Origin of the sequence: Pseudoalteromonas sp. KG3, assembly GCF_030436385.1 — a bacterium.
Classification (GTDB): Bacteria; Pseudomonadota; Gammaproteobacteria; order Enterobacterales; family Alteromonadaceae; genus Pseudoalteromonas; species Pseudoalteromonas prydzensis.
Map to the genome: position 1 here is coordinate 2,214,585 of NZ_CP098523.1, position 57,671 is coordinate 2,272,255.

Sequence of the window (57,671 nt, forward strand, 5' to 3'; positions counted from 1 at the left end):
GTAGCTTGCGCTTGTTCGGCCATTTGTGGCAGTAACTTTGTTTGATACAAGGCGTCACGTTGTTGCAGTCGTGAAAGCTGGCTAAACTCTTTAAAATACATGCCTTTTAGCTTTTGCAGTGCGATCAACTTCTCTGTTTTCGCTGACTCCGCCATGGCAATAGCAGCATTGACTTGTTGGTCTTGGCGATTGTCGGTAAACAGCGGTAAATCGATACTAATCCCGACTGAAAATAAATCGGCACGAGAGTCACCCATCAGCGTGTCATCACGGTAGCCATATCCCATATTCACACCAAATTGCGGTTTGTAGCTTTGTTTAGCCACGGCAATTTCGGTTTGCTTGGCAGCAACGCTTTGCTCTATGGCAACGATTGCAGGATGCGCTATTAACAGCGGCATTAGCTGTTCAAATTTAAGCGCCGCAAAGTCAACTAATGGGCTAATATCATTGCGCTTAGCGCTGACAGGTTGAGTTAACATACTCATCGGTAGCCATTGTGACATGCGTTTTTTAGCACTTTCAAACTGCTGTTCTAGCATCACCAGTTTGTCTTCAAGGCGGGTTAATTCTAACTGGGCGCGAATAATATCTTGCTGGCGAGTTTTACCAACAGAGCTGGCATAACTTGACTCAGTAATATCAATTAATTGCGTGAACAAGGCTTTATCCTGCTCAATCAGCGCAATACTCTGCTGCGCACGATAAGCGTTGAGCCAAGATTCAATAACAATGGTTTTAACCTGAGCAAGCCTATCGGCACGCAGCCATGGATATTGCTGCGCTGATTGCGCTAAAGCTTGCTGTTTGAGTTCTAGGCTGTCGCCACGGCTAAACATCTGGCTTACACCCACTTTTAATTGGGTCATACCCTCTTGATCGAAAGCAAAGCCATCGGTAGGTAAATTCATCAGCCCTAAGCTTAATACCGGATCAGGTAATGTACCTGCGGCTAAGCTTTGTGCTTGCACAGCAGCTTGCTGATATTTATTCGCTGTGAGCCAAGGTTCATTATCAAGAGCATAATCGAGCGCTTGTGCAAGGCTTAATTCGTTACTGTATACTGAGCTTGCTGTTGTTAGCATTAGCGCTAAAAAACTGCTTTTAAGTACTACGAAGTGATTCATCACTTACTCCACTAAAAATTAAAAAAATGATTAATTTAGAGGCAGCAATAGGCTATTTTTAATAAAGTTTAGTAAATTTCAGACGCACCTATGCTGCAATTAGGCAGACATAGGAGGGCGATATAACGAGTTGGTTATGTAGATTTGATTTTGTGGGGTATGGAGTTGTACTTTTTCGGCACTGAGTAGCACTGCAGTAAATAAGCTATTCATACACAGCATAGAGTGCGTACTACAGGCGCTCATTGGGCAAGCGCACTCTTGGTTGTTTGTTGCGTCGTCATCGCAACAATCCATATTCATCATACCTGCCGACATGCCATGATGCATATCATCAATGTCAGTTGGTTGTGACTGAGATTGGCTCATATGAGGCATTTCGCACGACATAGTTACAGACGCGACAGCTTGACCCACTAAAGTGAGTAACAAAACTATGGCCAATAAACTCTGGTGAATACGTTGCAACACAATGCCTTTTTTAAATTAGGTTCTAGGTTCTAGGTTCTAGGTTCTAGGTTCTAGGTTCTAGGTTCTAGGTTCTAGGTTCTAGGTTCTAGGTTCTAGGTTCTAGGTTCTAGGTTCTAGGTTCTAGGTTCTAGGTTCTAGGTTCTAGGTTCTAGGTTCTAGGTTCTAGCGAAGTTTATGGTAACTTACACGCTAATACAAACGTTTAACTACTTTTTATATCTGTTTTTATTAAGCTGCTGGCGGCGATGGCAAATAAACAATAGCCGGTGAAATACCAAAAACCAACACCCAGTTCAGCGTGCATGTTGATCAATTCCCCCATTTGGCCATCGGCATTACCCGCAAGATAAACCACAATTAAGGCAATCACAAATACATCTACCATGCTCCACTTAGTTACACCTTGTATTACTTGACCGAGCATGTGCTTAAATTTATTCACCGGTAAAAAAATATAGAGCAATTGCATCAATAGTTTTAAGGTTGGTATCACGATCGAGAAAAATGCCACTAATGCTGCGACTAAGTAATTTTTGTTATCAGCCAGTTCATTAACCGTACCCCAAATACTCCTCGTTTTTTGGTAAGCGTTAATTTCACCTTCCAATTTATCAAGCCCCAACATACTAGATGCCATCATCAGCATATTGCGGGTATTACGGTCACCTTCATCTGCCAGCATTTCAATGCCTGTTTGTGCTAGTTTTGATTTATCTATTTTACCTTCTAAAGTTAACACTGGCTGGGTAACCCCAGGTAACAATAGCGCAAGCGCAATTAAAATTGTGATGATAGGCAGTACTAAACGCATAATAAATCTTTAAAATAATATGGCTGATGGCGCATCATACTCAAGCTATTACGCTTGTTCAATAATTGAGGCTAAAACGTCATCTCCATACTGACGCGCTGCAAACATAGCGTTATAGACGATATCAATTTCAGAAGCAGGACGAATGGTCTCTAATAATTTAATCGCTAACGGCCAGTTATCTTCTTCCACTGCTCGAGCTAGTTGTAACGTAGCACCTAGCATGCCGTTAAAGTTAAGCAGTGCGCTGGATAAATCATCCCCTAAGCAAAACTCTTTTGCGATAACATCAAGCCCCATATTTAAAATGGCATCGAGCACCGACATTAAACCAACTAAATAGCCTCGCTCAGCCATTTCTTTCCCACCAGGCTCTAGCATCAACAGCATAAATTGCGCACGAATTAAACCTAATTTAGTCAATTCACTGGGTTTATCAACACCTAGCTCACTCAACGCGAGTACTCGCACAAATTGACGGATGGTATTTTCACCTAAGTAAATAACTGCTTGGGAAATAGAGCTAATAACGAAGTCTGGTTTTTTAGAACGAGCATTAACCAGCTTAAGAATACGAGCAGTTAATCCTACATCCTTTGCAACACGTTGATGTACTTCGTCAAAATTCAAATCCGGGCGAGATGTACAACGTAATAGATCAAAAACAGCTAATTTTGATGGTTCAACATTGTGATAGCTGAGCATTTCAGGTCGTGCAAAAAAGAAGCCTTGAAAGTAATCGCAGCTTGCGTTTTTTAAAATCATGAATTGTTCATGGGTTTCAATACGTTCAACTATAATTTTTACATCAGGAAAACGACGCTTTAGCTTTTTTAATAGCATATTGGTTTTAATGATTGGCTCTTCAACTTCAAGCTTAATATAGTCAACTAGGCTTAATAATGGCTCCCACTTTTCATCGCCATCGTAATCATCAAGAGCAAAAATGTAGCCCTCTTTTTTTAATGCGCGTACACGCCTTGTTACTTCCTCTATGTTATCGGCTCTTTCCACAATTTCAATTACGGCACTGTTTGGTTGCAATAATTTAGGAAAATCTTCTAATAACGCATCTGAAGAAAGATTGATAAAGGCATATTGATTAGCGGTAAGTTTATCGATACCAATAAGCATTAAAGCGTTAAAAAACAATCGCCCTGTAGCTTGACCATCCGTTGTGCCAACAGGGAATACGTTATTAATCGAATCTCGATAAAGCAATTCGTACGCATAAACGCCTGTTTCAGCATTAAAAATAGGCTGCCTTGCTATATATTGAGTTACAAGGTCTGGCACATTGGCTGTAACCTGCGTATTTAGCATATTATATCCTGCTAATAATTTTAGCGACTCATGCCAGCTAAATGGTTGTTATTATATCGACTCAGTATAGTTAAATTTTTTCAGCTGCCTAAACTTAAACTTGAAGCAATAAAGCCCATTTTTCTAAATCGAGTAAAATCACCTTCATCTAAAATAACCGATATACCCACACATAAATAATGGATATGTTCTAATTTGCTCTACAATTGAGTATAATAGCGGCTTACCTTTGAGTTTACCTCCCAAATAGAGCCAGATATGAGCATAGAACAAGCCTTAGTTGAACGCAGTAATAACCAATGTGAGTTATGCGCTGCTACTGAAAACCTTTCTGTATACGAAGTGCCGCCGGTCACTGAAGCTCATTCAGATAAATGCATTTATACCTGCCAAATCTGTAAAGACCAAGTTGAAAGCAACACGGATATTACGCCAACTCATTGGCATTGTTTAAACGACAGCATGTGGAGTCAAACACCTGCTGTGCAAGTGGTTGCTTATAGAATGCTAACCCGTTTAGCTGTTGATAATGGCTGGGCACAAGATGCTCTTGATATGATCTATCTTGAAGAAGATACATTAGCATGGGCTAAAAAAGCACTTGCTGAAAATGATGATATCAAACATATTGATAGCAATGGCGTAGTGCTACAAGCTGGCGATACCGTCACGCTAATTAAAGATTTAGATGTTAAAGGTAGTAGCTTAACCGCTAAACGAGGTACTGCTGTTCGTAACATTGGTTTAACCAGCAACCCTGAACATATCGAAGGGCGTGTTGACGGCCAGCGTATTGTTATTTTAACAAAGTTTGTAAAGAAATAAGCGAATATTTGTATTGAAAGGTGCCTAAAAGCACCTTTTATGCTGATCTAATAGCTAAGCTAATTAAGCTATGATTAAGTAACTACGCCGTAAACTTGTAGCAATTAAAAGTCCAGCGATTTAATTCACATCAAGGAATAGGCCATGCTATTACATAAACCACATACAATGTTAAAATCGATTGTTGGTATTAGTCTATTAGCCAGCAGTGCTGTTGTGCTTTCAGGATGCCAAACTCAACCTGAAGCAACTGAACAAACTACTGAAGATGCAGCTATGGCCACTTTAACAACACAAGTTACCTACCTTGATCGCAGTATGCTACGCCCAGGCTCACAACTAACAGTGACGCTTGCTGACGTATCAAAAATGGATGCTAAAGCTGAAGTGATCAGCCAGCAAACTGTCGATATTAATGGTGCACCACCTTACACGGTAGAGCTTAGCTACGACGCGAGCAAAATGGATCAACGCCATCGTTACAGTGTAATCGCACGGATCACTAATCAAGACCAGCTGATTTATGTTAGCACTACCTATAACAACCCTTTTGAGCAATCAGCACAAGCTGCACCTTATGAAGTAGTCGTGTCAAAGGTTGCACCACAAAAGCCAGATGTTGATTTAGTAAATACATATTTTAAAGCCATTACTTTAAATGGCGAGAAAGTAACCGTAGAAACAAAAGAACCATTTATACAGTTTAGCGCTGATAACAAAAGTCATGGCTTTTTAGGCTGTAATAACTTTACTGGCAGCTATCAGGTAAATCAGCAATCACTTACATTTAGCCCGCAAGCCAGCACAAAGAAAATGTGTTTTAAAGGTATGGAACAAGAAGCGGCAATGTCAGCTGTGTTGCAAAATACTGCCAAGTGGGAAATTAAAGGTGAATTACTCAGCTTAAAAGATCAGCAAGGCAATGAACTGGCTACTTTTAAAGCCACTTACTTTTAAATAAAAGCGCTGAAAAATAAATAAAACGCCCAGCTCTGCTGGGCGTTTTAGGTTATTCTGCTACTAACTGCTCGCTACGGTAAAAACCAGACGAGTCACTTAACAAGCTTACCAGTTCAGGTAATACGTTATCCATGGTTTGTTTAAGTTTCCACGGTGGGTTAATCACGATCATTCCCGATGCAGTCATACCATGTACATCGGTATCCGCTTGTGTTGCCAGTTCGAATAATTGAATATTACGCATGCCTGAGGCTATAAGCCCCTCTTCCATCCGCTCAATTCGCTCTCTATCAACCACTGGATACCAAATCATATAAGTACCAGTAGCAAAGCGTTGATAAGCCTTAGTTAAGGTTTTAACAACGGTATCGTAATCGTCTTTAATTTCATAAGGAGGATCAATGAGCACACAAGCACGCCGCGACGCAGGCGGTAATAAACCAACTAAACCTGCAAAGCCATTCTCACCGCGAACACGTATCGAACGTTTACCACTCATGTTTTCTTGCAATAACGCTAAATCTCGCGGATGTAATTCAAAAAACCAGCCCTTGTCTTGGCGACGTAAAAAGTGCTCGGCAATTTTTGGAGAGCCAGGATAAAAAGCCAACTGCTGAGCGTCATTAAATGACTTGATCAACGCAATATAATCATTGAGCTCTTGATGTTCGCTGTTATGTTGATAAAGCTTAGCAATACCATCGAGATATTCTTGGGTCTTTTGCGCATCTGCGCCTGCTAATTCAAAAAAGCCAGCCCCTGAATGAGTATCGATATAGTCCAATGGTTTATCTTTGAGAGTCTGGTAGCTTAAAACTTGAGCAAGCACCAAATGTTTAACCACATCCGCTGGGTTTCCAGCATGAAATGAATGTCTATAACTAAGCATAATGTTATTTCGCTATAAATGGTTTATTTAAATAAACCCATTGAAGTTGGCTATATTCTACAACATAAAATCCGCAGGGTCATAAATTGCTGGTCATTAAGTGAATCACTTATGAACAAATAAGCTGCTAGCCTGAACAGCTCATTAACATTAAATAAAAATCAGCTAAAACACACGTAAATGCTGGCATATAAAGCAACTTTGCTTTACATTTGCATGACAATAATCACAGTTTTATGAGCGCCTTAATGAATAACGATACCCTTTCTCAACTAGAACAATTGATCGACCAATTAATTGGTCAAAATTCACAGCTACAAACTCAGGTTAGCGAACTTAAAGATAAAAATAGTAAACTAATCGACGAAAATGAAATTCTTCAACTTGAAGTACTTGAAAGTGAAGAAAAACAAAAAGACACCAGTACAACTCTAACTGGTTTACTCGAGAAGTTACAAAGCGTCCAACAGGCTAGCTAATGTCTGAGCTGCAAAACCAGCGAGTCACCGTTGAGTTGCTTGGTAAAGAGCAGCAATTTGCTTGCCCTGCTGGACAAGAAGATGCCCTCATTGCATCGGCCAAATACCTAAACGATTTGGTTGAGCAAATGAAGCAACGCTCAACAGTACGCAATGATCAAAAAGCCTTATTAATGGCCGCTTTGAACATTAGCCACGAGCTACTTGAAGCAAAAACGCAGCAAAACGTTGAACAACAACAACACGATCAGCTCATTGATAAACTAAGTGCTTACTTAGGAAAATCATCAACTAAATAAAAAAGCGCACGATGCGCTTTTTTATTACCTCAACAATTGCAGTATCAATTACAAAAAAAATCAGCTAACTTGCCTATTTTATTATTGGCAACTCAGGCTCTGTAACTATGACCGACTATTTTTATACTCCCGTGAAGTTAATTACGTTTTTACTGCTAAGTTATTTTGCTGTTGCAGCCCCCCCCAGTGTAGCCGCCACACAATGGCACACCATCTCTGCTAACGTACAATTTTTAGAGCAATCGAGCGCTTTACGTTTTTATGATTCAAACCAAGTGCTTGTTCAAGGTGATAAATGTGCGCTAATGTTTGATGCCAGTGGCGACTTTGCAGCCGTCGAAGCCACTGTCGAGCAACTAAAAAACACCTTAAAAACCCCTTTATGCTACTTGGTTGCCAGTCACTTTCATGATGATCATTTACTGGGCATGGCCATTTTTCAGCACCACTTTCCTGATGCCCAATTAATTGTCCATCAGCAGCTTACGGCCGAGTTTAATTCATTGCAAAAAGCCTATACGGATAAACTTGATAGTTATGAAAAAAGTATTGAGCTGAGCTTTCAGCGCTTATCAGAACAACCAGCAGCACAACAGCAACAATGGCGCGATAAACTTAATTTGGCAAAGCAACGGTTACTGCGTTGGCGCCAATACCAGCTTCAAACCCCTAATTTACAAGTCGCAAATACATTAACGCTAGAGTTGGGAAATTACCCCGTCACCATTAACGCTTACCAAGCTCATACCAATGCTGACCTAACGCTCAGCGCCGAAAACCACGCTATTTTAGTTGGCGCAGATATTGTTGACTGGCTGCCATACCCAGGTCATGGTAATTTTGCTAATTGGCTAAACATACTCACTCAATTACACAATGATAAGCGAATTAAAATCATCCTTCCTGGCCACGGAAGCGTCCTTAAAGCCAATGACTTACAACAACCTTTAAGCTTTTTGCAGGCCATTCAGGCCCATGTAACCGCTCACCCACAGCAAGATTTATTACAATTAGAACAAAGTTTTAACCCGCTGTTTGCTAAAGACTATCAAATCGATGCGATCAGCCAAAAAGCTTATCCACTGTTCCTACAGGCTGGACTTAAACAAGCGAAACAGTCAAAATAGCGGCCGCACCTGGATGTGCTAATCTTTTATAAGGATATTTATTTAGTGATTTTTATGCGCAGTTATCTATTAGTCCTGTTAATAACGTTATTTTTACTATCTAGTTGTCAGAGTACTGAGCAGTCGTTACAGCCAAGTGATAATCAGCAAGCCCCGGTTATTTTTAATCACTTTAAACCAACAGCCATTACTCCGCCGCCGCTGACTGACACTGAGCAGAAAAAACAAAAAATACATTTAAAAGCCCCATCGCAACAAGTGGAAAATGTATCGCAAGCTAACAATCGCAGCCAAGATTTATGGCAGCACATTGCAAATAACTTAACTATCAAGGTGTATCTAAATAAAGCCCTCAATAAGCGTATTGCTTGGTATACCAAGCAACCTAACTACTTACAGATTGTCAGTGCCCGTGCAGAGCCGTATCTTTATCATATTGTAAGTAAAATTGAGCAACGTAAGCTACCGATGGAATTGGCTTTACTGCCCTTTGTTGAAAGCGATTTTCGACCAACCATTAGCTCATCCGAACAAGCGGTTGGCGTGTGGCAGTTAGTGGGTGCGACAGCTCATCACTTTGGGATTAAATCTGATCAATGGTATGACGGTCGCAAAGATGTTTTAGCGTCGACCGATGCGGCGCTGGACTATTTAGCATATTTACATAAACGTTTTGATGGTAATTGGTTACATGCATTAGCGGCATACAATAGCGGTGAAGGACGGGTAAAGCGTGCCATTGCCGAAAATAAAAAACGTGGTAAAAGCACCGATTATTGGTCGTTAAAATTACCAAAAGAAACCTCTGAATACGTACCTAAATTAATGGCATTAAGCTACTTAGTACAACACCCTAAACGTGGACTGATCCGCCCCAAATTGGCAAATAAAGCCCTAACCACTGAGCTTAATGTTGGCCAGCAATTTGATTTTTCAGTGATCGCAAACTTATCTGGTATTGGCCGCAGTCAGCTGCATAAACTTAATCCTGGCTATTTAAAAAATCAAAGTTCTCCCAATGGTCCGCATACTTTATTACTGCCACTACAGCAACAAAGCTTATTGCGAAGCCAGTTTTTTAAGAATAATTTTACTGGTGAATATACGGTGAAAAAAAATGATACCTTATATTCGATAGCTCGTCGCTTTGGTTTATCGGTCAAAAAGCTTAAAACTATTAATAATAAACGCTCCAATCTAATCAGCATTGGCGAAACTCTGCTGGTTGGGCAACCTCGCACCATGCCAGATTCATTAATGATTGATTATCGGATCAGTCCTTATCTGGAACAAAATGAAGTGACGATCCCCACTATTGCTATTCAATATCAAGTAAAACCAGGCGATACAATCTGGGGAATTAGCCAACTCTATGATGTGCCACACAGCGATTTAGCACAGTGGAATAAACTCAATGCCACCAGTATTTTAACCCCAGGTACGCAACTGATATTACATTTACCGCAAGTAACTAAAACCGTTCCCCAAGTGTCCAATGCCAGCTTACTTTCTGAACTTGAAAAAACCTTAAAGCAACCTCACTAAGCAGCAGTTTCACATCATCTGTATTTAGCGTAAAATTAGCTTTTCATTTTAGTTAAATTAAAGAGATCAGCATGCAAATTAGCAAAAACTCGGCAGTTGAATTTCACTACACGTTAAGTGAAGCAGGCGAGCAACTAGAAACAAGTATCGGCAGCGAGCCATTAACCTATATTCATGGCCTAGCAGGCATGCTTCCAGGTCTTGAAACTGCGCTTGAAGGTAAAGGCGCTGGCGATAGCTTCAGCGTAACCCTTAAGCCAAGTGAATCTTACGGTGAGCGAGTAGATGACCTAATTCAACGCATCCCACTTAAACACCTACAAGGTGACACGAAAGTGTGGAAGCCAGGCATGACTGCGATGGTTCACTCTAACCAAGGACGCCATCAAGTAACGATTGTAAAAGTAGGCCGTTTTAATGCTGATTGCGATTTAAACCACCCATTTGCTGGTAGAACTCTCACTTTTGATGTGCAAGTACTCAGCGTGCGTGAAGCAACCAGCGAAGAGTTGTCTCATGGTCATGTACACAGCGAAGGTGGCTGTGGCCACAACCACTAAGGAATTACCATGTCAAAGGTTGCTATTGTAACAGGCGGCAGTAAAGGCATCGGCCGTGCTGTTGTTGAGCGTTTTTTAAATAACGGCTATCAAGTGCATAATCTGGATCTTGAAGCTGCTGATTTAGGCATTTGGCACCACTGTGATGTCAGTAATGTTAATGCTGTAAAGCAAGTTATTGCCGACATTGCCAGTCATTCAAAACGCATCGATGTGTTAGTATCGAATGCAGGTCGTCATTTAAGCGCTACCATTGAGAATACCGATGAAGCAACCTTTGATAGCTTATTTGCACTTAATGTAAAAGGTGCATACGCAGCAATTCAAAGTGTCCTACCGAGCATGAAAGCGCAGCAAAATGGGGCGATTATCTTAATTGCCTCAGATCAAGCCATTATCGGCAAAAGCAATTCATTTGCCTATAACCTGACCAAACATGCCTTAGCCTCAATGGCAAAAACCACCGCACTGGATTACGCACAATATAATATTCGCGCTAATGCAGTCTGCCCAGGCACCATAGAAACCCCGCTTTTTCATAATGCTATCGACGCATATTGTGCTCGCAGTGGCGCCGATAAAGCGACCATCGTTGCCGAAGAAGCGGCTTTACAACCGCTAGGTAGACTCGGTCAAGCTAATGAAGTAGCCGCATTAGTTAACTTTTTAGCCAGTGATGATGCCAGCTTTATCACCGGCAGTTTGCAAACTATTGACGGTGGCTACACTGCGCAATGAGTGAACGTATTATAGACCCCCATGTACACTTTTTTAATTTAGCGCAAGGTCAATATGACTGGTTGCAAGGTAGCAACCCAGTAAACTGGCCCAATTTAGCTACAATTAAAGCCCCAATGACTGCAGCTCAACTACAGCAACAAACTCAATTTGAGCTTGCTGGCCTGGTACATATCGAGGCGGGCTATGATAACCAGCAACCACTCAACGAGCTGCATTGGTTAGCTGAGCATTTAGCGGGGCAAAATTATAAAGCCGTCAGCTTTGCCCATATTAATAATCACCATGCAGATTTTGATGCTGCCATTACTGCGTTAACGCACCCAAGCTTAGTAGGCATTAGAGATATCACCGAAGGCGCTGATGCTGCACGCTTAAAGCATGCTAGATGCTTGGATAACTTAGCACTATTAGCCAGTAAGCAACTGATATTTGAAGCGCAATTTGCAATTGAAAACCTCGCAATTACCCAACAAATTGTAAATTATTGCCGCCAACTCCCGCATTTGCAGATTGTAATAAACCATGCGGGCTTACCTAATGACTTGCCACAGTGGCAACAAGGTATTAGCCAACTAGCAAAAATAGCCAATTGCAGGATCAAATTTTCAGGATTTGAACTATTCCCAGATCTAGTTAAAACCCAGCAGCAACAGTGCTTTGATTTTATTATTAAGCACTTTGGTCTACAACGGGTGATGTTTGCCAGTAACTTTCCTGTGTGCCAAATCAATGCCAGTTATCAACAATGTTGGCAAAGCCATTTTAAGCGTTGCACTAGTGACAATATGTGGTCACAACTTAGCTACAAAAACGCTCAGCACTGCTATCAAGTTTAATTAAAAGCCGCTATATTTAAGCTATGTTGGATAAAAATAAAGTATCAATATGGCTATTTCATCAACAAATAAAGTCGCCTTAGGACTGGTTAATATCTCTTTGCTAGCACTGCTAACTGGCTGTGGTGGCGGTAGCTCAATGGGCGATAACAGTCCTCCAGATACAGGAACCAGCATCAGCTGGACCCAAGGTGTATTTCAACCATCAGGCAATTTTGCACAGCAATGCCAAGCATTAAATGAAAAACATTGGTTGCGCTCGTGGAGTAACGAAACCTACCTTTGGTATGACGAAATTATTGATCGAGACCCAGCACTCACACCCACTGTTAGTGAATACTTTGCATTACTCAAAACAGAACAAATTACCGACTCTGGCGCGAAAAAAGATAATTTTCATTCCAGCCTGCCAACTGCAGAATGGAAAGCACAAAGCCAGTCTGGGGTGACCTTTGGTTATGGCTTTAAAATAAAATTAATAAGCGCCACAGCACCACGTCAAGGGGTGATCAGTTACACAGAGCCAAATACCCCCGCGAGTAATCAAAACCTTGCTCGCGGCTTTGAGATTTTAGAAGTAGACGGCGTTGATTTTGTTAATGCGTCAACGCAAGCAGAGGTAGATACTCTCAATGCGGGTTTATTTCCCAGTCAAACCGGTAAAAGCACCACTTTTTTATTCAAAGACATTAATACCGACGAAACCCGTGAAGTTACTCTAACCTCGCAAACAATCACCTCTCTTCCTGTCACAAACGTGAAAACCTTAGCCGACGGCAGTGTGGGCTACTTTCAATTTAATAGTCATAATGCGGTGGCTGAAAAACCCCTTTATGATGCATTTAATAACCTTAAAGCCAGTAATGTCACTGATTTAATTATTGATATTCGCTACAACGGTGGCGGCTTTTTACAAATGGCCAGTCAAGTTGCCTATATGATTGCAGGCCCTGCGAATACCAATGGCAAAATTTTTGAAAAAACAATTTTCAATGACAAACATCCAACTTTTAATCCTGTAACCGGGCAACGTTTAGAACCTGTGATGTTCACCAATGAATTTGTTGGTTTTGCCGATAACCCAGCTTTAATGCCAGGCACGCCCTTGCCGAGCCTTAATTTAAAGCGCGTATATTTGTTAACAACCGCTAGTACCTGCTCAGCCAGTGAGGCAATAATGAACGGCCTACGCGGTGCTGATGTTGAGGTAATTCAAATTGGCTCTGGTACCTGTGGTAAACCTTATGGTTTTTACGCTACAGATAACTGTGACACCACGTACTTCAGCATTCAATTTACCGGCGAGAACAATAAAGATTTTGGAGAGTATGCTGATGGTTTTGCACCAGAAAACACCACTGATAATGCCCGTTTACCGGTCCGTGTGGAAGGCTGTGCTGTAGCAGACGATTTTAGCCGTCAGCTAGGCGACCCTGAAGAAGCGATGCTAAAAGCAGCATTAAATTACCGTACAAACGGTAGTTGCCCGGCTGCAAGCTCGATAGCCAGTAAACAAGGCTTTGCACCTGCGAACTTTAGCGACACGCCTGCCGTACAAGATAGCCGTGCTGCTAGCATGGCTGAACAAAACAAAATATTACCAAGGCAATAAGCTATTAAGGCCACTACAATGCTAAACAAAAAAGTATTATTCATAATAGCGGCATTACTGCTATATGGCTGTACAACGGCAGAAACAGCAACGCCCAAATTACAACATGCACTACTAACCAAACCACAAAGTGAACTCATCGCACAGGGTATTGCTCGCCTAATGCGCAGCGAGAATATTGCAGTCGCTGATGATGTATTTATGCAGCGTAGTTTAATGGTAGTAGATAACGTTACTAAAACCGATGCACTTGGTAACCCAATTATGGGCAAACAACTCAATATGCCTGACCGTTATGAGCTGCTGATCAAAAATGATCTGTGTTTTGTTAGGCATTTAGACAGTAAGGCCACAGAGCCATTGCCGGATGTGAAATGTAAGTTGAATTATAAATAGGTTCTAGGAAAATTTTAACATGTTGAATTAGTAGGAATAACTTTAAGCTTGTTAAAGGTCAAAGTAAATCATCGCTTGAGCAGCGAGCTAAATTTAGCTCGCTACTCATCGCTCGCGACTCGTAGCCGTAGCTTATTTTATTTCAACCCTTTGCGAGCGCATCACGACTTCGTCGTTCAGCTCAATACCAATCCCTGGCTCTTCAGACACTTCAAAGAAACCATTTTTAGGTTGTGGATCTTGTAAGCATAACTCTCTGTTCCACTTTTTAATCGCATAAGTATGATGCTCATGAATTAAGAAGTTTGGAATAGCGGTTTCTAAATGTAATGACGCTGCGGTTGCCACTGGGCCACCACACACATGAGCCTGAATACGCACGTCAAAAATATCGGCGTAATCACACACTTTTTTGGTTTCAGTAAAGCCACCACATAAACCAATATCAGGTTGTAGTACATTAATACTTTGATCTTCTAAATAAGGGCGTACGCCCCAACGGTTGTATAAACGCTCGCCACCAGCAATCGGCACGGATACTTTGTCAGCTACTTTGGCATGCAGTGAATGATTTAAATAGTTCACTGGCTCTTCATAGAACATACAATCGAACTCTTTGGCGATTTCACCAATTTGAATTGCGGATGTCACACCCGGTAAGCTGTGACATTCGAAAATAATGTCAACTTCATCACCTACCGCTTCACGAATTGCTTGCATGCGGGCACGGTATAATTTCATTTCAGCGCGGGAAATGATGTTAGTACGGTCGTAATAAGTATTGCCGTCTTTATCGTATTGGATCGGATCAACTTTAACCGCATCGTAACCTTCCGCCACCGCTTTTAATGCCGCTTCTGCGTATTCTTGTGGATGTACAAGTGCTTTGAACTCAGTGTCCCAATCAAACTGTAATTGTGAGGCATAAGTACGTAGCTTGTCGTTAACCTTGCCACCAAGCAGCTGATACACAGGTAAACCCAATGCTTTACCTTTAATATCCCACAGAGCCGTATCTATCGCACTCATCGCGGCATAAACTACAGGCCCGCCACCTAATCCCCAGAAGCTTTCACGTAGCATACGCGACCATAACTTTTCTGTTTGGAATGGGTCGTGACCAATTAAAAAAGCATCAGCCATTTCTTTGATCATGGCTGCGGCTGCACTGTGGCCTAAGTCATACGCAAGGCCAGCTTCGCCAACGCCGCTAATACCTTCGTCAGTATGAATACGAACAAAGACAGGTGTCCAAGCTGGTCTGTCTGGACAATGGATATCAAACACTTCAACGCGATTAACTTTCATAAAATTCCTTATTAACCAGAGCTTGGTTATTTTGCAAAATTAGGATCAAGTCGATAAGCTTTACGCAGCATTGCAGGCCATGCTAATTGCCCGCCAGTACTGCCGCTGTGTACTACATTCGCTTGGTTATAAATATTATCTATTATAGCTTGTGGAACCGGTGTAACCGCTTGGCCACTGGCTTGCAAGGCGAGCTGAATCTCACAAGCTCGCTGCAAATCATAAAAACGCATAAACGCATCGCCAACCGTTGGCCCAACAGTTAAGCCGCCATGATTAACCAACAGCATATGATTGGTATTAGCTAAGTCATCTTGCAGGCGTTTTTTCTCATCATTATTTACCGCCAGCCCTTCATAGCCATGATAAGACAACGAGGGTAGCGAGAACATTGAATATTGGCTTAAAGGCAGTAAACCATTTTGCTGTGTGGCAACAGCGATGGTTTCTTTAGTATGTAAATGGATAACACAATGGGCATCTTCACGCACTTCATGGATCGCGCTATGAATAGTGAATCCAGCGGGATTAATCGCAAAAGGGGTATCATCTAAAATATTGCCGTCTAAATCCACTTTCACTAAATTAGAAGCGGTAACTTCATCAAAGGTTAGACCAAACGCATTTACTAAATAATGATCAGTTCCCGGTAGGCGGGCCGATAAATGGGTATATATCAAATCACCCCAACGAAAATGCTCAACCAACCGATAACAGGCGGCTAAATCAACGCGTAACTGCCATTCTTGGGCTGATACTTTATTTTTTAAATCAAGCTGCGGTAATTCAAACATTGCAATGCCTTATACAAGCGTGCCGTTAACACGAAATAGATGGATAGAAGTCTAAAGTAGTGTGCGAGGATGATCAATCTTTAAAATAAAACAGCCACACCAAATGGTGTGGCTGTTCACTGCGAGCTAAGTAGGTAACCCGCGTTAGAAAAAGTTATTTTACGTTTGCTAAGTAGTCAGCAATTGCAGTCATTTCTTCTTCTGTTACATTTGCAACCATCGCTTTCATCGCTGCCGACATACCGTTACTGCGCGCGCCCGACTTAATATCTTTCATTTGCGCAACTAAATATTCTTTATTTTGACCATTTAGTTTCGGGTACATTGCCATAATAGGTGCTTTACCTTCAGGGCCATGACAAGTTTGGCACAGTTTTGCAGTGTAAAGCGCTGCACCATCTGCTGCCATACTATTAAATGACACACTCGCAGCCATTGTGAGACTTGCGCCTAAGAGTAATTTTGTTATCTTGCTCATTGTATTCTCTCTTCTTTTTGACGGTTTATAAAAATTATTGCTCTAATTGTAGACCATAATGACAGATCTTTGCATATAACTAATGTACGTAATTTATACACCGGGTAGATCAGCAAACACACTGCTCAAATTAGCTATTAGGCTACCAAACTAAATCATCTGGTACTTCAAAATCTGCATAGGGGTCATCTTCATCTTTGCCTTTATCTTCAGGTTCAACATGAAACACTATGTACTTTTCATCAACTTCTGCCACTTTACGCGCAGGCTCATCTTCGAGTACAAAAAACTGCCCTTCCAGTACACAAATAGCCAGCCGACCACCTGATAATGCCTTTTGGGTTTTCTCGTTCACCTCGAGCTCTTTTACCTTATTTTCATAAGTAAAATTAAAAGTACGTTCACCACGTATAGAATCTTGATTATTGTGCTCTAATATTTGCTTAACACGAGCGACCTGTTCACGCTGTTTTAGCTCAGCTTGGCGTGTTTGGTTTAACTCTTCTGCTTTTTTCTGCTGTTCTAGCTTTGTTTGCTGAATATGCTTTTGCAGATCACTGGGGTTACTCGTTGCCCCTTTCTTTGGCTTCTTTTGCTGCTTACGTTTTTCACTTTTAGCAACTTTAGCTTTATGTGAGGTGGTTAGTCCTGCTTTGAGCAATTGGTCTTGTAATGAACCCATGGCTTTGTTCCATTAAAAACTGATATTAAGATTATTTTAATCTTCAATGCGCATAAATCATAGTGCTGTGGTCATTAATCTAACAAAGTGTTGTAGGTGATACCGTGATTTAGCGCAAAGAATATATATTTTTACAATAGAAGTAATCACTTAAAGCAATGCCTATGGTTGAATTTAATATCAATCAGGTTAAGCTGTGATTTTTGTAGTAGGGCCAATACAATGCGTTTGGGTCATTTATTAGTTTGCTCACTGTTTATCTTTTTTGTGCTTTACGCACCGCAGCCATTATTAAGCTTATTTGCTGAGCAGTTTTCTGTCAGCCCTGCCACCGCAGGAAGTTTGATGACCGCAACTATGATCCCGTTAGCCGTGGCTCCTTTGGTATACGGTTTATTACTAGCGAAGCGCAACCCACTCAGCATTCTTCGCTACGCCATGTTATTGCTTGCTGTTACCTGCATCACTTTTGCTTATGCCTCCAGTTTTGAGTTATTGCTGTTACTACGGTTTTTACAAGGTTTAACCTTACCCGCCGCACTAACTGCGATGACCACTTACATTGGCAGTACTTATCAAGCGGATCAATTACAAAAAAATATGACCCTCTACATAGGTAGCACTATAGCTGGGGGTTACTTTGGCCGAGTGCTCGCTGCAGCCTTTGCCGACTTTTGGACATGGCAAAGCTTTTATTTTGTTATTGCCGCAGGGTTAACCTGCGCAGCTTTATATATACCACGCCACCAAATGGCTATTGTAAGCAATGCCCTTTCACCACTAAATTATTTAAAGCAATTAGCCAATGCTGCGGTGTTAAAAATATATGGTGCTGTGTTTTGCATGTTTTTTTGCTTTGCTGCGTTATTAAATTATTTGCCATTTATTTTGCGCGATACCTTTTTAATTACCAACACGCGCGATATCGGCTTAGTCTATAGCGGTTACTTGATTGGTGCGCTGGCCTCAATCGCAACGCCTTGGCTATTAAGAAAAAGTATTTCGCCATGGCATTTACTGTCAGCAATATTTATTTTTTATAGCGCAACACTGGTATTTTTGATGAGTTCGCAACTGATGATTTTTCTATTGGCATTCACAGGCTTTTGTGGGGCGATGTTTATCATTCATTCAACAGCGGCGCCGTTTGTTAATAAAATCAGTATTGCCCCGGCCAGTGTTACCAATGGTGCTTACGTATCATTTTATTACAGTGGCGGCGCGTTAGGCTCATTTATACCTGGCTTGGTATATCAACAATGGGGCCATACCGCATTTATGGCCTCATTGTTACTGGTGTGTTTATGTGGCTTAGTTCTAGTTACTGCGGGTTATTTAGCGGGTAAAAAAACCACTTTAGGCTGATGCCCTGTCGCAATAAAAAAGCGCTCTAAATCGGCTTTTTGCAGTAACCAGGTTTGGGTATTTTCGAACGGGTGACAATGAAATAGATCCCCAAACCATATATCTTGGTCTAACCATAAGGTGACATTATTTTGTTTGTCGTTCATTAACGCTAACATCGAAACACAGCCAGGGGCGACTTTTAAAAATCGTGCTAAACGTTCATCTGAGGCAAACCCTAATCGTGATAACCCTTGGTATTTTGCCAACGCTTTTAAATCGAGCTGCTTGTCATGAGCGGTGATCACTAAAAAGTGGTTTTTTCCTTCGTTATCGCGCAAGAATAAATTTTTTAGCCGCGTTCCTGGGCGCTCTATCATTAACTCATCAGCAGTAAGGCTGCCATGCAGTGCTGGATGTTCAATCACATCATAGCTAATCCCTAAATGCGCTAAAAACGCTGCTAACTTGGTTTTATCCGCTAACATTTATAAGCAATGCCCCCTTAATTGCACACTTAACTCTCGCCAAACCACGTCGTTTATTTCGTACTTGTCATTACAGTATTGTGTTGCTTTTAATTCTTGTTGTAATAACTCTACGGCTTGGTCTTCTAACTCTAGTTTTAAGCTGTTTGATTCTTCAAAGTATTCTTGCTCAGCAAAGTTTTTAAACTCGCTGCGCGTCAGTGGTCGATCTAAGTTTAAACTTTTTCGACTATTCGCTTTAACCGACACCACATAGGCAAAAATTTTATTACCTTGCTCATCCAACTTAGTATGTAGTTGCTTGTTATTAATTTCAAAAGGCGGCTCATCATTTTGACTTGCGCACCCACAAAGCAAAACGAACAGGATCCATGCGTATTTTTTCATTTTTAAAGTCTTTTTACTATCCAGTGACTGCTAGTCTATCAAAAATAGCTTACTTGCGTAAAAATTCGTAAAATATATAAAAAATGCTTGACCAAATTTAGAAATCTCATTAAAGTTCGTCCCGCTTGAAAGGGAAACTCAAGTGGGTTACGAAATTCGTAACTTTAGGAATGTGGGGCTATAGCTCAGCTGGGAGAGCGCCTGCCTTGCACGCAGGAGGTCAGCAGTTCGATCCTGCTTAGCTCCACCACTTTCCTACTCTTCTTTTTTATCTCTATGGCTTAGTCGCCACACTCTCATTTTAAAATCTATTTTTATTTAAATCACATACGATTTTTTGCTGTTCCATTTTTGTTTACGATCAAAAATGCCGAGCAGAGCTCGGCATTAATATTAGTGCGGTATCCTGTATTATTCGCGCACTTGGCCTTCGCCATTCACTAAGTATTTTTCCGTCGTAAGTGACTCAAGGCCCATTGGTCCGTATGCATGTAATTTTGATGTTGCAATACCAATCTCTGCACCTAAGCCTAACTGAGAGCCATCAGAGAAGCGTGATGATGCATTTACCATCACTACTGAGGCATCAACGCTACGTTGGAACAACTGCGCCGCAGCGTCATTTTTAGTACAAATAACTTCGGTATGGTTTGAACCAAATTGTGCAATATGATCAATGGCACCAGCAAAATCAGGCACTACACGAATGGCAATTTCTAGATCAAGGTATTCTTCACCAAACTGATCAGCCTCTAAAACGGTGGCGTTATCAAAATACTTAGCCGCTTGGCTATCGGCGTTAATTTTTACACCTTCTTGGCGCAATACTACCGCGCACAAGTTTAAAAACTCATCGGCAACATCTTGATGCACCACTAAACCTTCTAACGCATTACATACGCCAGTACGTTGAGTTTTACCATTAAGTAACAAGTTAATCGCCACTTCTAAATCAGCGTCTTTATCCACATATAAATGGCATACGCCCTTAAAGTGTTGGATCACTGGAATGGTACTGTTATCTGTTACAAAGTTAATTAAACCTTCGCCACCACGTGGAATGATTAAATCAATGCTGTCGCGTTGCTGCATTAACTCCATCAACAATGCACGGTCAGGATCTGGGATCACTGAAATAAGCGCCGCAGGTAGATTATGCTGCTCTAATACTTGGTGCATTACGCTGGCAATTGCTTGTGAACTCTTTAACGCTTCTTTACCACCACGTAAAATAACACCATTACCTGATTTAAAGCACAAGGCGCCAGCGTCAGCGGTTACATTTGGACGCGCTTCATAGATCATACAAACAACGCCTAGTGGTACACGCATTTTACGAATTTTAATGCCATTTGGACGCTCTGTGATATCACGTAATTGACCCACAGGATCGTCAAGACTGACGATCACTTCAATGCCCTCTGCCATTGCTTCTATACGCTCATCATTAAGCGTTAAACGGTCTACCATCGAGGCTGCTAAATTATTATCACGTGCAGCCGCTAAGTCACTTTCGTTTTCTTTAATAATAAATGCTTTTTGCTGGCGTAATGCCGCCGCCATATCCAGTAGCACCTGATTTTTGGTCTCGGTATCGAGTAAGGCTAACTGGTGTGCAGCTTTGGCTGCTTGACGTGAAATATCTGTAATTAAACTCATGACTTCTCCAATAATGCGATATCTTTTTCTGAAATAACGGGACCGATCGAATTTTGCATTTTGTCGCTAAATTCGCTTTGTTCGTTATCAGCTATAAAATTCAGTAAACAACTACTGTAATTTGCAGTTGCCTTGGCTAATCGAGTGCCGTCGTTACTACGTACCAAGATGGTATCACCAACGGCAAATTCACCATGCACGGCAACAATTTCATCGCCACGGATACAACCCGTTTCGCCTTCTAATGATTCATCGTATGAACCCGCTACAACGACTTCACCTTGCTCACTGGCAGTATGAGTCATCCAATGTATGGCTTCTTGCATTGGCTTTTCATACGGTAAGAAAATAGTGCCGGGGTTTTCACCATCGAGCAGCTTAGTAAACGTCTGCTCTTTAAAACCATTAATGATATAAGTAGTTATACCATGCGAAGTCGCTTTTTCTGCTGCTTCTATTTTCGTTTTCATACCACCGGTGCCAACTGCACTGGTAGCACATCCTGCCATAGCATAGATTGAATCATCAATTGATTTAATTTCAGGCAGTAACACGGCATCATCATGTAGATTAGGGTTTTTATCATAAAGCCCATCTACGTCTGAAAAAATCATTAATGCATCAGCATCTGCAGCCGCGGCCACCATGGCTGATAAATTATCGTTATCACCTACTTTTAAATCATCCGTGGTCACCGTATCATTTTCGTTCATGATAGGCAGTACACCATGGTCAAGTAAGGTAAACACGGTTTCTCGAATACTTTCGTAACGCTCACGGTCACGTAAATCACCATGAGTTAATAAAATTTGTGCCGATGGGAAATCAAAAAAGCGGTCCCACATTGCCATCATCTCTGTTTGGCCTGCAGCTGCCATGGCTTTTTTCATTACCACAGTGCGTTCTTGTGCCGTTGGAAATAAATGCGCGCCAGCAGCAACTGAGCCTGACGAAACTAAAATCACTTCAATTCCTTGACTACGACAACGAACAATAAACTGAGCGATGGTTAATAAATAGCGTGAACGGCAGCCATCTTGATCAGGTGCAATCAATGCGCTACCTACTTTTAATACGATACGTCGCCAATTTAACTTTTGCATAAGTGTTCTACTTTCCATTTTAACTGTGTCTTATCCTAGTAGGATAAGCATGAAAACATTCACCTAGCATTTCACTAGGTTACGAATTAATAATATGTATTTTCGTTCCACTCATTTTTAAGTTAGCACTTTTTAATACTCAGCCAAAATCACTCACTCAGTATTTTTACTAAGCAGTAGATATAGCATAACTCTAGCCCAATCATTAAGATTGAACAGTTATAAAGTAAATAAAAAAGTGTTGTTTATGCATCGCTGTAAAAAGCTGTGTGAGGCTTTTTTATTAACAACATACATAGAGCCTCTAGAGTCTGGTACACCAACAGATAGGGTGATGACTCAAGGACCGAGATTTGCTCACCACGATGGGTGTCAAATATTGAGTAAGCAACAGTTCAACTCAAACGAAATAAATCACTACAAAGTAATTTTGTTCAAATTAACTCACTGCTAAAAACGAGTAAAAATATACAAATTGTATTCAAAACAATTAAAAATTAATTTTTAAGCATATAGATATAGTAACCTCAATCTAAGTCATTGAAATAATGAACAACTTAAAAATAACTATATGTATTCGCTTAGACCTAAAAAATAACTAATTAGATGACTAATTGTTTGAACACTAACTATAATACGCTAATTTTAGCCTAGAGATCAAGGCTACATTTCATCCGATCGGCTTACAATTTACACTGCATTATTTTAAAATTGTTATTTTTCATAAAGTTAGACCAGCATTTATTAATTATGATTATTTCAAAATCAGTTAATTATCATTTCTTCTACAAATAAGTTCATAAACAGCTAAAATTCTATTAGGAAAAAATAACATACACGTGTATACCCCTGTATTATTGGTTTCATTAGCTATATCCTAATCGCAGTAATAAATAAGGAATACTTCATCTATGTCAGCTATTTATATCGCAGGGATCGCTCTATGCTCGGTTCTCGCCCAATGGGTAGCCTGGGGTTTTCGTGTCCCAGCTATTTTATTTTTGTTACTTACAGGCCTACTACTAGGTCCTGCTACTGGTATGTTAGACCCAGATGCATTGCTCGGTGATCTGCTCTTTCCGGTGGTGTCACTCAGTGTTGCCGTTATCTTATTCGAAGGTTCACTCACCCTGCACTTTCGTGAACTTAAAGGCATTGGCAAGGTAGTTCGCAACCTATGTTCAATCGGCATGATTGCCACCTGCATAATAATAAGCCTAAGTGCATATTGGATTTTAGAATTAAACTGGCGTGTTGCCGCAGTGCTTGGGGCTGTATTAGTTGTGACTGGCCCAACGGTAATAGCTCCGCTATTGAATTCAATGCGACCGACTCAAGATATAGACCGTATATTGCGCTGGGAAGGCATTGTTATCGACCCAATTGGTGCCTTGTTTGCAGTGCTTGTGTTCGAAGCAGTCATGCTGGTCGGCCAAGGTGAAGTGTTTTTGCACACCATTATCGCGCTATTTAAAACCTTAGGCGTGGGCTTATCTATTGGTGTGGTTGCCGGCTGGTTAACAACCTTGTTGATCCGCAGAGAGTGGCTACCATTTGAATTGCATAAATTTGGTATTTTAGCGCTGGTACTGATTAGCTTTACCGTTTCCAATCATTTAAGTCATGAGTCAGGTTTATTGGCGGTCACAGTATTTGGTATTTGGCTCGCAAACCAAGACGATTTAGAAATTGATTCTGTGCTTGAGTTTAAAGAAGATCTTTCAATGATCTTAATTTCGACTTTATTTATCTTACTTGCTGCGCGTTTAGAGCTTGCTGATTTAATGATGCTGGATGCTGATGTATTTATCTTTTTAGCGATAGTCCTATTTGTTGCGCGCCCGCTGTGTATTGCGATTTCAACTTACGGTACTGAACTGCCGATAAAGTCTCGGTTAGTACTAGCGTGGATTGCACCTCGCGGTATTGTTGCCGCCGCGGTAGGTTCTGTATTTGCGTTGAGTATGATGGAAGCCGGGGTCGCTGATGCTGAAAAAATCGTACCGCTGATCTTTACCGTGATCATTATTACTGTGGTACTGCAAAGTTTAACTGCTATTCCTATTGCCAAGTTATTAGGGGTACGTCAACCATCGCCCAATACTATTTTGATTATCGGTGCTAATCATGTTGCTCGCGCGATTGCACGTGGCCTGAAAGAGCAAAATATTCCGGTGCACTTATCAGATCCAGCTTGGGAAAACTGCCGTATGGCACGTATGGACGGCCTAGCTTGTTATTATGGTAATCCGCAATCAGAGCATGCCGAACGTTATTTGCCACTGACTACAATTCGTAGTGTGATGGCACTGTCACCAAATCGTCATCATAACGCGTTAGGTGTACAATACTTTTCGCATTTATTGAATGAGAAAAACGTATTTTCACTGCGCTCTTCAACCTCGCATGCAAAAGCAAATAAAGACAGCGCAACGTTTTTATCTCGGCAAATACTCTTTGGCGACAGTGGCTCTTATGCACGTTTAAGTAGCTTAATCGCCAAAGGCGGTAAGGTCAGTGCGACACGCATCTCTGAAGAGTTCAGCTGGGAAAAATACCAGGAGATGAACGCTGATGCGATCCCATTATTTATTCTCAATGGGGATAAAGATAGCGATGAAGATTCGCCAGTAAAACTGCGCCCCTTTACCATAAATATAGAAAAACCACCACAGCAAGGAGAGCGTGTTGTTGCTATGCTGCCCCCTAAAATGTCGGTGTTAAAAGATCCAAATAATGGCAAAAGCAAAGAGCCGAAAGAAATAAAAGAGTAGCCAAAAAGGGCTAGGTATTACACCTAGCCCTTTTGTTTGCTTTAATCACTTTGTCTTTGCTCTTTCTAACTCGCTAACTTTCTCCCTTGCACTCACACCTACATCGGCAAGCGTGCCCGTGCGACAACACTATCAGGCATTTTTTGTGCAAGCTGAGCAAGTGAGCGTTCTATTTTTTTATGGGTTGCTTTGTCTGCCACCATGGCATGAAATAGCCAACGGTAAGCATCTTCATAATCACGAGGACTACCAAAACCTTGGTTAAATAAATTAACTAAGCGTAACTGTGCTTTTAAATTACCTTGTGATGAAGCTTCACGCAGATAGGTTACAGCCAGTGCTTTATCTTTTTGCACTAAACGTCCGGTATCGTAGTAACGCCCGAGCTGCTCTAATGCCGCCGCTAAGCCTTGCTGAGCGGCTTGGCGCATATAATACACACCCAGTTCTACATTACGATCAACACACACCGCATACGCCAGCATATCGCCATATAAAAATTGATAAGAAGGCAGCGCCATTTTATTGGCTCGCGCTTCGATATCTTGCACTAACTGGCAATCATCTGCCTTTACACGGGCTAAATGAGTATTTTTATTGATCAGTGCTAACAGCTCTGTCTCAGTGTACAAAGGCACTGCGGCTATTGGCTCTTCCGCTTTAACGTGGCTTACCAATAACATAGAAAAAGGTACTAATGATAAACAAGTTAACAAACGCATTTAGGTCACTTTAATTAAAAACCATCTTGCTAAAGTTTATACAAAGATCGTTCCAGAATGAAATTTATCCGCGCTTATTTGTGATAAAGCCGAAAAACAGCCACAAAAAAAGCTGCACTAGGCAGCTTTTTTTGTGCTATTAGTGATTATGCAAATGGGTTGCGTAATACCATAGTTTCTACACGATCAGGACCGGTAGAAATAATATCAACAGGCACACCTGTGATTTCTTCAATACGCTTGATGTAATCAAGTGCAGCTTGTGGTAACTGATCAACAGAAGTCGCACCTACGGTGTTCTCAGACCAACCTGGCATTTCTTCATATACTGGGGTTACTTTCTCATAACCTTCAGCGGCAAGTGGCGTTACGTTAGTAACAGTGCCATCTTCAAGTTGGTAACCAATACAAATTTTAAGCGTTTCTAAACCATCTAAAACATCTAATTTAGTTAAGCAGAAACCTGTGATCGAGTTAATTTGTACTGCACGGCGCATTGCCACAGCATCTAACCAACCAGTACGACGTAGGCGACCTGTTGTAGCACCAAACTCATGGCCAACAGTACCTAAGTGCTTACCTACTGGGTCTTGTTTTTCAAGGCCATCGTAAAGCTCGGTAGGGAAAGGACCTGAACCAACACGAGTTGTGTAAGCTTTGATAATACCAAGTACGTAATCAAGGTTTAATGGACCAAAACCAGCACCAGTCGCAACACCACCGGCAGTGGTGTTTGAAGATGTTACATACGGGTAAGTACCGTGGTCGATATCAAGCAATGTACCTTGTGCACCTTCAAACAAGATATTGTCGCCAGCAAGACGAGTTTGATCAAGTAATTCAGTAACATCAACAACCATTGCTTTAAGGATATTAGCAACAGCCATTGCATCATCAAAAGTCTGTTGGAAATCAACCGCATCTACTTTGTAGTAGTTAACTAATGTGAAGTTATGGTATTCCAATACTTCTTTAAGTTTTGCAGCAAATAGCTCAGGGTTGAATAAATCACCGATACGTAAACCACGACGAGCAACTTTATCTTCGTACGCTGGACCAATACCACGACCCGTTGTACCAATCGCTTTATTACCACGTGCTTTTTCACGAGCTACATCTAATGCGATGTGGAAAGGCAAAATTAACGGACATGCTTCGCTTATTAATAAACGCTCACGTACTGGTACGCCACGTTCTTCTAGCATGCCAATCTCTTTCATTAGCGCTTCTGGTGAAACGACAACACCATTACCAATCACACACTTAACATTGTCACGTAATACACCCGATGGAATAAGGTGTAAAACTGTCTTTTCACCGCCGATAACTAAAGTGTGACCTGCGTTATGGCCACCTTGGTAACGAACTACTAAAGATGCTTTGTCTGTAAGGAGGTCAACTACCTTACCCTTACCTTCGTCACCCCATTGGGTGCCTAATACAACAACGTTTTTACCCATTGTAAATTCACTTAGAAAAAATTAGGACGAGATTTTACCAGAAAATAAGGGCAAAGATCACCCCGTTTAGGTTATTTTTTCTGCTTGATCATTTAACGACCATTACAATAAAAATTAACTGGTTGAATAACTTTAAGTTATTCACAATAATCTGTCTTACTAAAAGAAAAACCCTGCATACACAGGGTTTGGATTTGTGTTAGATGTAGGAAACGATTACTGTACAGCAGCACCTTTCATATATCTAAAGAAGTCACTATCTGGTGATAACACCATCACGTCTTGCTTATCTTTAAAGGTCTTTTTATAAGCCTCTAATGAACGTACAAAACTAAAGAATTCAGCGTCTTTATTGTATGCATCTGCATAAATAGCAGCTGCTTTTGCATCACCAGCACCGCGAACAGTACGTGCATTACGCTCTGCATCAGCCAGCATTACCGTGACACGACGGTCAACTTCTGCACGAATAGTTTCTGCTTTTTCATTACCTTCAGAACGGTGTTCATTTGCAACCGCTTTACGTTCAGCACGCATACGCTTATAAATAGAATCACTAACCTCTGATGGTAAATTGATCTGCTTAACTCGTACATCAAGTACTTCAATACCTAACTCTTGAGCACTTTCAGAGGCTTGTACTAACGCTTCTTCCATTAGCTCGCTACGCTCGCCAGATACAATCTCACGAATAGTACGTGAACCAAAATTAGTACGAAGACCGTTGTTTACTTTTTGCTTAAGTAGCGCTTCAGCGTATTGCTTATCACCACGGGCACGTAAATAAAATGCGCTAAAATCACTTACCCGCCACTTCACGAACGAGTCAACGATTAAGTCTTTTTTCTCACTAGTTACAAAGCGATCAGGTGCACCATCTAAAGTTTGAATACGCGCATCAATACGACGTACTTGGCTAAAGAAAGGCACTTTGAATTGTAAGCCTGGGTTATAAACAATTGCTTCACCACTATCGTCTTTTTGTACTTTACTGAAAAGCATAACAATTGCTTTTTGCCCTTCAGGTACCACAAACACTGACGAAAATGACAACACAACGGCCGCTAATAATAGAACTAAACTAAAGTTTTTCATTGCGCTTATCTCCCGTCGTTAAAGCGATCTGCGCCAAAGCGGTCTGAACTTGAGTTCACAGTGCTATTGCGCGATGTATTAACTTTATTGCGTAAGTCGTTAATATCACTTGAACTAGGTAGTGCAACACGAGTTGCTGTACCTTGTTTTTCCATCATTTTATCAAGTGGTAAATACATCATGTTATTACCGCCTTTAACATCGACTAACACTTTTGAGCTGCTACCGAGCACTTCTTGCATGGCATCAATGTATAAGCGCTCACGAGTTACCTTTTTAGCAGCTTGATATTCAGGTAGTAGCTTTTCAAAACGAGCTACCTCACCCTCTGCTTCTAAAATAACACGCTCACCATAACCTTCAGCTTCTTGCGTCATACGCGTTACTTGACCACGAGCACGCGGTTCAATCTCACGGGCATAAGCTTCCGCTTCACGAATAAAACGCTCTTCATCTTCTTGTGCTGCAATGGCATCATCAAAGGCATCTTTAACTTCAGCCGGTGGACGTGAATCTTTAAAGTTAACGTCTGTGACTATTAAACCTAAATTATACGGTTCGATAATTTTATTTAGTTCGTCCCAGGTATTTTGACGTACAACTTCACGGCCATTAGTTAAAACTTGGTCCATTTTAGAATGACCAACAACATAGCGCAGTGCACTTTCTAATGCTTCTTTTAAGCTTGAGTCAGCATTAGTAACACTAAACTTGTACAATACAGGGTCAATAACTCGATACTGCACCTGAAATTCAACACTAACCACATTTTCGTCTTCGGTTAGCATAAAACCAGACGTTGATAATGAACGAACTGCTTCAATATCTACTGGAACGACTGTTTCAATAAACGTCATTTTCCAACGCAAACCAGGATCTGCGATGCGGTCAAACTGACCAAAATGTAATACGATGCCGCGCTCAGCCTCTTTCACGGTATAAATACCGCTCAATGCCCATACAATTGCAGCAATAATTAGCACAAATGAAAGACCAGCTCCACCGAGTCCGCCGCCACTTTTGCCGGATTTATTACCGCCAAATAAGCCGCCAAACTTGCCGCTGAACTTGCGAAACACCTCGTCTAAATCAGGTGGGCCTTGATCACGTCCGCCTTTTTTGTTCCACGGATCTTTGTCATTGCCATTATTACCCGGTTCATTCCAGGCCATAGCTATACTCCATTGTTATCTAAATAATTTAGGTAATTACGTTAAATCTAACAAAAATACCGCTGTTCTCATACTAAAAATGACAATGTGCGGTAGTTTTTTCGAATTACGAAATAAAAGCGTCGATTTCAGGACCAAACTCTTTTCTTAAACGGTTCCATTCTACCATAGGCATACGCGTAGCGAGCAACCATTGACCCTGCTCATCAAAATCTTCTTGATGTACTGCATTTAAACTAAACAACGCGGCGCGTAAACGGCCGAACTGCGGCGCTAATTTAAGCGTATGTACAAACATTTTCTTTGCTAACAGCTCACTGATAGCCTGCGATAATAGCTCGCACCCGGCACCACTGTGGGCCGACAACCAAACTCGAATCGGCGTGCCTTCATCGTCACGGTCAATACGTGGTTCAATATCTTCCAGCGCATCAATTTTGTTGTATACCAACAATTGCGGCACTTCATCCGCTTCAATTTCTTTAAGAACCGATTGTACTTGTTCTATATTCTCTTTGCGACGATGATCGGCAACGTCCACCACATGAAGTTGCAAATCAGCTTCTCGGGTTTCTGTCAGGGTAGCTTTAAATGCAGCCACTAGATCATGAGGCAAGTGTCGGATGAAACCAACAGTGTCGGCTAAAATAATCGCGCCAACATCTTCAATTTCGAGCTTACGTAAGGTTGGATCAAGGGTCGCAAATAGCTGATCAGCCGCATAAACATTAGAGTTGGTAATGCGATTAAACAAGGTTGATTTACCCGCATTAGTATAGCCTACCAATGATACCGTGGGAATTTCATTGCGATTACGAGCACGACGACCTTGCTCACGTTGCACCGCAACTTTTTCTAAGCGGGCACGAATACTTTGAATACGTACTCGCAGCAAACGTCTATCTGTTTCTAGCTGGGTTTCACCTGGACCACGTAAACCAATACCGCCTTTTTGGCGCTCAAGGTGAGTCCAGCCGCGGATCAAGCGAGTTGACATATGCCGCAGCTGCGCAAGCTCAACCTGCAACTTACCTTCATGGGTACGTGCACGTTGCGCAAAAATATCAAGAATAAGCGTCGTTCTATCAAGCACTCGGCATTGGCAAACGCGCTCTAAATTGCGTTCTTGTGACGGTCTGAGTTGATGATTAAAAATGACGACATCTGCGTTGTGGATTTTGACAATCTCAGCGATCTCTTCAGCCTTTCCGGTACCGACAAATAGTTTCGGATGTGGTGCTTGACGGCTGCCTTGCACAACCGCCAAACTGCTAACACCAGCAGAAGATACCAACATTTCTAATTCATGAAGATCTTCACGATCCCCTTCTTTTGGAAAGTCGATATGAACTAAGACTGCCTGTTCGCCGGCTTCATAACGGTCAAACAAACATTATGCTCCTAATTTAAAAATTTCCAGCTTCAGGCTCTTCACCGTCTTCGCTTCCTTGAATACCTTGGAAGTTAACAGCACGAGCAGGAACTACGGTAGAAATCGCATGTTTATACACCATTTGATTCACGGTGTTTTCAAGTAAAATAACAAATTGGTCAAATGACTGGATCTTACCTTGTAGTTTGATGCCATTAACCAAAAAGATTGATACTGGAATACGCTCACGACGTAGCGCATTCAAAAATGGGTCTTGTAACGATTGGCCTTTTGCCATGTTATTTTCCTTCGTTCTAGGTGTTATTATAATTAAGTGGCTGAACTTATTTAACAAAGCTAAAAAACATTCAACTACTACTAGCTTAGCGAACTTACAACACGTTGCAAGTTTTCTTCATCACCCGTTGTCAACCACGTTACATCGGGCCAACCTCTTAGCCATGTCAGTTGACGTTTAGCAAGCTGTCGTGTTGCTGCAATACCGCGAAACACCATTTCATCGTACTCAGTGCCGCCAGCAATGTAATCCCACATTTGCCTATAACCCACGCAACGAATAGAAGGTAAGTTTGGGTGTAAATCCTTACGTTGATATAGGGATGAAACTTCATTTTCAAACCCCTGCTCAAGCATTATTTTAAATCTTTGTGCTATACGTTCGTGCAAATCGGCACGATCATCAGGTGCAATCGCAAATTGATGAAACGTATAGGGTAAACTTGGCTGCTTGCTTTTTTGCAATTCAGTCATCGTTTTACCCGTTAAGCGATACACTTCTAACGCACGATTAATACGTTGCGAGTCATTTTCGCTCATTTTTTCTGCCGCTTGCGGATCAATGGCTGCAAGCTCTTTGTAAAGTGCTGGCCAACCTTGTTGCTTAGCTTGCTGCTCAAGTTCAGCTCTGATCACTGGACACGCTTCTGGCAATGGCGATAATCCATCGATCAATGATTTAAAGTACATCATTGTACCACCAACTAATACTGGCACTTTACCTTGTTGGTGAAATTGGTCAATCTTTTCAATCGCATCACGACGAAAATCTGCCACTGAGTAACTTTCACTGGGATCAATTAAGTCAATTAAGTGATGTGGCGCAAGCGCGCGCTCTGCTGCGTCCGGTTTTGCCGTACCTATGTCCATATTTTTGTACACTAAGGCTGAATCAACGCTGATTATCTCAGTATTTAAATGCTGACATAAATCAATAGCTAACGCTGTTTTCCCCGCAGCGGTTGGGCCCATTAAAAAAATGACAGGTAAATTACTCAACTCGGCGACCTTAATCTAATTGTACTAAAAAATGATTTAAATCTATTTTAACTGCTTTTGCAGCTAAACGCTGAATTGTTTGTGGATTATTTTGCATCCGCGCGACATCTTCAGCAAATGCTTGGCTGGCATAAAAACGTGACGGTATTTGCCCTCGTTGCCAGTTCAACCATTCTTCAATGCTGTTAAGCTCGGCCTGCGTTGCTTTCAATAAAGCATCTATCGCTTGGCTAACGTCCAACAGGTATAAACTCTGGGGTAGTTTTTTCACCATTACAAATTGCTTTTCAATTAATAACTCAAAACCCAGTAAGGTAAACCACGATTGCTGCTGAGTTAAACGCACACTATCTTCTTTGCTAATATTGACGCGTACCGGTAATAGTAACGACTTACCTTCTAAATTGCCATGCTCTGCAATTAGCTCTAACCAATCAGCGACTAAAAGATACTTAAAGTGTGAACAATACAATTGCTGTTGCTGGCTAAACACACAACCGCCATCACTTTGCACCAGTAAAGGCTGCCCAGTTTGGCGCTGATTAGATGCCGGTAATTCAGCAGTGGCAGCTATGGGCTGGTCAAAATGACTAGCATGCTGTTCATTAACCCCCTGATAAAAAGCGCTAACATCTTGATGATTGACGCGACTGCTTGGCTTTGTGCTACTGCTTGAGCCGCCATATCCGCCACCGCCCCGAGAGAAAGACGACGCAGTGCTACTGGGGCTTCGTTCAAGCGGTTGCAGGTTAGACTTAGGGTAATCAAGCATTTCGCCAGCGATGTTGTTAGAGTGCGCCTGTGGTGCTGCTGTGTTAGGGTATTGTGCAGTCGTAAGTGGTGAGCTTGGTTGATGATCAACGACAAGCTCATCTTGCAACGGAACTACCACCTGCTTAATGGCTTGCAAAATAAAATCATGCACTAGGCGCCCTTGATGAAAACGCACTTCGTGTTTTGCAGGGTGCACATTAACATCGACTTGACGCGGGTCAATATCAATATAAATTACAAAGCCCGGCAACTCTTCCTGCCCTGCAACTTCTTCAAACGCTTGGCGGATTGCATGTAAAATCAGTTTATCGCGCATCATGCGATTATTTACATAGGTATATTGTGTGGTATTCGCCGATCCCACAGGTAATACCCAGCCGTGTAATTGCAAGCCAAGCTCACCGGACTCAATATACAAACCTTGTTCTGCAAACGCTTTGCCGGCAACTTGTGCAACCCGAGTAATTGCCTGTGCAGGATCAGTTTTTGCCCGATACTGGCGCACCACTTTATCGTTATGAGTAAGGGTAATCGACACATCAAAACGACTCAGGGCAATGCGCTTGATCAATTCATCAATGTGCGTAAATTCTGTTTTTTCAGTACGTAAAAATTTGCGCCTAGCTGGAGTGTTAAAAAATAAATCTTTAACTTCAATAGTGGTGCCATCAGGATGCGCTGTCGGTTTAACTTGCACCGCCATATCGCGGCCTTCGGCAAATGCTTGCCAAGCGGCTTCTTGCTGCTGCGTTTTTGAGCTTAACGTTAAGCGTGATACTGAACTAATTGAGGCCAGCGCTTCACCACGAAAACCCAACGAGCAAATATTTTCTAAATCATCGAGGGACTTTAACTTACTGGTAGCATGGCGAGAAAGCGCCAATGTAAGCTCATCTTTATCAATGCCTGAGCCATTATCACGAATGCGGATCAGTTTGTGACCACCGCGTTCGATATCAATTTGAATGCGAGTTGCGCCTGCATCTAGGCTATTTTCAACGAGTTCTTTAACCACCGATGCGGGTCTTTCAACCACTTCGCCCGCGGCAATCTGGTTAGCTAATCGCGCGGGTAATATTTCAATACTCATACTGATCCTAACGATTTTAACTTTGCGGAATATCTAATTCTTGACCAATAAACAAAGTGTTAGATTGTAATTGATTGACTTGCTTAAGCTTACTCACCGACACCCCATAACGACTAGCTAACAAACTTAACGACTCCCCAGGGCGAACTTTATGTTTAGTTGGATATTGAGATTTTAATGACGCAAATAGCGAGTCAGCCGGTGGGTTTTTAAGATAATAACTCTTTAAGGAGGTAAAAATCGCTTTCGCCAAACGCTCTTGGTAATTAGCACTTTTTAATAAGCGCTCTTCCCGCGGGTTAGAAATAAACCCAGTTTCCACCAAAATAGACGGAATATCCGGTGACTTTAATACTGCAAAACTAGCCGCTTGTGGCGCCTTTTTATGCATTTTAGCGACTTTCTTCAATTCATTCATCACTTCTTCTGCGACGCTAAAGCCCGTTTTCATGGAATGATCCATCGACATATCAAGCAGCGCTTGCGCTAAATACTTTTCACTTGCAGTATCTTTAATCACTCCAGCTGCGCCGCCGAGTAGTTCAGAGTGTTTTTCTTTATCCTCGAGCCATTTACCAATTTCTGAATTCGCGCGGCGCAGTGATAACACCCACACTGACGCACCACTTGGCTGCGGGCTGGTAAAAGCATCGGCATGAATGGAGACAAAAAAGTCAGCCTTTTTCTCGCGAGCGCGATTTGTACGGGTATTTAAATTTACAAAGTAATCACCGCGACGCACCATGCGCGAGATCATGCCGCGCTCAGCATCAATCATCCGCTCTAAGCGTTTCGCTATTTGCAATGTGATGTCTTTTTCATAAGTGCCTGACGGACCTATGGAACCGGGATCTTCACCGCCATGACCTGCATCAATAGCAATAACAATATCACGCTGCTGATTAAGCTCGCGTTTTTTAACTGCGGTATGACTCGTAACTGGTGCGGGCTCAGCCTGATTTTTATCGTATAAATCGACCACTAAACGATTTTTATAAGGCCCAGTTGGTGCTAAAGCAAAGATGACTGGTTTAACCGGCCCTGTGAGCTCAAAGACAAATCTTACGCCTTTGCTGTTTTTTGCTTTTGAATAACGTAACTTACTAACAATTTGATGTTTATTTGGGATTGCTGGTAAATCTTTTATTTTATCTGTTGTTTCCAAGTCAACCACTAAGCGCAGTGGGTTTTTCAGCATAAAGTAACTAAAATCAGGTTTATCCGTTAGGTCGAATACTACCCGCGTACTATCTGGCGATGGCCAAACCCGAACACTATTGATAGTATTTTGTGCATAGAGGCTAGCGCTGATTGCTAACAGCAAAAAACCGCACACCCACTTTATGACAGCTCGACTCATCTGTATCATTACACCTTTTATTATTTGTTGTTATTTACTCTGATTTGAGTTTATTCACAATACTATCGCCACGCGGGCTGATACTTTTAATTTCAATTGCTCGGGCATCGCCAACATACCGTAAAGTAATGTCTAAATCGGGTGTGGGAATAAACTCACCGCCTTTTTCAGGCCATTCCACCACACAAATTGCAGTCGGCGAAAAATAATCACGAATACCCATGTATTCTAATTCTTCTGGATCGCCTAAACGATATAAATCAAAATGATAAACATTGGCTGCTGCCAGTTCATAAGGTTCCACAAGCGTATATGTTGGACTCTTAACCTTACCTTGATGACCGAAGCCTTGGATAACACCACGGGTTAAAGTGGTTTTACCTGCTCCTAAATCACCATGTAAATAAATAACTGCACCTTGCTCCATTAACCCTGCAAGTTGATTGCCCATTTTAACCGTTGCAGCTTCATCAGCGAGTTGAAAACCAACACTGTGCGTCATTCTGACCTCATGGATAGTATTAAAAACGATAACCTGTTAATCATACCAGATTATTTTTGTAAGGCGAGTCAGCGATCATCAGACATAAAAAAACCGGCAAAGTTGCCGGCTTTTTACGTAATTAGGATTATAAACCTAATTTTTTCTCAAGATAGTGGATGTTAGTGCCACCATTTTGGAAGTTTTCATCCGCTAAGATGCGCTTATGTAATGGCGTATTCGTTTTAATACCGTCAATCACAAGCTCATTTAATGCGTTGCGTGCACGAGCAATTGCCACATCACGGTTTTCACCGTAAGTGATCAATTTACCAATCATTGAATCATAGTGTGGTGGTACTGTGTAGTCAGCATAAATATGGCTGTCCCAACGAATACCTAAACCACCTGCTGGATGGAAACGCGTAATTTTACCCGGTGACGGGATAAACGTTTCAGGGTCTTCAGCATTAATACGACATTCAATGGCATGACCACGAATAACAACGTCATCTTGAGTGAATGACAGTGGTTGTCCGGCGGCAATTTTTAGCTGTTCTTTGATTAAATCAACACCAGTTACCATTTCTGTTACTGGGTGTTCAACCTGAATACGAGTGTTCATTTCAATGAAATAGAACTCACCGTTTTCATATAAGAACTCAAATGTACCCGCACCACGATAACCGATTTCGATACATGCGCGCGTACAACGCTCACCAATGAATTTACGTACTTCAGCTGTAATACCTGGTGCTGGCGCTTCTTCAACTACTTTTTGGTGGCGACGTTGCATAGAACAATCACGCTCACCCAAGTGAACTGCATTACCTTGGCCATCAGCGAGTACTTGAACTTCGATATGACGAGGGTTTTCAAGGAATTTCTCCATGTAAACCATGCTATTACCAAAGAACTGCTTAGCTTCTTGTTGCGTTAATGCAATTGAATTAATTAATTCAGCTTCGCTACGAACCACACGCATACCACGACCACCACCGCCACCAGCGGCTTTGATGATCACCGGGTATCCGATGCGTTTAGCGATTTGCATATTACGGTCTTTATCATCTGATACAGGGCCGTCTGAACCTGGTACACATGGTACACCGGCTTTACGCATTGCTTCGATTGCAGATACTTTGTCGCCCATTAGGCGAATCGTGTCGCCACGCGGACCAATAAATACAAAACCACTTTGTTCAACTTGGTCAGCAAAATCAGCGTTTTCAGCAAGGAAACCATAGCCTGGGTGAATAGCAACAGCATCTGTCACTTCAGCAGCAGCGATAATACGCGGAATATCTAAGTAACTTTCAGTTGCTGAAGGTCTACCAATACAAATTGTTTCATCTGCAAGCAATACATGCTTAAGATCGCGATCCGCCGTTGAATGCACAGCAACCGTTTTGATCCCAAGCTCTTTGCAGGCGCGCAAGATACGAAGTGCAATTTCACCTCGGTTTGCAATGACTACTTTATCTAACATAAGAGTTGGCCTTATTAGGTTACGCTATTATTCAATGATGAATAGCGGTTGATCAAATTCTACTGGCTCGCCATTTTCAACTAAAATCGCTTTTACTGTGCCCGCTTTATCTGACTCAATTTGGTTCATCATTTTCATCGCTTCGATGATACAAAGTGTGTCACCAACTTTAACTTGTGAACCCACTTCAACATATGCTGGAGCTTCTGGAGAAGCCGCAGCATAGAAAGAGCCAACCATAGGTGATAATACTTGATGACCAGTAGGGCCAGTAGGGCCTGCTGGTGCAGCTGCCTCAGCAGTTGCAACTGGTGCAGCGGCAGGAGCAGCTGGCGCAGGAGCTGGTGCATATTGAGGTGCATACTGTGGAGCGTAAGCAGGACCTGCACTCATGTTATTACGATTGATACGTACTGATTCTTCACCTTCAGTGATTTCTAATTCAGCAATACCTGATTCTTCTACTAGTTCAATTAGTTTTTTGATCTTGCGAATATCCATGAACGACCCGCCTGTTAGTTTGTTAGTTAAAATTAATTCGCGTTTTGCAACCGATTTACGGCAGCTTCAAGTGCTGCACGATAACCCATTGCGCCTAATCCACATATCACGCCCTGCGCCACATCAGAAAAATATGAATGATGACGAAACGCTTCCCGCGCGTGCACATTCGTTAAGTGCACTTCAAAAAACGGGATATCAACCGCCAGTAATGCATCACGTAAAGCCACGCTTGTATGCGTAAATGCAGCTGGGTTGATAATAATGTAATCAATAGCCTGCCAAGCGCTGTGTATGCGCTCAATTAAAGCTTGCTCACTATTACTTTGAAAATGCGTTAACTCCACATCTAGACCATCAGCAAACGTTGTTAGTTCGCTCATAATCTCACTAAGCGTGTGTGAACCGTATTTCTCTGGCTCACGCTTACCTAGCATGTTCAAGTTAGGGCCATTTATAACTAAAAGTTTAAATTTTGCAGCCATAATACGCGATAATCCTATAAATAATGAGTTAAGCCATTTTGATTAGAAATCCCCGTAAAATGTAGAGGGGAAAAACTAAAATAGCAACTATTTCTCACGTTAACCACCTATTATAGCCAGTTCGACGTAAATAGCAGCAAAATACTGGTCTAATCACTAGTAACTACAACAGAAACAAAAACGCCACTCTTATAAAGTGGCGTTTAAAATAGTGGTGTGAAAAATATTTATTTAGCGCTATTTCTCACTTTTGCTAAATGTTCAGCAAAGTCTTTAGCGTTTAAAAAGCCCGTCACACGCTGCGCTGCAAGCTCTTCACCTTGGGTATCAAAAAACAAAATGCTTGGTAAACCAAATACCGTAAATTCTTCCATTACTGCAATTGTGGTGTCGTCGCTTTCGGTCAAATCTATTTTCAATAGTTCAAAATTTGCAAACTCACCTTGCACTTTAGCGTCAGGAAAGGTGTATTTCTCGAATTCTTTGCACGCAACACACCAATCTGCATACAAATCAACCATCACTAAACGGCCATCACTGTTTGCATCATTTATTGCTTGTTTAAGCTCAGCTAAGTTAGCCACTAATTTAAAGCCGCGTTCTTGTTGCTCGCCATTTGCGGCACTAACAACTTGCGCTGTTGGCCATATATAGTTTTTAGTTACGCTGGCACCGCCAATCACTAATAAAGTGGCAACAAACCACAACGCCGTTTTTAATTTCCCTTGGCTTTGACCGCTTTGCCAATGATGTAAATACAATGCGGTAGCGATTGCCAGTAGACCTGCCATTAGTAAAATGATTTCAGCATCAACAATACGTTCAAGCAATATAAGTGGCACAACTAACATGATAAAACCAAACAGGGTTTTAACCTGTTCCATCCAACCGCCTGCTTTTGGTAATAATTTACCGCCAGAGGTGCCAAGTAGTAATAGTGGAATCCCCATACCTAAACTCAACACATATAAAGTTAAACCACCTACGAGGTAATCACCGCTTTGCGCGACGAATAATAAGGCCGCAGATAACGGTGCTGTTGTACAGGGAGAGGCTATTAAACCTGACAACACGCCCATTAAAAATACGCCAATGTAATTGCCGCCTTTTTGATTATTACTCACTTGGGTTAACTTGTTCATCATGCCGCTTGGCAGTTTGATTTCGTACCAACCAAACATCGACATTGCCAGTAAAACAAACAATAAACTAAAGCTGATCAATACAAACGGATGCTGCAGATAGCCCTGTACTTGGCCACCCAAAGACGCCACCACTAAGCCTAGTGCCGCATAAGTCACCGCCATCCCTTGGATATATACAAAGGACAGTGCAAAGGCTTTTTTAGTAGACAGTTTTTTTTGTCCAGCAATTAAGCTCGATAATATTGGAAACATCGGAAACACGCAGGGGGTAAATGCCAAACCAATACCCACTAAGAAGAAAATAGCTAAGTTGGCCAGTAAACCTTGCGAGGCTAGTTTTTCGGTAAAATTTAACTCTTTTTCTGGCTCATTATTTACAGCACTATCATCAACTACGGGAGCAGGCGATGCGGCGCTAAGTGCAGCTAACGCATTACCTGTGCTTGCGCTATCCGCTGCAGGAGTTTCCCCGGCAATTATACTCAATGGAATGGTAATGATTTCAGGAGGGTAACACAGCCCTGCTTCAGCACAGCCCTGATAACGAACTTTAACTACGCCATCTTTCACTACATTGCTTAACTTACTAACCACACTGAGTGAATCAAAAAACACCTCGGTTTTGCCAAAGAATTCATCTTCAATAACGACCCCTTTGCCAAGATCGGGGACTTGAATATCGGCACCCTTGCCAATAATTTCCAGCTTGTTTTTGTAAAGGTAATAACCGGGTGCAATATCCCAACCAATAAATAACGTGCTGCCTTGCTGATCAAAATCAAATGTAAATGCTTGATCAACCGGTAAAAATGCTTGCTCTGCGGGCTGTAGTAAATTACTCAATAAATCTTTATTCGCAGCCTGGGCTGGAAACAGCGAAAGCGCACAAAGCAATAAAAGAAAACAACGCATTAATTAAGTACCTCATCCATCCAATTAAAATAGGCTAAATTGCCAGTGGCTACATCAACAACCTGAATTTCAGGGATCTCATAACTATGTAATCGCTTAATAGTCTGAATTACCTCATTCATTTTTTCTGACTTCGTTTTAATCAATAATTTACACTCGGTTGCATGAGCAACCTCTCCTTGCCACATATAAACAGATTCCACATTAGGAAGAATGTTCACACACGCTGCGAGTTTAAGTTTAACTAATTGCTCAGCCATCGAGCGTGCCTCACTTACATCCGCGCAAGTGGTAAAAATAAGTCGAAAATGAGTCGTCATATTGAACCTTTGGTTGATTGCTCTGCCCAACGCCATAGTAGCTGATAGCTAAGGCAAAGTGTAGTTAGCTAGTGTAGCTTTACCACCAGCCTTGAAAAAAGACCGTGTAACCCATATTTATATTTCATCACGATGTTACGTGAGCACTATTTAGAGAGCCTTATGTTTAGATTTTTATTTTTGTTATTTATTCTCGTGCCGATTATTGAAATCGCTTTATTAATTCAAGTAGCTGAGGTGATTGGCGGCTTTGCCACCATTGCCTTAGTGATCATCACCGCAATAGTCGGTGCAAAATTAGTGAGAACGCAAGGCATGGGCGCACTGCAAAATGTGCAAAGCCAAATGGCGCAAGGGCAAATGCCTGCCAAAGAATTGTTTACTGGTTTATGTGTGATTATCGCTGGCATATTATTGCTGACACCGGGCATTATGACCGATGTATTCGGCTTTTTATTATTAACCCCGGCTATTCGCAATAAACTAGCTGCAGGCCTTGCTAGTCAAGCCACAGTACGTATGAGTGCAGGCATGCAACAAGGCCCAACATCATTTAATCAGCACACTCATGCAGAGCCAGAACCACGCAAAATGAGCGAGCCGACCACCATTGACGGCGAGTACGAACGAAAAGATTAAAAATTTTAATTTTTTCCACTTGGGTTTTGGCGCAACACCCCCATTATTGAGTACAACTAATCATTTGCCTTAATCCACTGGGCTTAAAGCAATTTGGTACACACAAAACTTTTTTCTGTCCTGTTCAGAAACTGTTAGGAGAACTAAACAAAATGAACATTCGTCCTTTACATGATCGCGTGATCGTTGAGCGCCTAGAAGAAGAAACTAAATCTGCGGGCGGTATTGTATTAACTGGTTCTGCGGCTGAGAAATCAACTCGCGGTAAAGTTGTCGCTGTTGGTAATGGCCGTACTCTAGATAACGGTGATGTGAGAGCATTAGAAGTTAAAGTCGGTGACACTGTGTTATTCGGCTCATATGTTGAAAAAGCTGAAAAGATCGAAGGTCAAGAGTACCTGATCATGCGTGAAGACAATATTTTAGGCATTGTAGGCTAAACCTACTTTTCGTTTAACACACATTTAAGAATTTAGAGGAAATTAATCATGGCAGCAAAAGAAGTACTTTTTGCAGGTGACGCACGCGCTAAAATGCTAGCTGGCGTAAACATCTTAGCAAACGCAGTTCGTGTAACTTTAGGCCCTAAAGGTCGTAACGTAGTATTAGACAAATCATTTGGCGCACCAGTGATCACTAAAGATGGTGTATCAGTGGCAAAAGAAATCGAACTTGAAGACAAGTTTGAAAATATGGGCGCACAAATGGTTAAAGAAGTTGCATCTAAAGCCAATGATGCAGCGGGTGACGGTACAACTACCGCTACCGTTTTAGCACAATCTATCGTTAACGAAGGCTTAAAAGCAGTTGCTGCGGGCATGAACCCAATGGACCTTAAGCGCGGTATCGATAAAGCAATCATCGCAGCTGTTGCTGAACTAAAAGAACTATCAGTACCATGTGCTGACACAAAAGCAATTGCCCAAGTTGGTACTATTTCAGCTAACTCTGATAAAGAGATTGGTGACATCATTGCAGAAGCGATGGAAAAAGTAGGCCGTAACTCTGGTGTGATCACTGTTGAAGAAGGTCAATCACTTGAAAACGAACTAGATGTTGTAGAAGGCATGCAGTTTGACCGTGGTTACTTATCACCGTATTTCATCAACAACGCTGAAAAAGGCGCCGTTGAATTAGATAACCCATTCATTCTACTTGTAGACAAAAAAGTATCTAACATCCGTGAGTTACTACCTACATTAGAAGCCGTTGCTAAAGCAAGCAAGCCACTACTTATCATTGCTGAAGACCTTGAAGGTGAAGCGCTAGCTACATTAGTAGTAAATAACATGCGTGGTATCGTTAAAGTATCTGCTGTTAAAGCACCTGGTTTTGGCGACCGTCGTAAAGCAATGCTACAAGATATCGCAGTATTAACTGGCGGTACTGTTATCTCGGAAGAAATCGGTCTAGAGCTTGAAAAAGCAACGGTTGAAGACTTAGGTACTGCAAAGCGCGTAGTTATCACTAAAGATGATACTACTATCATTGATGGTGCTGGCGAAGAAGCGGGCATCAGCGGTCGTGTTGCACAAATCAAAGCACAAATTGAAGAAGCAACATCAGACTACGATAAAGAGAAACTACAAGAGCGTATGGCTAAACTTGCCGGCGGTGTTGCAGTAATCAAAGTAGGTGCTGCGACTGAAATCGAAATGAAAGAGAAAAAAGACCGCGTTGAAGATGCACTTCATGCAACTCGCGCTGCGGTTGAAGAAGGCGTAGTACCGGGTGGTGGTGTTGCACTTGTACGTGCAGCAAGCAAACTAGTTGACTTAGTTGGCGACAACGAAGATCAAAGCCACGGTATCAAAGTAGCACTACGTGCTATGGAAGCACCACTTCGTCAAATCGTTACTAACGCAGGTGACGAAGCGTCTGTTGTTATTAACGCAGTTAAAGGCGGCACAGGTAACTTTGGTTACAACGCAGCAACTGGCGAATACAACGACATGATTGAAATGGGTATCCTAGATCCAACAAAAGTAACGCGCTCTGCACTACAATTTGCAGGCTCGATTGCTGGCCTTATGATCACCACAGAAGCAATGGTAGCTGAAATCCCAAAGGATGAAGCTGGCGGCGCTGATATGGGCGGCATGGGCGGTATGGGTGGAATGGGCGGGATGATGTAATTCATCTCCTAACCATCAAGCTCAATTAAAAACCCAGCTTCGGCTGGGTTTTTAGTATTATGGGCAAAGATAAAGTAGCAAATAAAATGACTCCAGCGTATTGCAGTACCTGAACTGCGAAGCAAACCATACTCAGAGTTAATTTTATTTATAAGACATAATTAAGGATATTAAGATGAATAAAAAGCCTGAACTGATCATCTCATCACTCGATGCAGATAGATTGTATGATTTAATGGAATCATTACCAGCTGGAAGCTTCGCTGACCAAAAAGAACTTGAAGCTGAACTTGGTCGTGCAACAATCGTTGAGCCAAAAGATATGCCTTCGACAGTGGTTACTATGAACTCAACGGTAAACTTTATCGTTGAATCAACTAAAGAAGAATTCACTAAGACCTTAGTGTATCCAAAAAATGCTGATGCAAGTGCTGATAAAATATCAATTTTAGCCCCAGTAGGTAGCGCCCTACTTGGTTTGTCACAAGGCGACGAAATTGAATGGCCTAAGCCTGGTGGCGGAGTTATAACCGTAAAAATAAAGGAAGTAACCTATCAACCAGAACGAGTTGGTGAACTGCACCGCTAATAGTTAAGTTAGAGTTCGCATCTTCAGCAAACTCTAACGTGGACTATAAATCAAACTTATTGCTGACTGATTTGATATAAACGCTGTGCTTGGCTATTTGAATCTTTGCTGACGCTGCGGAACTCTTCAGCATCACTGGCATTTTGCACAGAGATCTCACGAATTCGCTCTGCCAAGTTTTTCACATTTTCGGTTACCTGTGATTGCTCTTCAGTCGCTACGGCAATGCTTGATGAGCGCTCTTTAATATCATTAAACGCGGTAACAATACTTTCATATTGTGCACGTGTTGTTGCTGAGCGCTCATTCACTACTTCAGAATATTCACGGCATTGCCCAATAACGTTAACCCCTCTGCTCGCAGCTTCCTGTAATTGGCTGATCATGGTTTCGATCTCACCAGCCGATTGCTGAGTACGATGTGCCAAGGTTCTCACTTCATCTGCAACCACCGCGAAACCACGCCCTGATTCACCTGCTCGAGCGGCTTCAATGGCAGCATTAAGCGCCAGTAGATTGGTTTGTTCAGAAATATTCATGATCACATCAAGCACCGAGCCCACTTGTTTTGAGTCTTGTGCAATCCGTGAAATGGCATCTGATGATTCCGTTAATTTATCAAATAATAACTGGATTGATTCGGCATTCTTCTCAATAACATCAAAACCAGAATTCACTAAATCAGCTGATTGCGTGGTTATATCTGCAACGCTCAAAACATCTTGTGAGGCTGATGAGGCTGCTATCGACATTTCGTTAATTGCCTCAGCCAACATATTGTTTTCTTCCATTAACTCTTGTGTACGAATTTGGCTGTTATTACTTAAGTTATCCATCGCTTCAGCATTATTCTTAACCGCAGCGGCTTCTGTTTGGATCTGTTCTAATATCTTAATCAGGTGATCGCCATAGTCATTAATTGCGACGCATAAGTGGCTCATTTCATCACTACCGCGCACGGCTAATTTTGAATTGGTGCGACCTTGCACTAACATTCTAACTTGCTCTGTAGTGGTGTTAATTTGCTGCACCAGACGATTACCAAAAATCAGTAATACTGATACAAAAATGAGAATAAGGGCGATAAATGAACTGTATAAATAATAAGTGAGGGTGTTCACGGTTTTCTTGGCAATTGCGGCGGGAATAATAACCCCTGAGCGCCAATTTTGCTCGGCCAATGAGTAGGTTACTAAAATAGATTCGTCATTATTAACCACACCACTGGCAAATTCAGCAACAGTTGTATTGCCGTTTTGCAAAGCGCTGACCAACGGCTTTAAGCTACTGTCTTTACTGGCAACCTGAGTAAGGCTCATCATTGCTAAGTTAGTATCGCGTATCAATGGGATCGATACCAATTGCTCGGCGCTATCTAAAATAAAGTTATAGGTGCCCGTGGCATTGTTCTCTGCAAGCAATGAGCTTTCGATAGATGCCAGTTCAACGTCTAAGGTGGCAACCCCCCAAAATTGGTTATCGCGAATTATTTTTACCGAACAAGTAACCATTGGCACATTAGATACAGTGTCTACATAAGCTTCAGACCATACGCACTCACCGCGATTAGCATTAATAGCATTTTTATACCAAGTTTCTTGCTGATACGCGCTGCTGTCAGGCTGATTGTAATCATCTAAAAGTTGATATTGGCCACTGCCTGTTTTTGCCCAAAAAAGAGACGCTTTTTCTGCTGAAGGCAGCATTTTATTCGGTTCCGGCCAAATACCACCACCGGCAATACCTTTGCCACTTGCAATCAAAGGAGCAATATTTTCAATAAAGTCCGCTTGCTGCAATGGCAAAGTTTCTGCTACCACGGCTAAGCTTTGCGTTAAGGTGGCACTTTTAGCTAAATCTTTTGCTAATGATTCGCCGATCACCTTTGCTTGTAATTTTGCGCTGGATATAGCGTCATTTTTAATGATTGGCGTAACAACTAGCTGCATTATTCCTGACAGAATAATTAAAGCAAAAAACAGCAGCAGAAAACTCCCTAGGTACATTTTTTTTTGTATCAACATCTTCTTTTTACCTCAGTAGTAAATAATAGCCGCGCAAATTAGAGTATAGGGACTGTCGTGTATTTAGCAAAACAGTTCATCTACATAGTGACCAAAAAGTATATTTAACTGCTATTTACCATTAATTAGCTGCCTGATAATCGCAAATAAATCACTTGGCAACATACCTTTTTCACCATCGCGCTGTGCAGCGATGTCACCGGCTTTGGCATGTAACGTTACGCCATAACAAGCAGCATGTTCTGTAGTTAGCCCTTGCGCGATAAGCGCAGCAATGATGCCAGTAAGTACATCACCGCTGCCGCCGACAGCGAGTGCTGGGTTGCCATCAGTACAAACCCAAGTATTAGTGCTATTAGTAATAATACTGCCCGCCCCTTTAAGCACACAGCACGCGCCATAGTGATTGCTAAGTTGCGTTGCACTGTAATAACGATTTGCCTCAATATCGCTTATAGAGCAATTAAGTAACCGTGCAGCCTCACCTGGATGAGGTGTGATCACCGTATTTCTCAGTGGCGTTATTGACGAGCTCTGAGCAATAAGATTTAGCGCATCGGCATCTATCACTAGCGGTTTGTTATGCGCTAAGCAATATTGCATGACTGTTTCGAAGGTGGTGGTTGACCATTCATCTTGACCAAGCCCTGGACCAATCGCTACACAGCTAGCCCACTCGAGTGCTGAGGTTAAATCAGTCGCGGTGACCATTAACTCAGGGCAGCCAATACTCACTGCAAGGACTGACTCAGGATGAGTGTATACTTTTACCATACCAGCACCACTGCGCAGCGCGGCCTCGCTAGTTAAGCGTATTGCCCCCGCCGTGCCTTTATTACCACCAACGCACAGTAATTTACCATGGCTACTCTTATGGCTATTATTACTTCTTTTCGCTAAGCCTTGAGATGTTTGATAACTTATCAGCTTTGCAGTTGGCGTTGCCAATTGTGTAAATGCATCTGAAATAGATAAATCATCAAGCTCTCCAATACCTGCGCAGGCACGTCCAGCGCCCGTAACAAGCCCTTGCTTAATACCAACAAAAGTGACTGTAACATCAGCCTCAATTGCCACACCCTGCACGGCTCCGGTATCGGCGTTAATACCCGACGGCAAATCAATTGCCACAATTGGCGCAGCGCTGATATTAGCAGCTTCAATCAACTCAACAAAAGGAGCACGCACATCACTGTTTATTCCTGTGCCTAACAAGCCATCAATAATGATATCCGCGTTATTTATAATTTGCTGATTAAATGCCGCGATTTCACCACCAACTGCAAACCATGCTTCTTGCGCTGTAAGCGCATCGCCCGTTAATGGTTTATCTGGTGCAGCCGCAATGACTGTTACTTGCTTTGCGGCCTGTTTAGCGAGGCTTGCAACGATATAACCATCACCTGCATTATTGCCCACACCAACCAGAACAACATAATTTTGAGCTTGCGGAAAATACTTAATAGCCTGTGCAAACACCGCCTGCCCCGCATGTTCCATCAAGGTATACATAGCTACGCCAGATTGCGCTGCGGCGGTGGATTCGTGAGTTCGTACTTGCTCGGCACTAAACACATGTTGAGATAAGTTAACTAGCATGTTGATCCTTTAGGTGGGCTTTTAACCAGCATATAAGTGGTAAGAATAGCAGTCAAATGATTACCAAAACCCAAGCTTTTTGCATAGTTCTTGTGATGCACGACCTAATACAGCCTTTAGTCCTCTGATGAATTGTATTGTTCTGGTAAAAACTATAGACACAGTTTTGAAGATTTATACGGTAATAAATGGGACTTGTTGCAATTGAATTAAAGAAGTTTAGTTGCCGCGATAAATCACTACCTACTTAAGCTAGTACCACTTTACCCTCGCTAACTTTAACCTAGCTAACTTACAAAAAAACGGCGCGTAATTTACATTACGCGCCGTTTGTAAGGACTAATTAAATTAGCTTATTCTGTTTCTGGTAAGTTACGACCGTAGAAGATTTCTTGCATCTCGCGGGTTAACTTAGAACGAATTTCTTCTTCTTCATCTTCTGATAAATCGCTGGTAGAAACACCAAATAAATAGGTATTTAAATCGGTTTCTTTTAGCATCATCTTAGTGTGGAACAAGTTTTCTTGATACACGTTCACGTCCATCATTTGGTACGCTTCTTTGGTATCTTCAGTCATGTAGTTTTGAATCGAATTGATCGCGTGATCAATATAGTGCTTAACACCATCTACATCACGGGTAAAACCACGTACACGGTAGTCAATTGTTACAACATCAGACTCTAAGCTATGAATTAGGAAGTTCAACGCTTTAAGAGGCGAGATAATGCCACAGGTTGATACTTCAATATCTGCACGGAAAGTACAAATACCGTCATCAGGATGCGCTTCAGGGTAAGTATGCACACAGATATGGCTTTTATCTAAGTGAGCAACTACAGTTTCAGGTAATGGACCTGGCGCTTCGTCTACGTCATAAGTTTGCTGTTGTTCAATTGGCTCTTCTGAAATCAGAATTGTTACACTAGCACCTTGCGGATCGTAATCTTGGCGCGAAACATTTAAAATATTCGCACCGATAATATCCACTACTTCACCTAAAATATCGGTTAGTCGATCAGCACTGTACTGTTCGTCGATATATTCAATATATTCTTTACGTTGTTGCTCTGTCTTTGCATAGCAAATATCGTAAATACTAAAACTTAAACTTTTGGTTAAGTTATTAAAGCCATGAAGTTTAATTTTATCGAAGGGTTTGTTCATGATAAACCAACCTATAAACAAGTGAAATCTGCCAGAGCAGAATGAAAAGTTCGCGGATTTTATACGAATTTCACCGCAGGAAAAAGCGTTATTTTTCCTGTTCTTGTATAACTTCGTGCGTGTGAGTAATTTCTACTGTTTTATCAAGCATTAATGCCACAGAACAATACTTCTCAGCCGACAGCTGTACAGCACGTGCAAGGTGCTTTTCAGAGACGTTATCGCCAGTCACAACAAAGTGTAGGTTGATTTTAGTAAATACACGAGGGGCAGATTCAGCACGTTCAGAACTTAGTTGTACTTGTACGTCAGAGAAGCTTTGTTTAGCTTTTTTTAAAATGCTCACCACATCTACCGATGAGCAACAACCCACTGACATTAACACCATTTCCATTGGGCTTGGTGCGGCGCTATCGCTACCAGCATCAAACACCACATTGTGACCAGAATTAGAACGACCTAGGAAGGTATCGCCTTCAACCCATTTTACATTCGCTTGCATTGTATGACTCTCAAAGTAGTTATTTACTTGATTGTAAGGAAGTCACACGCAGTTGCAAATTAAAAACGATAATTGGAATGATTAGGGGCTGTTTATCTTTCAAGTTGCTTTGCCAGCAGCATGTTTGCTTTTGGTAGGCAGAGCCTATGTAGTGTTGTTCTACCTAGGCGCTTTCAGCAACGGCGCTATCAAAGAGATTTTTTACCAAAGCGGCAAATTCATCAATAAAAGCATGTTGTTCAACGGTGACTTGATTGCTCGTGACACTACTGAGCACTTCTTGTAAATCGTAGACTATACCGTCAACTTCTCGCACAATTTGGCTGCGTTGCTCAGTGGTAAGCTCTGTGTGTTGCTGACATAACAACATTACATTTTCAGCAATATCATCTTCAATCAGCTCCATAATAGTAGGAGCGCCTGGTTTTATTTCGCCGGACTTCTCAAATAATGCTAAATTTTGAGTAAGGTACATGATCAAATCATCATACCCCTGCCTATCTAAAACCATATTTCTTCACACCTAATTAAACACGACTCTACTGATTTAAGCAGAAAGCGCTTTAAATTGCTACCTTTGAGCCTTAACCAATACTAAAAAAGCAGCCAAGGCTGCTTTTTTAGTGGTTTATTACTAGTTTAGAAAAATCGATTAATCGATTTTTAAGCCTGGGCTTAATGTTGCTGGCATTGCTACTTTTTCAAGCTCAACAGAGGCAACTGGGTATGCGCAGTAATCAGCGGCATAGTATGCGCTAGCACGGTGGTTACCCGATGCGCCAATACCACCAAATGGTGCAGCACTAGAAGCTCCTGTAATTGGGCGATTCCAGTTAACGATACCGGCACGAATACGACGTAAGAAATGGTCATAGTCAGCGGCGTTATCGCTTAATAAGCCTGCTGATAAACCAAAGCTGGTATCGTTGGCTTTATCAATTGCACTGTCAAAATCTGTAAAGCGGAATACTTTTAATAACGGCCCAAAGTGCTCTTCATCTGGGAAGTTAGCAACATCAGTACACTCAATAATACCCGGTGTTACAAAGCCTGTATTTTCAGTGTGCTTAAGTTCAACTAGTACCTCAGCGCCAAGCTCAATAAGTTGTTGCTGTGCTTTTACCATGCCAGCTGCAGCAGCCGATGAAATCATCGAGCCCATAAATGGTTGCTCTGCGTCATCGTAGTTGCCCACTTTAATCGCTTTAGTGGCAGTAATTAAACCAGCTAAAATTGCATCGCCTTGCTCGCCTACTGGTAAAAATAATTTACGTGCGCAAGTACAACGTTGACCACTTGAGATAAACGCTGATTGAATAATATCGTGAATAACCGCTTTAGTGTCTGCAACATCAGTAATTATAAGCGGGTTATTGCCACCCATTTCTAATGCCAAGATTTTACCCGGTTGACCGGCAAACTGCTCATGTAAAATATGACCTGTGCGTGATGAACCAGTAAAGAATAAACCATCAATGCCTTTATGGGCAGCCAATGCTTTACCTGTTACAACTTCACCTTGTACAAGGTTAATAACGCCAGCTGGTAAACCAGCTTTTTCCCATAACTTAAGCGTAAGCTCTGCCACAGCTGGGGTCAGCTCAGATGGTTTAAATACCACGGTATTACCCGCTAATAACGCAGGCACAATATGGCCGTTAGGTAAGTGACCAGGAAAGTTATATGGGCCAAACACGGCAACTACACCATGTGGCTTATGACGGATCATCGCACGACCTTGCGGCATTGGATTTTCAACGTCCCCGGTACGCTCTAAAAATGCTTTTTCAGAGATCGCAATTTTACCGACCATAGCCCCCGCCTCAGTGCGAGTTTCCCATAACGGCTTACCCGTTTCTTGGGCAATCGCTATCGCCAGCTCTTCGCTGTGCTCTTTTAGGGTTTCAGCAAACGTTTTTACAATCGCCAGGCGCTCTGCAAATGATTTGTCTGCCCAGCTATAAAATGCTGCACGCGCTGAGTTAACAGCCGTATCAACTTGCTCGCTGGTTGCTGAGTTTGCTTGCCAAATAATCTCGTTATTGGCTGGGTTTACTGAATTAAATGTATCGCCTTGGCCTTGTGACCATTGACCATTAATAAATTGTGCAGGATGAGTCATGTACTTTCTCCTAAATTATATACGTGTTGCGGTAACTATATCGCCAGCTTGTAAATGCAGTGCATCGGCCATTGCCTGAGGCAAAGTCAACTCTGAGCTAGTTTCATCAAAGTTTAGCTGTGCAACGGTTGCTCTAAAGTCATTTAGTTTTTCATTGGCTAACATCACAGCAGTGTCGCCACTGTTTTCACCAATTTTCACGGTAAAGTTCTTTGCATTGCGAATAGTGGCAATATTATCTACTTTTGCTTCAACCGTTGGGCCTGCGTCAAAAATGTCAACGTAGCCGTTAAACGTGAAGCCCTCACTTTTTAACAACTCAATCGCAGGGCGCGTGTTATCGTGCACTTTACCGATCACAGCTTGCGCATCTTTACTGAGTAAGTTGACGTAAATTGGGTATTTCGGCATGAGTTCAGCAATAAATACTTTTTGGCCAATCCCAGTTAGGTAGTCAGCCGTTGGAAAGTCCATTGAGAAAAAGTGCTCTTCAAGCCACTGCCAAAATGGGCTATTGCCTTGCTCGTTAGAAACACCGCGCATTTCTGCAATAACGGTTTCAGCAAAACGCTCTTGGTGTTGCTTGATAAACATAAAACGTGCTTTTGAAAGCAGCTTACCGTTATTATTTTTACGGTAACCATCTTTTAAAAACAGCGTACAAAGCTCTGTTGCCCCTGTGTAGTCATTACACAAGGTTAAGATATCAACCGCTTTATATACATTCAATGTACGAGATGAATGAATGGCTTTGCTTAAATGATAATGATAAAACGCATCATCTAAACCTACCGCAGCCTCTATTGCTGAGGTACCAACTACCTCACCAGTTTCGCTATCTTCAAGAACAAACAAGTAACCTTCATCACCTGGGTGAGATGCACTTTTTGCGAATGAGCTTATAGAATGGTCAATCTTTTTTTGTAATAACTCTTCGTTATTAGGTAAAGAGGTAAAACCATGCCCTGATTCGTGGGCAATTTTCAATAAAGCTGGGTAATCACATTGCTGGATTGGGCGAAGGATCATCATGAGTCCGCTTGCTCCCTTATAAATAACGGTAAATTAAGAATAGTAGGGCAAGCTTGCTGCCTGCCCTATAATGATGAGACGTGTTGCTTAACCGTTCACAACTTTGGCAACCGCTTTTTCAAAGCGTGCCATACCTTCGCGAATATCCGCTTCAGGGATCACTAAAGAAGGTGTAAAGCGTACAACATCAGCACCAGCCACTAAAGACATCACGCCCTCAGCAGTACCTGCCACTAAAAACTCTTTAGCACGACCTTTAAACTGTTCAGTTACTACTGCACCGATTAACAAGCCTTGACCACGAATTTCTGAAAACACTTGGTGCTTGTCGTTAATCGCTGTTAATAATTCATTGAATAATGCAGCTTTAGCTTTAACGCCAGCGAGTACTTCAGGTGTATTTACAGTATCAAAAGCCGCTTCACCAACAGCACATGCCAATGGATTACCGCCATAAGTCGAGCCGTGCGTACCTACTTTAAGATGCTTAGCGATTTCTGTTGTGGTGATCATCGCACCAATTGGGAAACCGCCACCAAGCGCTTTAGCTGTAGTTAAAATATCTGGAGTTACATTCAAACCTTGATATGCATACAGCTCGCCAGTACGACCAACACCTGTTTGTACTTCATCAAAAATAAGCAATGCATTATGTTTAGTACATAATTCACGTACGCCTTTAACAAATTCGTCAGTAGCAGAAATAATACCGCCTTCGCCTTGCAGTGGTTCCATCATTACCGCACAGGTGTTATCAGAGATAAGTGCTGCAAAAGCGTCTAAATCGTTAAAATCACAATGCACGATATCGCCAGGTTTTGGACCAAAACCGTCAGAATAAGCAGCTTGACCACCTACAGTAACAGTGAAGAATGTACGACCGTGGAAGCCTTTGTTAAAAGCGATGATTTGTGATTTTTGTTCACCGAAGTTTTCAAGTGCTACGCGACGCGCTAATTTTAGTGCACCTTCATTTGCTTCAGCGCCAGAGTTGGCAAAATAAACTTTTTCAGCAAATGTCGCATCTACTAGCTTTTTAGCTAAACGCAGTGCTGGCTCATTCGTCATTACATTAGCTACGTGCCAGATTTTCTCGCCTTGCTCTTTTAGTGCTTTAACTAATGCAGGATGACAATGACCTAGACAGTTAACAGCGATACCGCCGGCAAAGTCGATATATTCACGACCTTGCTGATCCCAAACGCGTGACCCTTCACCACGAACAGGAATAACGCTTGAAGGTGCGTAGTTAGGAACCATTACTTGATCAAATAATTCGCGATTGACTGTCATTTTATATCCTCTTAATTGTTATCTCACAGAGAGCGTGAAAAATAGGCTCGATGATGGTGTGAAATACCATCTCCTTTGGCGTAAATCAGCATAGCTTAAATAGCCAAAAAATACTCTCTGGTTCAATTTTCAGACGGTCATTATTTCAGAGTTTTTTGCTATTGTCTCTTAGAAAACTTTCATGCAGCCCTTGTAATTAAAGGGATTGAGATATTATTTCAGAGATAGTGAATAACTATCTGAATAATGAATAATGGGGTTGTTTATTCGATAAGGCTGCCCCACTACTCGCCAAGCAGCGCTTTTGTAAATAAAAGGTGAGTAAAAGCAGATATTAATGATGAATGAATAGTCGTAAAAAAATTAACAAAAAATTTATGAAACTAGTCAATTTTAATATGAAAATGCTGTAAATTGGTTTTTTCTAGCTGTTCAAGCTCCAGCTTAGACAGTCCAACATGGTTAAACCAGAGTGATTTTTCATCACTTTCTAATAACTGATGGGCACTCAAACTAACTGCTTGGCTATAACAGCGCGCTTTGCGTATTAACATTGTTAGTGGCAATGCTGAGTCACCTTTTGCCGCACCATTAACCAATTGCGATAGCACGGCATTAAATGGCAAATACCGAAATGCCATCTTCTCAATCACCGTTGCTGTCACTTTAAGCGCATGCTGATTCAGTAAAGTACTTAAAAATAGCGGATCTGGCTTTAACTCTAATAAGGCAGTGTGTAAATCTTTGTGTTGCTCTTCACGAGCCATTGCGACCTTTCTTTGCCACACTCGTTCGAATGTACGAAGATATAGCCTGATCAAGGCTATTTTCCCCACATCGAGTAGCATACCTAAGGTAAATGCATGAACTTCATTTATTCCATTAAGCTTTGCCAGTTCTTGTGCTGCAATAGCGCAGGCCATGGAGTTATCGCGCAACCTGCGCTTTAACAGTGGGAACGGTTCAGTACTATGCGGCATCCAATGACGCACCGCAAAAGTAGGTACAACAAACTGCAAATTATCTAAACCGATATAGCGCAGTGCTAAAGACGGGTTATCAACTTTAACCGAAGTGTGTTTATTTCGTTGTGCGCGATAATAAGGTAAGTTGACAAAAGTGACTAATTCACGGCCCAACCAAGTCAGATCTTTGACTAACGGTTCAATGCGCCCCACTGATGCAGATTTTACAGCGAGTATGTCTAAAATTGCAGGTACGTTATCTTCAATGCCAATTGTTTCATGCAGTACAGTGTCTATATCAGCTAACTGCTTGCTCATCGCAGTCTCAATAACTTGATGTAGCTGCTGACTAGCTTGAGCGCGATATTTATGATGAGCAGTGCTAGATAACTTACGTACTTTTTCTGCTGCAACTTCTACCTCAAGTAAGGTACGTTGTTCCATTGCTTCGCCGTAGTCAATTTCTAAGGTATGAATATAGCCAATTTGACGCTGCGCAAAACTATGCCCAAGCAACAGATCATGGGCTCGTTGTTCTAATGCTTTCGCAATCCTTTGTTGGCGCACTTCATCTGTCATTCATTATTGTCTTTATATAAAAATTAAAGGAGTAATTACGTTTGTTAGCATAAGCCTAGAACCGAGTTAAAAAGTTAGCAAGTAATTCGAGCCCTTGCTCAGTTAAAATAGCTTCTGGATGAAATTGTACCCCTTCTAATGCTAAGCTGTTATGAGCTAAGCCCATTATTTCATCTAACTGGCCATTTTCTGTTTTTGTCCAAGCTGTGATCTGCAATTCATCTGGCAGACTATTTTTTTCAACCACTAATGAATGATAACGACATACCGTTAATGGATTTGCTAAACCAGTAAATACACCTTGATTAGCATGATAAATTGGTGAGGTTTTACCGTGCATCACTTGTTTGGCTCTAACAACATTAGCACCTAATGCCTGTGCAAGAGATTGATGCCCTAAGCAAATACCTAAAATTGGCAACTGTCCCTTCATCTTCGCAACCACATCTAAAGATATACCCGCCTCATTTGGCGTACATGGCCCAGGCGATATCACGATGTGCTGCGGGTTCAACTGAGCTATTTGACTAACCGAGATCTCATCATTGCGCTTTACTAGCACCTCTTGATCTAAGCGCTGAAAATATTGCACTAGGTTATAGGTAAACGAATCGTAATTGTCGATCATTAACAACATCAGGTTAGTAACTCATTGGTAATTAAAGGTTGCAGGGCAAGAGAAGTAATTGAGCCGCATTCTAACCCAATAGCAAAGAATTTTCAGTTAATTGTCGATTGAAAAACTGCATCTAACGTCTAACATTTTTTACAGCAGTTAAAAACTCACCGCCAAAGTATCGTCAACAAGCCAAAATAGTTAAAAGCGAAACCTTATAATCCAAATAAGATTTCAATCTAAGCAACTAATTTAAAACACATTTAAAATTAAAAACCTTATGATTAAATTGCTCATAGCTAGATAAGCGACTTTATTGCTGCTGCCCTCTAATATTTACTCATCGCTACAACCTAGCGAACAACACGTTAAATATTACATTACACATCCTGGTCATTATGGATGGCCACTAGAGCAAATATGAAGGAACAAATCATGAAATCATTAACTAAATCAGCGACCAAAACCCTATTAGTAAGTGCTGCTATAGCCACTTTATTTAGTGCCAGTGTTATGGCAAACGAGATGGAAAATAACAAGGTTTCACCAGTGACAAGTATTTCACAAACACAGGACGTAGTTGCTGTTGATTACAGTTTTAGCCAAGACTTTAACGCTTCATTTGAAAACCAATTAAACAAAATTGATGCCGCTATCACTGCGCAAATAGATGAATCAATCAAAATGGTGAACCAGCAAATTTCTGCACAACTAGCAAAATTATTTAACTAATTTGATATTCAGAATAATCAAAAAGGAATGAGGTATGATTAATTTTAGTAAAAACTTAGTCAGTAAAGGCTTGCTTATCGGTTGCTCATTATTGAGGCTATAGCGTTACTCAACTTGAAATTGCAGGTGAATAATAATGGAAAAAACAGATAAACAAGCTATCAGCCTTTTATGTGCTTTTGCCTGCTTGATGCTAGCAAGTATTGTAATGCCAAGCTATGCCGCACCTGTGGATGCACACACAGCTGCCGATAAAGTATTGAGCTCAGCTGATAGTTTTGAGCAATGTGCTATTGGTAGCAACATCATCACCTTATGATAAATAACAGCCCCCAACACCTACGCTGAAGTTCAACCACCTTCAGCGTAAGTCTTTCGAATATGCCTGTTTCATGCTCAGACAGCAAATCATGATAGTTAAGTCTTAACACAAAGATAGTGTAGTTATCACTTAAACAAGCTTTTCACTCTTGATTTATTCTGTAATTGCCCAAGCTCTATTATGTTGGGGCAAATAAATCCCCCACATAATCTACATTTAATAATTAAGGAGCAAAATATGTTAGGCGAAGACCATTCATTAACTAAAGAGTTTCCTGAGCATCTAAATACCATCACTGCGTTAAGTAAAGAAAGTTCCGAGTTTGCGGCTAGAGCAAAGCAGTATAATGCTATTGATAAGGAGGTTCGTGTACTCGAACTTCAAGATGCCCCAATTGATGATCAATCCATGCAACAACTAAAAGTTGAACGAGCAGAGTTAAAAGATTGGCTACATAAAGAATTAGTAAGTGCTAGCGAGTCTTAATTATAGTCGCCCACAAAAGTGGGCTTTAAATTATAAAGCGTTATTTTTCATAAGGCTATGTTTAGTCTTAACTCTCACAAATTTAAAAAGTGATTGCGAATAAACAAAATTGCATACAAACTAACCCATATTCATTTAAAAACTAGCTGTTAATGTCTAAATATATCCTATCGATTGA

General features: G+C 41.6%; 59 protein-coding genes and 1 tRNA gene (2 of these 60 cut by a window edge). 22 read left to right on the forward strand and 38 right to left on the reverse strand.

Going from position 1 to position 57,671, the window contains the following annotated elements; genetic code table 11:
• The 4 genes from NDQ71_RS10435 to NDQ71_RS10450 all read right to left on the reverse strand — a co-directional run.
• Positions 1 to 1,127, reverse strand: partial view of a TolC family protein gene (locus NDQ71_RS10435; RefSeq protein ID WP_192542348.1) — the 5' portion only. Its footprint begins 199 nt before the window's first position; 1,127 of the gene's 1,326 nt are visible here — the first part of the coding sequence; its start codon is at positions 1,125 to 1,127; the stop codon falls past the left edge of the window.
• A 99-nt stretch (positions 1,128 to 1,226) separates the two neighbouring features.
• Entirely contained in the window at positions 1,227 to 1,598 is a 372-nt protein-coding gene (locus NDQ71_RS10440; protein WP_301561608.1) for a hypothetical protein, read from the reverse strand.
• Between the two features lie 202 nt (positions 1,599 to 1,800).
• Entirely contained in the window at positions 1,801 to 2,409 is a 609-nt protein-coding gene (locus tag NDQ71_RS10445; RefSeq protein ID WP_064668169.1) for a paraquat-inducible protein A, read from the reverse strand.
• Positions 2,410 to 2,457: 48 nt separating this feature from the next.
• Positions 2,458 to 3,732 carry an EAL and HDOD domain-containing protein gene (locus NDQ71_RS10450; protein WP_192541661.1) on the reverse strand — a complete coding sequence of 425 codons (1,275 nt, stop codon included), beginning with the start codon at positions 3,730 to 3,732 and terminating at the stop codon, positions 2,458 to 2,460.
• A 258-nt stretch (positions 3,733 to 3,990) separates the two neighbouring features.
• On the opposite strand from NDQ71_RS10450, the gene NDQ71_RS10455 reads away from it, so the two are divergent.
• Together NDQ71_RS10455 and NDQ71_RS10460 are read left to right on the forward strand one after the other, a co-directional pair.
• Positions 3,991 to 4,557 (forward strand): alkylphosphonate utilization protein, encoded by a 567-nt coding sequence (locus tag NDQ71_RS10455; RefSeq protein WP_192541662.1) that lies wholly within the window; start codon positions 3,991 to 3,993, stop codon positions 4,555 to 4,557.
• 144 nt (positions 4,558 to 4,701) lie between these two features.
• Complete coding sequence (locus NDQ71_RS10460; protein WP_192541663.1) at positions 4,702 to 5,514, forward strand: META domain-containing protein; 813 nt, start codon at positions 4,702 to 4,704, stop codon at positions 5,512 to 5,514.
• A 52-nt stretch (positions 5,515 to 5,566) separates the two neighbouring features.
• Here the strand turns inward: NDQ71_RS10460 and NDQ71_RS10465 are convergent, their stop codons facing one another.
• Positions 5,567 to 6,406 carry a 23S rRNA (adenine(2030)-N(6))-methyltransferase RlmJ gene (locus NDQ71_RS10465; RefSeq protein ID WP_064668173.1) on the reverse strand — a complete coding sequence of 280 codons (840 nt, stop codon included), beginning with the start codon at positions 6,404 to 6,406 and terminating at the stop codon, positions 5,567 to 5,569.
• A 248-nt stretch (positions 6,407 to 6,654) separates the two neighbouring features.
• On the opposite strand from NDQ71_RS10465, the gene zapB reads away from it, so the two are divergent.
• From zapB to NDQ71_RS10510, 9 genes are all read left to right on the forward strand, one after another.
• On the forward strand, positions 6,655 to 6,885 hold the full coding sequence (gene zapB / locus NDQ71_RS10470; protein ID WP_064668174.1) for a cell division protein ZapB: 231 nt from the start codon (positions 6,655 to 6,657) through the stop codon (positions 6,883 to 6,885).
• Positions 6,885 to 7,184 carry a cell division protein ZapA gene (locus NDQ71_RS10475; protein ID WP_192541664.1) on the forward strand — a complete coding sequence of 100 codons (300 nt, stop codon included), beginning with the start codon at positions 6,885 to 6,887 and terminating at the stop codon, positions 7,182 to 7,184. The genes zapB and NDQ71_RS10475 overlap by 1 nt, the downstream gene beginning before the upstream one ends.
• 107 nt (positions 7,185 to 7,291) lie before the next feature.
• Positions 7,292 to 8,311: an MBL fold metallo-hydrolase gene (locus tag NDQ71_RS10480; protein WP_225736593.1), complete on the forward strand. Its 1,020-nt coding sequence runs from the start codon at positions 7,292 to 7,294 to the stop codon at positions 8,309 to 8,311.
• Between the two features lie 54 nt (positions 8,312 to 8,365).
• A complete protein-coding gene (locus NDQ71_RS10485; protein ID WP_301561609.1) occupies positions 8,366 to 9,856 on the forward strand; it encodes a LysM peptidoglycan-binding domain-containing protein in 1,491 nt (496 codons plus the stop codon).
• Between the two features lie 71 nt (positions 9,857 to 9,927).
• Positions 9,928 to 10,416: a peptidylprolyl isomerase gene (locus NDQ71_RS10490; RefSeq protein WP_192541666.1), complete on the forward strand. Its 489-nt coding sequence runs from the start codon at positions 9,928 to 9,930 to the stop codon at positions 10,414 to 10,416.
• Between the two features lie 9 nt (positions 10,417 to 10,425).
• Entirely contained in the window at positions 10,426 to 11,154 is a 729-nt protein-coding gene (locus NDQ71_RS10495; protein ID WP_192541667.1) for an SDR family NAD(P)-dependent oxidoreductase, read from the forward strand.
• Positions 11,151 to 11,993, forward strand: a complete 843-nt coding sequence (locus tag NDQ71_RS10500) for an amidohydrolase (RefSeq protein ID WP_192541668.1) — start codon at positions 11,151 to 11,153, stop codon at positions 11,991 to 11,993. The genes NDQ71_RS10495 and NDQ71_RS10500 overlap by 4 nt, the downstream gene beginning before the upstream one ends.
• 49 nt (positions 11,994 to 12,042) lie before the next feature.
• Complete coding sequence (locus tag NDQ71_RS10505; protein ID WP_192541669.1) at positions 12,043 to 13,605, forward strand: S41 family peptidase; 1,563 nt, start codon at positions 12,043 to 12,045, stop codon at positions 13,603 to 13,605.
• A gap of 18 nt (positions 13,606 to 13,623) precedes the next feature.
• On the forward strand, positions 13,624 to 14,001 hold the full coding sequence (locus NDQ71_RS10510; protein ID WP_192541670.1) for a hypothetical protein: 378 nt from the start codon (positions 13,624 to 13,626) through the stop codon (positions 13,999 to 14,001).
• A 132-nt stretch (positions 14,002 to 14,133) separates the two neighbouring features.
• On the opposite strand, the gene NDQ71_RS10515 is transcribed toward NDQ71_RS10510, so the two are convergent.
• The 4 genes from NDQ71_RS10515 to NDQ71_RS10530 form a co-directional block, all read right to left on the reverse strand.
• The gene (locus NDQ71_RS10515; protein ID WP_192541671.1) at positions 14,134 to 15,309 is read right to left on the reverse strand and encodes a mandelate racemase/muconate lactonizing enzyme family protein; all 1,176 of its coding nucleotides are present in this window, start codon (positions 15,307 to 15,309) and stop codon (positions 14,134 to 14,136) included.
• A gap of 26 nt (positions 15,310 to 15,335) precedes the next feature.
• The gene (locus NDQ71_RS10520) at positions 15,336 to 16,103 is read right to left on the reverse strand and encodes a class II aldolase/adducin family protein (RefSeq protein WP_064668183.1); all 768 of its coding nucleotides are present in this window, start codon (positions 16,101 to 16,103) and stop codon (positions 15,336 to 15,338) included.
• Positions 16,104 to 16,257: 154 nt separating this feature from the next.
• Complete coding sequence (locus NDQ71_RS10525) at positions 16,258 to 16,581, reverse strand: c-type cytochrome (protein ID WP_064668184.1); 324 nt, start codon at positions 16,579 to 16,581, stop codon at positions 16,258 to 16,260.
• Between the two features lie 142 nt (positions 16,582 to 16,723).
• Entirely contained in the window at positions 16,724 to 17,263 is a 540-nt protein-coding gene (locus NDQ71_RS10530; RefSeq protein ID WP_064668185.1) for a DUF2058 domain-containing protein, read from the reverse strand.
• Positions 17,264 to 17,485: 222 nt separating this feature from the next.
• On the opposite strand from NDQ71_RS10530, the gene NDQ71_RS10535 reads away from it, so the two are divergent.
• A complete protein-coding gene (locus NDQ71_RS10535) occupies positions 17,486 to 18,628 on the forward strand; it encodes an MFS transporter (protein WP_301561610.1) in 1,143 nt (380 codons plus the stop codon).
• Here the strand turns inward: NDQ71_RS10535 and NDQ71_RS10540 are convergent.
• Positions 18,595 to 19,095 carry a prolyl-tRNA synthetase associated domain-containing protein gene (locus tag NDQ71_RS10540; protein ID WP_192541673.1) on the reverse strand — a complete coding sequence of 167 codons (501 nt, stop codon included), beginning with the start codon at positions 19,093 to 19,095 and terminating at the stop codon, positions 18,595 to 18,597. The two genes, NDQ71_RS10535 and NDQ71_RS10540, sit on opposite strands and share 34 nt — an antisense overlap.
• Positions 19,096 to 19,482, reverse strand: coding sequence for a hypothetical protein (locus NDQ71_RS10545; RefSeq protein WP_064668188.1), 387 nt, complete (start codon positions 19,480 to 19,482; stop codon positions 19,096 to 19,098). It lies immediately after the preceding gene.
• A 174-nt stretch (positions 19,483 to 19,656) separates the two neighbouring features.
• On the opposite strand from NDQ71_RS10545, the gene NDQ71_RS10550 reads away from it, so the two are divergent.
• Positions 19,657 to 19,732, forward strand: a tRNA-Ala gene (locus NDQ71_RS10550).
• 161 nt (positions 19,733 to 19,893) lie between these two features.
• Here NDQ71_RS10550 and NDQ71_RS10555 read toward each other — a convergent pair.
• Positions 19,894 to 21,141: a glutamate-5-semialdehyde dehydrogenase gene (locus NDQ71_RS10555; protein ID WP_192541674.1), complete on the reverse strand. Its 1,248-nt coding sequence runs from the start codon at positions 21,139 to 21,141 to the stop codon at positions 19,894 to 19,896.
• Positions 21,138 to 22,244 carry a glutamate 5-kinase gene (gene proB, locus NDQ71_RS10560; RefSeq protein ID WP_192541675.1) on the reverse strand — a complete coding sequence of 369 codons (1,107 nt, stop codon included), beginning with the start codon at positions 22,242 to 22,244 and terminating at the stop codon, positions 21,138 to 21,140. Before proB ends, NDQ71_RS10555 begins: the two co-directional genes overlap by 4 nt.
• Positions 22,245 to 23,155: 911 nt before the next feature.
• Between proB and NDQ71_RS10565 the strand changes: the two genes are divergently transcribed.
• Positions 23,156 to 25,018 (forward strand): sodium:proton antiporter, encoded by a 1,863-nt coding sequence (locus tag NDQ71_RS10565; RefSeq protein WP_192541676.1) that lies wholly within the window; start codon positions 23,156 to 23,158, stop codon positions 25,016 to 25,018.
• 98 nt (positions 25,019 to 25,116) lie between these two features.
• Here NDQ71_RS10565 and NDQ71_RS10570 read toward each other — a convergent pair whose 3' ends face one another.
• The 15 genes from NDQ71_RS10570 to cutA all read right to left on the reverse strand — a co-directional run bounded on the left by NDQ71_RS10570 (position 25,117) and on the right by cutA (position 40,692).
• Positions 25,117 to 25,740: a tetratricopeptide repeat protein gene (locus NDQ71_RS10570; RefSeq protein WP_064668192.1), complete on the reverse strand. Its 624-nt coding sequence runs from the start codon at positions 25,738 to 25,740 to the stop codon at positions 25,117 to 25,119.
• A gap of 146 nt (positions 25,741 to 25,886) precedes the next feature.
• The gene (locus NDQ71_RS10575) at positions 25,887 to 27,200 is read right to left on the reverse strand and encodes an adenylosuccinate synthase (RefSeq protein WP_192541677.1); all 1,314 of its coding nucleotides are present in this window, start codon (positions 27,198 to 27,200) and stop codon (positions 25,887 to 25,889) included.
• A gap of 216 nt (positions 27,201 to 27,416) precedes the next feature.
• Positions 27,417 to 28,295, reverse strand: coding sequence for a protease modulator HflC (hflC, locus tag NDQ71_RS10580; protein WP_192541678.1), 879 nt, complete (start codon positions 28,293 to 28,295; stop codon positions 27,417 to 27,419).
• A gap of 5 nt (positions 28,296 to 28,300) precedes the next feature.
• The gene (gene hflK, locus NDQ71_RS10585; protein ID WP_192541679.1) at positions 28,301 to 29,467 is read right to left on the reverse strand and encodes an FtsH protease activity modulator HflK; all 1,167 of its coding nucleotides are present in this window, start codon (positions 29,465 to 29,467) and stop codon (positions 28,301 to 28,303) included.
• A gap of 106 nt (positions 29,468 to 29,573) precedes the next feature.
• Entirely contained in the window at positions 29,574 to 30,857 is a 1,284-nt protein-coding gene (hflX, locus tag NDQ71_RS10590; protein WP_064668196.1) for a ribosome rescue GTPase HflX, read from the reverse strand.
• Positions 30,858 to 30,873: 16 nt separating this feature from the next.
• On the reverse strand, positions 30,874 to 31,137 hold the full coding sequence (hfq, locus tag NDQ71_RS10595) for an RNA chaperone Hfq (RefSeq protein ID WP_064668197.1): 264 nt from the start codon (positions 31,135 to 31,137) through the stop codon (positions 30,874 to 30,876).
• Positions 31,138 to 31,217: 80 nt separating this feature from the next.
• On the reverse strand, positions 31,218 to 32,135 hold the full coding sequence (gene miaA, locus NDQ71_RS10600) for a tRNA (adenosine(37)-N6)-dimethylallyltransferase MiaA (RefSeq protein WP_192541680.1): 918 nt from the start codon (positions 32,133 to 32,135) through the stop codon (positions 31,218 to 31,220).
• 10 nt (positions 32,136 to 32,145) lie between these two features.
• Complete coding sequence (gene mutL / locus NDQ71_RS10605) at positions 32,146 to 33,999, reverse strand: DNA mismatch repair endonuclease MutL (protein WP_192541681.1); 1,854 nt, start codon at positions 33,997 to 33,999, stop codon at positions 32,146 to 32,148.
• Between the two features lie 16 nt (positions 34,000 to 34,015).
• Positions 34,016 to 35,359, reverse strand: coding sequence for an N-acetylmuramoyl-L-alanine amidase (locus tag NDQ71_RS10610; RefSeq protein WP_064668199.1), 1,344 nt, complete (start codon positions 35,357 to 35,359; stop codon positions 34,016 to 34,018).
• Between the two features lie 34 nt (positions 35,360 to 35,393).
• Positions 35,394 to 35,861, reverse strand: a complete 468-nt coding sequence (tsaE, locus tag NDQ71_RS10615) for a tRNA (adenosine(37)-N6)-threonylcarbamoyltransferase complex ATPase subunit type 1 TsaE (RefSeq protein WP_064668200.1) — start codon at positions 35,859 to 35,861, stop codon at positions 35,394 to 35,396.
• A gap of 127 nt (positions 35,862 to 35,988) precedes the next feature.
• Positions 35,989 to 37,329, reverse strand: a complete 1,341-nt coding sequence (gene accC / locus NDQ71_RS10620) for an acetyl-CoA carboxylase biotin carboxylase subunit (RefSeq protein ID WP_064668201.1) — start codon at positions 37,327 to 37,329, stop codon at positions 35,989 to 35,991.
• Positions 37,330 to 37,356: 27 nt separating this feature from the next.
• Complete coding sequence (accB, locus tag NDQ71_RS10625) at positions 37,357 to 37,830, reverse strand: acetyl-CoA carboxylase biotin carboxyl carrier protein (protein WP_192541683.1); 474 nt, start codon at positions 37,828 to 37,830, stop codon at positions 37,357 to 37,359.
• A 32-nt stretch (positions 37,831 to 37,862) separates the two neighbouring features.
• Entirely contained in the window at positions 37,863 to 38,315 is a 453-nt protein-coding gene (gene aroQ / locus NDQ71_RS10630) for a type II 3-dehydroquinate dehydratase (RefSeq protein WP_064668203.1), read from the reverse strand.
• Between the two features lie 227 nt (positions 38,316 to 38,542).
• A complete protein-coding gene (locus NDQ71_RS10635; protein WP_301561611.1) occupies positions 38,543 to 40,372 on the reverse strand; it encodes a protein-disulfide reductase DsbD in 1,830 nt (609 codons plus the stop codon).
• Positions 40,372 to 40,692, reverse strand: coding sequence for a divalent-cation tolerance protein CutA (cutA, locus tag NDQ71_RS10640; RefSeq protein ID WP_064668227.1), 321 nt, complete (start codon positions 40,690 to 40,692; stop codon positions 40,372 to 40,374). Before cutA ends, NDQ71_RS10635 begins: the two co-directional genes overlap by 1 nt.
• Before the next feature lie 162 nt (positions 40,693 to 40,854).
• On the opposite strand from cutA, the gene NDQ71_RS10645 reads away from it, so the two are divergent.
• The 4 genes from NDQ71_RS10645 (at position 40,855) to rnk (ending at position 44,055) form a co-directional block, all read left to right on the forward strand.
• A complete protein-coding gene (locus tag NDQ71_RS10645; protein ID WP_192541686.1) occupies positions 40,855 to 41,331 on the forward strand; it encodes an FxsA family protein in 477 nt (158 codons plus the stop codon).
• A 152-nt stretch (positions 41,332 to 41,483) separates the two neighbouring features.
• The gene (locus tag NDQ71_RS10650; protein ID WP_054204533.1) at positions 41,484 to 41,771 is read left to right on the forward strand and encodes a co-chaperone GroES; all 288 of its coding nucleotides are present in this window, start codon (positions 41,484 to 41,486) and stop codon (positions 41,769 to 41,771) included.
• A gap of 48 nt (positions 41,772 to 41,819) precedes the next feature.
• A complete protein-coding gene (groL, locus tag NDQ71_RS10655) occupies positions 41,820 to 43,466 on the forward strand; it encodes a chaperonin GroEL (protein ID WP_192541687.1) in 1,647 nt (548 codons plus the stop codon).
• 175 nt (positions 43,467 to 43,641) lie between these two features.
• The gene (rnk, locus tag NDQ71_RS10660) at positions 43,642 to 44,055 is read left to right on the forward strand and encodes a nucleoside diphosphate kinase regulator (RefSeq protein WP_192541688.1); all 414 of its coding nucleotides are present in this window, start codon (positions 43,642 to 43,644) and stop codon (positions 44,053 to 44,055) included.
• A gap of 56 nt (positions 44,056 to 44,111) precedes the next feature.
• Here the strand turns inward: rnk and NDQ71_RS10665 are convergent, their stop codons facing one another.
• The 10 genes from NDQ71_RS10665 to NDQ71_RS10710 form a co-directional block, all read right to left on the reverse strand.
• Positions 44,112 to 46,004: a methyl-accepting chemotaxis protein gene (locus NDQ71_RS10665; RefSeq protein ID WP_301561612.1), complete on the reverse strand. Its 1,893-nt coding sequence runs from the start codon at positions 46,002 to 46,004 to the stop codon at positions 44,112 to 44,114.
• 186 nt (positions 46,005 to 46,190) lie between these two features.
• Positions 46,191 to 47,678 (reverse strand): NAD(P)H-hydrate dehydratase, encoded by a 1,488-nt coding sequence (locus NDQ71_RS10670; RefSeq protein ID WP_301561613.1) that lies wholly within the window; start codon positions 47,676 to 47,678, stop codon positions 46,191 to 46,193.
• A 353-nt stretch (positions 47,679 to 48,031) separates the two neighbouring features.
• Positions 48,032 to 48,844: an adenosylmethionine decarboxylase gene (gene speD, locus NDQ71_RS10675; protein WP_192541691.1), complete on the reverse strand. Its 813-nt coding sequence runs from the start codon at positions 48,842 to 48,844 to the stop codon at positions 48,032 to 48,034.
• 88 nt (positions 48,845 to 48,932) lie between these two features.
• The gene (locus NDQ71_RS10680) at positions 48,933 to 49,346 is read right to left on the reverse strand and encodes an OsmC family protein (RefSeq protein ID WP_192541692.1); all 414 of its coding nucleotides are present in this window, start codon (positions 49,344 to 49,346) and stop codon (positions 48,933 to 48,935) included.
• A 163-nt stretch (positions 49,347 to 49,509) separates the two neighbouring features.
• Complete coding sequence (locus NDQ71_RS10685; protein WP_192541693.1) at positions 49,510 to 49,857, reverse strand: DUF3802 family protein; 348 nt, start codon at positions 49,855 to 49,857, stop codon at positions 49,510 to 49,512.
• A 141-nt stretch (positions 49,858 to 49,998) separates the two neighbouring features.
• Positions 49,999 to 51,468 (reverse strand): succinylglutamate-semialdehyde dehydrogenase, encoded by a 1,470-nt coding sequence (astD, locus tag NDQ71_RS10690; RefSeq protein ID WP_064668212.1) that lies wholly within the window; start codon positions 51,466 to 51,468, stop codon positions 49,999 to 50,001.
• Positions 51,469 to 51,483: 15 nt separating this feature from the next.
• A complete protein-coding gene (gene astA, locus NDQ71_RS10695) occupies positions 51,484 to 52,500 on the reverse strand; it encodes an arginine N-succinyltransferase (RefSeq protein ID WP_064668213.1) in 1,017 nt (338 codons plus the stop codon).
• Positions 52,501 to 52,587: 87 nt separating this feature from the next.
• Entirely contained in the window at positions 52,588 to 53,793 is a 1,206-nt protein-coding gene (locus tag NDQ71_RS10700; RefSeq protein WP_301561614.1) for an aspartate aminotransferase family protein, read from the reverse strand.
• A gap of 383 nt (positions 53,794 to 54,176) precedes the next feature.
• A complete protein-coding gene (locus NDQ71_RS10705; protein WP_283709906.1) occupies positions 54,177 to 55,337 on the reverse strand; it encodes an HDOD domain-containing protein in 1,161 nt (386 codons plus the stop codon).
• A gap of 55 nt (positions 55,338 to 55,392) precedes the next feature.
• Entirely contained in the window at positions 55,393 to 55,974 is a 582-nt protein-coding gene (locus NDQ71_RS10710; RefSeq protein ID WP_301561615.1) for an aminodeoxychorismate/anthranilate synthase component II, read from the reverse strand.
• 414 nt (positions 55,975 to 56,388) lie between these two features.
• Between NDQ71_RS10710 and NDQ71_RS10715 the strand changes: the two genes are divergently transcribed.
• From NDQ71_RS10715 to glpK, 4 genes are all read left to right on the forward strand, one after another.
• The gene (locus tag NDQ71_RS10715; protein ID WP_192541696.1) at positions 56,389 to 56,685 is read left to right on the forward strand and encodes a hypothetical protein; all 297 of its coding nucleotides are present in this window, start codon (positions 56,389 to 56,391) and stop codon (positions 56,683 to 56,685) included.
• A 136-nt stretch (positions 56,686 to 56,821) separates the two neighbouring features.
• Positions 56,822 to 57,004: a hypothetical protein gene (locus NDQ71_RS10720; RefSeq protein WP_064668218.1), complete on the forward strand. Its 183-nt coding sequence runs from the start codon at positions 56,822 to 56,824 to the stop codon at positions 57,002 to 57,004.
• A gap of 240 nt (positions 57,005 to 57,244) precedes the next feature.
• On the forward strand, positions 57,245 to 57,493 hold the full coding sequence (locus tag NDQ71_RS10725; protein WP_064668219.1) for a YdcH family protein: 249 nt from the start codon (positions 57,245 to 57,247) through the stop codon (positions 57,491 to 57,493).
• 152 nt (positions 57,494 to 57,645) lie between these two features.
• On the forward strand, positions 57,646 to 57,671 hold the 5' portion of the coding sequence (glpK, locus tag NDQ71_RS10730) for a glycerol kinase GlpK (protein ID WP_192541697.1). Its footprint extends 1,483 nt past the window's final position; the window shows 26 of its 1,509 coding nt (coding positions 1-26); it begins with the start codon at positions 57,646 to 57,648; its stop codon lies beyond the right edge, outside the window.

Bases quoted from the DNA above. Each gene is read 5' to 3' on its own strand.
- NDQ71_RS10445 (WP_064668169.1), bottom strand. From the start codon at position 2,409: ATGCGTTTAGTACTGCCTATCATCACAATTTTAATTGCGCTTGCGCTA.
- NDQ71_RS10450 (WP_192541661.1), bottom strand. From the start codon at position 3,732: ATGCTAAATACGCAGGTTACAGCCAATGTGCCAGACCTTGTAACTCAA.
- NDQ71_RS10455 (WP_192541662.1), top strand. From the start codon at position 3,991: ATGAGCATAGAACAAGCCTTAGTTGAACGCAGTAATAACCAATGTGAG.
- NDQ71_RS10460 (WP_192541663.1), top strand. From the start codon at position 4,702: ATGCTATTACATAAACCACATACAATGTTAAAATCGATTGTTGGTATT.
- NDQ71_RS10465 (WP_064668173.1), bottom strand. From the start codon at position 6,406: ATGCTTAGTTATAGACATTCATTTCATGCTGGAAACCCAGCGGATGTG.
- zapB (WP_064668174.1), top strand. From the start codon at position 6,655: ATGAATAACGATACCCTTTCTCAACTAGAACAATTGATCGACCAATTA.
- NDQ71_RS10475 (WP_192541664.1), top strand. From the start codon at position 6,885: ATGTCTGAGCTGCAAAACCAGCGAGTCACCGTTGAGTTGCTTGGTAAA.
- NDQ71_RS10480 (WP_225736593.1), top strand. From the start codon at position 7,292: ATGACCGACTATTTTTATACTCCCGTGAAGTTAATTACGTTTTTACTG.
- NDQ71_RS10485 (WP_301561609.1), top strand. From the start codon at position 8,366: ATGCGCAGTTATCTATTAGTCCTGTTAATAACGTTATTTTTACTATCT.
- NDQ71_RS10490 (WP_192541666.1), top strand. From the start codon at position 9,928: ATGCAAATTAGCAAAAACTCGGCAGTTGAATTTCACTACACGTTAAGT.
- NDQ71_RS10495 (WP_192541667.1), top strand. From the start codon at position 10,426: ATGTCAAAGGTTGCTATTGTAACAGGCGGCAGTAAAGGCATCGGCCGT.
- NDQ71_RS10500 (WP_192541668.1), top strand. From the start codon at position 11,151: ATGAGTGAACGTATTATAGACCCCCATGTACACTTTTTTAATTTAGCG.
- NDQ71_RS10505 (WP_192541669.1), top strand. From the start codon at position 12,043: ATGGCTATTTCATCAACAAATAAAGTCGCCTTAGGACTGGTTAATATC.
- NDQ71_RS10510 (WP_192541670.1), top strand. From the start codon at position 13,624: ATGCTAAACAAAAAAGTATTATTCATAATAGCGGCATTACTGCTATAT.
- NDQ71_RS10515 (WP_192541671.1), bottom strand. From the start codon at position 15,309: ATGAAAGTTAATCGCGTTGAAGTGTTTGATATCCATTGTCCAGACAGA.
- NDQ71_RS10520 (WP_064668183.1), bottom strand. From the start codon at position 16,103: ATGTTTGAATTACCGCAGCTTGATTTAAAAAATAAAGTATCAGCCCAA.
- NDQ71_RS10525 (WP_064668184.1), bottom strand. From the start codon at position 16,581: ATGAGCAAGATAACAAAATTACTCTTAGGCGCAAGTCTCACAATGGCT.
- NDQ71_RS10530 (WP_064668185.1), bottom strand. From the start codon at position 17,263: ATGGGTTCATTACAAGACCAATTGCTCAAAGCAGGACTAACCACCTCA.
- NDQ71_RS10535 (WP_301561610.1), top strand. From the start codon at position 17,486: ATGCGTTTGGGTCATTTATTAGTTTGCTCACTGTTTATCTTTTTTGTG.
- NDQ71_RS10540 (WP_192541673.1), bottom strand. From the start codon at position 19,095: ATGTTAGCGGATAAAACCAAGTTAGCAGCGTTTTTAGCGCATTTAGGG.
- NDQ71_RS10545 (WP_064668188.1), bottom strand. From the start codon at position 19,482: ATGAAAAAATACGCATGGATCCTGTTCGTTTTGCTTTGTGGGTGCGCA.
- NDQ71_RS10555 (WP_192541674.1), bottom strand. From the start codon at position 21,141: ATGAGTTTAATTACAGATATTTCACGTCAAGCAGCCAAAGCTGCACAC.
- proB (WP_192541675.1), bottom strand. From the start codon at position 22,244: ATGCAAAAGTTAAATTGGCGACGTATCGTATTAAAAGTAGGTAGCGCA.
- NDQ71_RS10565 (WP_192541676.1), top strand. From the start codon at position 23,156: ATGTCAGCTATTTATATCGCAGGGATCGCTCTATGCTCGGTTCTCGCC.
- NDQ71_RS10570 (WP_064668192.1), bottom strand. From the start codon at position 25,740: ATGCGTTTGTTAACTTGTTTATCATTAGTACCTTTTTCTATGTTATTG.
- NDQ71_RS10575 (WP_192541677.1), bottom strand. From the start codon at position 27,200: ATGGGTAAAAACGTTGTTGTATTAGGCACCCAATGGGGTGACGAAGGT.
- hflC (WP_192541678.1), bottom strand. From the start codon at position 28,295: ATGAAAAACTTTAGTTTAGTTCTATTATTAGCGGCCGTTGTGTTGTCA.
- hflK (WP_192541679.1), bottom strand. From the start codon at position 29,467: ATGGCCTGGAATGAACCGGGTAATAATGGCAATGACAAAGATCCGTGG.
- hfq (WP_064668197.1), bottom strand. From the start codon at position 31,137: ATGGCAAAAGGCCAATCGTTACAAGACCCATTTTTGAATGCGCTACGT.
- mutL (WP_192541681.1), bottom strand. From the start codon at position 33,999: ATGAGTATTGAAATATTACCCGCGCGATTAGCTAACCAGATTGCCGCG.
- NDQ71_RS10610 (WP_064668199.1), bottom strand. From the start codon at position 35,359: ATGAGTCGAGCTGTCATAAAGTGGGTGTGCGGTTTTTTGCTGTTAGCA.
- tsaE (WP_064668200.1), bottom strand. From the start codon at position 35,861: ATGACGCACAGTGTTGGTTTTCAACTCGCTGATGAAGCTGCAACGGTT.
- accC (WP_064668201.1), bottom strand. From the start codon at position 37,329: ATGTTAGATAAAGTAGTCATTGCAAACCGAGGTGAAATTGCACTTCGT.
- accB (WP_192541683.1), bottom strand. From the start codon at position 37,830: ATGGATATTCGCAAGATCAAAAAACTAATTGAACTAGTAGAAGAATCA.
- aroQ (WP_064668203.1), bottom strand. From the start codon at position 38,315: ATGGCTGCAAAATTTAAACTTTTAGTTATAAATGGCCCTAACTTGAAC.
- NDQ71_RS10635 (WP_301561611.1), bottom strand. From the start codon at position 40,372: ATGCGTTGTTTTCTTTTATTGCTTTGTGCGCTTTCGCTGTTTCCAGCC.
- cutA (WP_064668227.1), bottom strand. From the start codon at position 40,692: ATGACGACTCATTTTCGACTTATTTTTACCACTTGCGCGGATGTAAGT.
- NDQ71_RS10645 (WP_192541686.1), top strand. From the start codon at position 40,855: ATGTTTAGATTTTTATTTTTGTTATTTATTCTCGTGCCGATTATTGAA.
- NDQ71_RS10650 (WP_054204533.1), top strand. From the start codon at position 41,484: ATGAACATTCGTCCTTTACATGATCGCGTGATCGTTGAGCGCCTAGAA.
- groL (WP_192541687.1), top strand. From the start codon at position 41,820: ATGGCAGCAAAAGAAGTACTTTTTGCAGGTGACGCACGCGCTAAAATG.
- rnk (WP_192541688.1), top strand. From the start codon at position 43,642: ATGAATAAAAAGCCTGAACTGATCATCTCATCACTCGATGCAGATAGA.
- NDQ71_RS10665 (WP_301561612.1), bottom strand. From the start codon at position 46,004: ATGCAGCTAGTTGTTACGCCAATCATTAAAAATGACGCTATATCCAGC.
- NDQ71_RS10670 (WP_301561613.1), bottom strand. From the start codon at position 47,678: ATGCTAGTTAACTTATCTCAACATGTGTTTAGTGCCGAGCAAGTACGA.
- speD (WP_192541691.1), bottom strand. From the start codon at position 48,844: ATGAACAAACCCTTCGATAAAATTAAACTTCATGGCTTTAATAACTTA.
- NDQ71_RS10680 (WP_192541692.1), bottom strand. From the start codon at position 49,346: ATGCAAGCGAATGTAAAATGGGTTGAAGGCGATACCTTCCTAGGTCGT.
- NDQ71_RS10685 (WP_192541693.1), bottom strand. From the start codon at position 49,857: ATGGTTTTAGATAGGCAGGGGTATGATGATTTGATCATGTACCTTACT.
- astD (WP_064668212.1), bottom strand. From the start codon at position 51,468: ATGACTCATCCTGCACAATTTATTAATGGTCAATGGTCACAAGGCCAA.
- astA (WP_064668213.1), bottom strand. From the start codon at position 52,500: ATGATGATCCTTCGCCCAATCCAGCAATGTGATTACCCAGCTTTATTG.
- NDQ71_RS10700 (WP_301561614.1), bottom strand. From the start codon at position 53,793: ATGACAGTCAATCGCGAATTATTTGATCAAGTAATGGTTCCTAACTAC.
- NDQ71_RS10705 (WP_283709906.1), bottom strand. From the start codon at position 55,337: ATGACAGATGAAGTGCGCCAACAAAGGATTGCGAAAGCATTAGAACAA.
- NDQ71_RS10710 (WP_301561615.1), bottom strand. From the start codon at position 55,974: ATGTTGTTAATGATCGACAATTACGATTCGTTTACCTATAACCTAGTG.
- NDQ71_RS10715 (WP_192541696.1), top strand. From the start codon at position 56,389: ATGAAATCATTAACTAAATCAGCGACCAAAACCCTATTAGTAAGTGCT.
- NDQ71_RS10720 (WP_064668218.1), top strand. From the start codon at position 56,822: ATGGAAAAAACAGATAAACAAGCTATCAGCCTTTTATGTGCTTTTGCC.
- NDQ71_RS10725 (WP_064668219.1), top strand. From the start codon at position 57,245: ATGTTAGGCGAAGACCATTCATTAACTAAAGAGTTTCCTGAGCATCTA.